The sequence below is a fragment of the Kribbella sp. NBC_00382 genome (assembly GCF_036067295.1).
Lineage (GTDB): Bacteria > Actinomycetota > Actinomycetes > Propionibacteriales > Kribbellaceae > Kribbella.
In genome coordinates, this window is sequence record NZ_CP107954.1 from 3435844 (window position 1) to 3491767 (window position 55924).

At 68.0% G+C, this 55924-nt stretch carries 56 protein-coding genes (2 of these 56 running past the window's edge); 29 read left to right on the forward strand and 27 right to left on the reverse strand.

Going from position 1 to position 55924, the window contains the following annotated elements; translation table 11 throughout:
* A protein-coding gene (locus OHA70_RS16785) for a DUF5107 domain-containing protein (RefSeq protein WP_328333531.1) crosses the window boundary here: on the forward strand, nucleotides 1–731 show its 3' portion. Its footprint begins 1189 nt before the window's first position; 731 of the gene's 1920 nt are visible here — the last part of the coding sequence; its start codon lies off the left edge, out of view; the stop codon is at nucleotides 729–731.
* A gap of 135 nt (nucleotides 732–866) precedes the next feature.
* Complete coding sequence (locus OHA70_RS16790; protein ID WP_328333533.1) at nucleotides 867–1259, forward strand: DUF3592 domain-containing protein; 393 nt, start codon at nucleotides 867–869, stop codon at nucleotides 1257–1259.
* A gap of 122 nt (nucleotides 1260–1381) precedes the next feature.
* Here OHA70_RS16790 and OHA70_RS16795 read toward each other — a convergent pair whose 3' ends face one another.
* Nucleotides 1382–2041 carry a TetR/AcrR family transcriptional regulator gene (locus OHA70_RS16795; protein ID WP_328333535.1) on the reverse strand — a complete coding sequence of 220 codons (660 nt, stop codon included), beginning with the start codon at nucleotides 2039–2041 and terminating at the stop codon, nucleotides 1382–1384.
* A gap of 155 nt (nucleotides 2042–2196) precedes the next feature.
* Between OHA70_RS16795 and OHA70_RS16800 the strand changes: the two genes are divergently transcribed.
* Together OHA70_RS16800 and OHA70_RS16805 are read left to right on the forward strand one after the other, a co-directional pair.
* Entirely contained in the window at nucleotides 2197–3375 is a 1179-nt protein-coding gene (locus OHA70_RS16800; protein WP_328333537.1) for a phosphatidylinositol-specific phospholipase C1-like protein, read from the forward strand.
* A gap of 3 nt (nucleotides 3376–3378) precedes the next feature.
* The gene (locus OHA70_RS16805; protein ID WP_328333539.1) at nucleotides 3379–3825 is read left to right on the forward strand and encodes an OsmC family protein; all 447 of its coding nucleotides are present in this window, start codon (nucleotides 3379–3381) and stop codon (nucleotides 3823–3825) included.
* A gap of 209 nt (nucleotides 3826–4034) precedes the next feature.
* Here OHA70_RS16805 and OHA70_RS16810 read toward each other — a convergent pair whose 3' ends face one another.
* Both OHA70_RS16810 and OHA70_RS16815 read right to left on the reverse strand, forming a co-directional pair.
* Entirely contained in the window at nucleotides 4035–4166 is a 132-nt protein-coding gene (locus tag OHA70_RS16810; protein WP_328333541.1) for a hypothetical protein, read from the reverse strand.
* A gap of 84 nt (nucleotides 4167–4250) precedes the next feature.
* Nucleotides 4251–5405: an FUSC family protein gene (locus OHA70_RS16815; protein ID WP_328333543.1), complete on the reverse strand. Its 1155-nt coding sequence runs from the start codon at nucleotides 5403–5405 to the stop codon at nucleotides 4251–4253.
* Nucleotides 5406–5489: 84 nt separating this feature from the next.
* Between OHA70_RS16815 and OHA70_RS16820 the strand changes: the two genes are divergently transcribed.
* Nucleotides 5490–5993 (forward strand): DUF5709 domain-containing protein, encoded by a 504-nt coding sequence (locus tag OHA70_RS16820; protein ID WP_328333545.1) that lies wholly within the window; start codon nucleotides 5490–5492, stop codon nucleotides 5991–5993.
* 372 nt (nucleotides 5994–6365) lie between these two features.
* Here the strand turns inward: OHA70_RS16820 and OHA70_RS16825 are convergent, their stop codons facing one another.
* From OHA70_RS16825 to OHA70_RS16835, 3 genes are all read right to left on the reverse strand, one after another.
* Complete coding sequence (locus OHA70_RS16825; RefSeq protein WP_328333547.1) at nucleotides 6366–7703, reverse strand: cytochrome P450; 1338 nt, start codon at nucleotides 7701–7703, stop codon at nucleotides 6366–6368.
* 90 nt (nucleotides 7704–7793) lie between these two features.
* The gene (locus OHA70_RS16830) at nucleotides 7794–8726 is read right to left on the reverse strand and encodes a GNAT family N-acetyltransferase (RefSeq protein ID WP_328333549.1); all 933 of its coding nucleotides are present in this window, start codon (nucleotides 8724–8726) and stop codon (nucleotides 7794–7796) included.
* A 222-nt stretch (nucleotides 8727–8948) separates the two neighbouring features.
* A complete protein-coding gene (locus OHA70_RS16835; RefSeq protein ID WP_328333551.1) occupies nucleotides 8949–11972 on the reverse strand; it encodes an alpha-mannosidase in 3024 nt (1007 codons plus the stop codon).
* Nucleotides 11973–12118: 146 nt separating this feature from the next.
* Here OHA70_RS16835 and OHA70_RS16840 point away from each other — a divergent pair, with 146 nt between their 5' ends.
* Entirely contained in the window at nucleotides 12119–13117 is a 999-nt protein-coding gene (locus OHA70_RS16840; protein WP_328333553.1) for a TAXI family TRAP transporter solute-binding subunit, read from the forward strand.
* A 22-nt stretch (nucleotides 13118–13139) separates the two neighbouring features.
* Here OHA70_RS16840 and OHA70_RS16845 read toward each other — a convergent pair whose 3' ends face one another.
* Both OHA70_RS16845 and OHA70_RS16850 read right to left on the reverse strand, forming a co-directional pair.
* Nucleotides 13140–14510, reverse strand: coding sequence for a sensor histidine kinase (locus tag OHA70_RS16845; protein ID WP_328333555.1), 1371 nt, complete (start codon nucleotides 14508–14510; stop codon nucleotides 13140–13142).
* 3 nt (nucleotides 14511–14513) lie between these two features.
* A complete protein-coding gene (locus OHA70_RS16850) occupies nucleotides 14514–15179 on the reverse strand; it encodes a response regulator transcription factor (protein WP_012918592.1) in 666 nt (221 codons plus the stop codon).
* Nucleotides 15180–15296: 117 nt separating this feature from the next.
* Between OHA70_RS16850 and OHA70_RS16855 the strand changes: the two genes are divergently transcribed.
* Entirely contained in the window at nucleotides 15297–17321 is a 2025-nt protein-coding gene (locus tag OHA70_RS16855) for a TRAP transporter permease (protein WP_328333557.1), read from the forward strand.
* Nucleotides 17318–18301: a TAXI family TRAP transporter solute-binding subunit gene (locus OHA70_RS16860; RefSeq protein WP_328333559.1), complete on the forward strand. Its 984-nt coding sequence runs from the start codon at nucleotides 17318–17320 to the stop codon at nucleotides 18299–18301. The genes OHA70_RS16855 and OHA70_RS16860 overlap by 4 nt, the downstream gene beginning before the upstream one ends.
* 197 nt (nucleotides 18302–18498) lie before the next feature.
* Here the strand turns inward: OHA70_RS16860 and mgrA are convergent, their stop codons facing one another.
* Both mgrA and OHA70_RS16870 read right to left on the reverse strand, forming a co-directional pair.
* Nucleotides 18499–19533, reverse strand: a complete 1035-nt coding sequence (gene mgrA / locus OHA70_RS16865) for an L-glyceraldehyde 3-phosphate reductase (protein WP_328333561.1) — start codon at nucleotides 19531–19533, stop codon at nucleotides 18499–18501.
* A 102-nt stretch (nucleotides 19534–19635) separates the two neighbouring features.
* Nucleotides 19636–20340 (reverse strand): phosphotransferase family protein, encoded by a 705-nt coding sequence (locus OHA70_RS16870; RefSeq protein ID WP_328333563.1) that lies wholly within the window; start codon nucleotides 20338–20340, stop codon nucleotides 19636–19638.
* 34 nt (nucleotides 20341–20374) lie between these two features.
* Between OHA70_RS16870 and OHA70_RS16875 the strand changes: the two genes are divergently transcribed.
* From OHA70_RS16875 to OHA70_RS16885, 3 genes are all read left to right on the forward strand, one after another.
* Complete coding sequence (locus OHA70_RS16875; RefSeq protein WP_328333565.1) at nucleotides 20375–21001, forward strand: flavin reductase family protein; 627 nt, start codon at nucleotides 20375–20377, stop codon at nucleotides 20999–21001.
* A gap of 99 nt (nucleotides 21002–21100) precedes the next feature.
* Nucleotides 21101–22876 carry a molybdopterin-dependent oxidoreductase gene (locus OHA70_RS16880; protein ID WP_328333567.1) on the forward strand — a complete coding sequence of 592 codons (1776 nt, stop codon included), beginning with the start codon at nucleotides 21101–21103 and terminating at the stop codon, nucleotides 22874–22876.
* A gap of 92 nt (nucleotides 22877–22968) precedes the next feature.
* Nucleotides 22969–23634, forward strand: coding sequence for a fasciclin domain-containing protein (locus tag OHA70_RS16885; RefSeq protein WP_328333569.1), 666 nt, complete (start codon nucleotides 22969–22971; stop codon nucleotides 23632–23634).
* Between the two features lie 157 nt (nucleotides 23635–23791).
* Here OHA70_RS16885 and OHA70_RS16890 read toward each other — a convergent pair whose 3' ends face one another.
* On the reverse strand, nucleotides 23792–24751 hold the full coding sequence (locus tag OHA70_RS16890) for a hypothetical protein (protein WP_328333571.1): 960 nt from the start codon (nucleotides 24749–24751) through the stop codon (nucleotides 23792–23794).
* Nucleotides 24752–24882: 131 nt separating this feature from the next.
* Between OHA70_RS16890 and OHA70_RS16895 the strand changes: the two genes are divergently transcribed.
* A complete protein-coding gene (locus OHA70_RS16895; protein ID WP_328333573.1) occupies nucleotides 24883–25461 on the forward strand; it encodes an acyl-CoA thioesterase in 579 nt (192 codons plus the stop codon).
* Nucleotides 25458–26114 carry a potassium channel family protein gene (locus OHA70_RS16900; RefSeq protein WP_328333575.1) on the forward strand — a complete coding sequence of 219 codons (657 nt, stop codon included), beginning with the start codon at nucleotides 25458–25460 and terminating at the stop codon, nucleotides 26112–26114. Before OHA70_RS16895 ends, OHA70_RS16900 begins: the two co-directional genes overlap by 4 nt.
* Here OHA70_RS16900 and OHA70_RS16905 read toward each other — a convergent pair.
* Nucleotides 26111–26719 carry a TetR/AcrR family transcriptional regulator gene (locus tag OHA70_RS16905; RefSeq protein ID WP_328333578.1) on the reverse strand — a complete coding sequence of 203 codons (609 nt, stop codon included), beginning with the start codon at nucleotides 26717–26719 and terminating at the stop codon, nucleotides 26111–26113. The two genes, OHA70_RS16900 and OHA70_RS16905, sit on opposite strands and share 4 nt — an antisense overlap.
* Nucleotides 26720–26756: 37 nt before the next feature.
* Here OHA70_RS16905 and OHA70_RS16910 point away from each other — a divergent pair, with 37 nt between their 5' ends.
* The 9 genes from OHA70_RS16910 (at nucleotide 26757) to OHA70_RS16950 (ending at nucleotide 33332) form a co-directional block, all read left to right on the forward strand.
* Nucleotides 26757–27677 carry a DMT family transporter gene (locus OHA70_RS16910; RefSeq protein WP_328333580.1) on the forward strand — a complete coding sequence of 307 codons (921 nt, stop codon included), beginning with the start codon at nucleotides 26757–26759 and terminating at the stop codon, nucleotides 27675–27677.
* Nucleotides 27652–28158, forward strand: coding sequence for a MarR family winged helix-turn-helix transcriptional regulator (locus OHA70_RS16915; protein ID WP_328333582.1), 507 nt, complete (start codon nucleotides 27652–27654; stop codon nucleotides 28156–28158). The genes OHA70_RS16910 and OHA70_RS16915 overlap by 26 nt, the downstream gene beginning before the upstream one ends.
* A gap of 23 nt (nucleotides 28159–28181) precedes the next feature.
* On the forward strand, nucleotides 28182–29429 hold the full coding sequence (locus OHA70_RS16920) for a glycoside hydrolase family 3 N-terminal domain-containing protein (RefSeq protein ID WP_328333584.1): 1248 nt from the start codon (nucleotides 28182–28184) through the stop codon (nucleotides 29427–29429).
* On the forward strand, nucleotides 29429–29767 hold the full coding sequence (locus OHA70_RS16925) for a YidH family protein (protein ID WP_328333586.1): 339 nt from the start codon (nucleotides 29429–29431) through the stop codon (nucleotides 29765–29767). Before OHA70_RS16920 ends, OHA70_RS16925 begins: the two co-directional genes overlap by 1 nt.
* 10 nt (nucleotides 29768–29777) lie before the next feature.
* Nucleotides 29778–30086, forward strand: coding sequence for a DUF202 domain-containing protein (locus OHA70_RS16930; protein ID WP_328333588.1), 309 nt, complete (start codon nucleotides 29778–29780; stop codon nucleotides 30084–30086).
* Nucleotides 30087–30224: 138 nt separating this feature from the next.
* Nucleotides 30225–30857 (forward strand): DUF47 domain-containing protein, encoded by a 633-nt coding sequence (locus tag OHA70_RS16935; RefSeq protein ID WP_328333590.1) that lies wholly within the window; start codon nucleotides 30225–30227, stop codon nucleotides 30855–30857.
* Between the two features lie 2 nt (nucleotides 30858–30859).
* Nucleotides 30860–31858 carry an inorganic phosphate transporter gene (locus OHA70_RS16940; protein WP_328333592.1) on the forward strand — a complete coding sequence of 333 codons (999 nt, stop codon included), beginning with the start codon at nucleotides 30860–30862 and terminating at the stop codon, nucleotides 31856–31858.
* A 90-nt stretch (nucleotides 31859–31948) separates the two neighbouring features.
* Entirely contained in the window at nucleotides 31949–33088 is a 1140-nt protein-coding gene (locus OHA70_RS16945; protein ID WP_328333594.1) for an inorganic phosphate transporter, read from the forward strand.
* 10 nt (nucleotides 33089–33098) lie between these two features.
* Nucleotides 33099–33332: a hypothetical protein gene (locus OHA70_RS16950; protein ID WP_328333596.1), complete on the forward strand. Its 234-nt coding sequence runs from the start codon at nucleotides 33099–33101 to the stop codon at nucleotides 33330–33332.
* A gap of 6 nt (nucleotides 33333–33338) precedes the next feature.
* Here the strand turns inward: OHA70_RS16950 and OHA70_RS16955 are convergent, their stop codons facing one another.
* Complete coding sequence (locus OHA70_RS16955) at nucleotides 33339–33875, reverse strand: hypothetical protein (protein ID WP_328333598.1); 537 nt, start codon at nucleotides 33873–33875, stop codon at nucleotides 33339–33341.
* A gap of 179 nt (nucleotides 33876–34054) precedes the next feature.
* Nucleotides 34055–34804, reverse strand: a complete 750-nt coding sequence (locus OHA70_RS16960; RefSeq protein WP_328333600.1) for a lysophospholipid acyltransferase family protein — start codon at nucleotides 34802–34804, stop codon at nucleotides 34055–34057.
* Between the two features lie 195 nt (nucleotides 34805–34999).
* Here OHA70_RS16960 and thiC point away from each other — a divergent pair, with 195 nt between their 5' ends.
* The 3 genes from thiC to OHA70_RS16975 all read left to right on the forward strand — a co-directional run bounded on the left by thiC (nucleotide 35000) and on the right by OHA70_RS16975 (nucleotide 38023).
* Complete coding sequence (gene thiC / locus OHA70_RS16965; protein ID WP_328333602.1) at nucleotides 35000–36625, forward strand: phosphomethylpyrimidine synthase ThiC; 1626 nt, start codon at nucleotides 35000–35002, stop codon at nucleotides 36623–36625.
* Nucleotides 36626–36872: 247 nt separating this feature from the next.
* Nucleotides 36873–37472, forward strand: coding sequence for a transposase (locus OHA70_RS16970; protein WP_328333604.1), 600 nt, complete (start codon nucleotides 36873–36875; stop codon nucleotides 37470–37472).
* Nucleotides 37469–38023, forward strand: a complete 555-nt coding sequence (locus OHA70_RS16975) for a hypothetical protein (RefSeq protein WP_328333606.1) — start codon at nucleotides 37469–37471, stop codon at nucleotides 38021–38023. The genes OHA70_RS16970 and OHA70_RS16975 overlap by 4 nt, the downstream gene beginning before the upstream one ends.
* A 162-nt stretch (nucleotides 38024–38185) precedes the next feature.
* Here OHA70_RS16975 and OHA70_RS16980 read toward each other — a convergent pair whose 3' ends face one another.
* Both OHA70_RS16980 and OHA70_RS16985 read right to left on the reverse strand, forming a co-directional pair.
* Entirely contained in the window at nucleotides 38186–38986 is an 801-nt protein-coding gene (locus tag OHA70_RS16980) for an RDD family protein (protein ID WP_328333608.1), read from the reverse strand.
* A 113-nt stretch (nucleotides 38987–39099) separates the two neighbouring features.
* On the reverse strand, nucleotides 39100–39807 hold the full coding sequence (locus OHA70_RS16985; protein ID WP_328333610.1) for an RDD family protein: 708 nt from the start codon (nucleotides 39805–39807) through the stop codon (nucleotides 39100–39102).
* Nucleotides 39808–39909: 102 nt separating this feature from the next.
* Here OHA70_RS16985 and OHA70_RS16990 point away from each other — a divergent pair, with 102 nt between their 5' ends.
* Both OHA70_RS16990 and OHA70_RS16995 read left to right on the forward strand, forming a co-directional pair.
* On the forward strand, nucleotides 39910–40356 hold the full coding sequence (locus OHA70_RS16990; RefSeq protein WP_328333612.1) for a DUF2752 domain-containing protein: 447 nt from the start codon (nucleotides 39910–39912) through the stop codon (nucleotides 40354–40356).
* A gap of 17 nt (nucleotides 40357–40373) precedes the next feature.
* Entirely contained in the window at nucleotides 40374–40925 is a 552-nt protein-coding gene (locus OHA70_RS16995) for a hypothetical protein (RefSeq protein WP_328333615.1), read from the forward strand.
* 66 nt (nucleotides 40926–40991) lie between these two features.
* On the opposite strand, the gene pstB is transcribed toward OHA70_RS16995, so the two are convergent.
* The 8 genes from pstB to OHA70_RS17035 form a co-directional block, all read right to left on the reverse strand.
* Nucleotides 40992–41768: a phosphate ABC transporter ATP-binding protein PstB gene (gene pstB, locus OHA70_RS17000; RefSeq protein ID WP_328333617.1), complete on the reverse strand. Its 777-nt coding sequence runs from the start codon at nucleotides 41766–41768 to the stop codon at nucleotides 40992–40994.
* 20 nt (nucleotides 41769–41788) lie between these two features.
* Nucleotides 41789–42709, reverse strand: a complete 921-nt coding sequence (gene pstA / locus OHA70_RS17005; RefSeq protein ID WP_328333619.1) for a phosphate ABC transporter permease PstA — start codon at nucleotides 42707–42709, stop codon at nucleotides 41789–41791.
* The gene (gene pstC, locus OHA70_RS17010) at nucleotides 42706–43899 is read right to left on the reverse strand and encodes a phosphate ABC transporter permease subunit PstC (protein ID WP_442913891.1); all 1194 of its coding nucleotides are present in this window, start codon (nucleotides 43897–43899) and stop codon (nucleotides 42706–42708) included. Before pstC ends, pstA begins: the two co-directional genes overlap by 4 nt.
* 116 nt (nucleotides 43900–44015) lie before the next feature.
* Nucleotides 44016–45146: a phosphate ABC transporter substrate-binding protein PstS gene (pstS, locus tag OHA70_RS17015; protein ID WP_328333621.1), complete on the reverse strand. Its 1131-nt coding sequence runs from the start codon at nucleotides 45144–45146 to the stop codon at nucleotides 44016–44018.
* A gap of 298 nt (nucleotides 45147–45444) precedes the next feature.
* On the reverse strand, nucleotides 45445–46767 hold the full coding sequence (locus OHA70_RS17020) for a hypothetical protein (protein WP_328333623.1): 1323 nt from the start codon (nucleotides 46765–46767) through the stop codon (nucleotides 45445–45447).
* 124 nt (nucleotides 46768–46891) lie between these two features.
* Nucleotides 46892–47365, reverse strand: a complete 474-nt coding sequence (locus OHA70_RS17025) for a bifunctional nuclease family protein (protein WP_442913892.1) — start codon at nucleotides 47363–47365, stop codon at nucleotides 46892–46894.
* A 170-nt stretch (nucleotides 47366–47535) separates the two neighbouring features.
* Nucleotides 47536–48417: an NUDIX hydrolase gene (locus OHA70_RS17030; protein WP_328333624.1), complete on the reverse strand. Its 882-nt coding sequence runs from the start codon at nucleotides 48415–48417 to the stop codon at nucleotides 47536–47538.
* Between the two features lie 10 nt (nucleotides 48418–48427).
* Nucleotides 48428–50587, reverse strand: a complete 2160-nt coding sequence (locus OHA70_RS17035) for an RNA degradosome polyphosphate kinase (protein ID WP_328333626.1) — start codon at nucleotides 50585–50587, stop codon at nucleotides 48428–48430.
* 136 nt (nucleotides 50588–50723) lie between these two features.
* On the opposite strand from OHA70_RS17035, the gene OHA70_RS17040 reads away from it, so the two are divergent.
* Nucleotides 50724–51728: an alpha/beta hydrolase gene (locus tag OHA70_RS17040; RefSeq protein WP_328333628.1), complete on the forward strand. Its 1005-nt coding sequence runs from the start codon at nucleotides 50724–50726 to the stop codon at nucleotides 51726–51728.
* Here the strand turns inward: OHA70_RS17040 and OHA70_RS17045 are convergent, their stop codons facing one another.
* The 3 genes from OHA70_RS17045 to mshD all read right to left on the reverse strand — a co-directional run bounded on the left by OHA70_RS17045 (nucleotide 51729) and on the right by mshD (nucleotide 54382).
* Nucleotides 51729–52667 carry a hypothetical protein gene (locus tag OHA70_RS17045; RefSeq protein ID WP_328333630.1) on the reverse strand — a complete coding sequence of 313 codons (939 nt, stop codon included), beginning with the start codon at nucleotides 52665–52667 and terminating at the stop codon, nucleotides 51729–51731. It lies immediately after the preceding gene.
* Nucleotides 52664–53290 (reverse strand): DUF6318 family protein, encoded by a 627-nt coding sequence (locus OHA70_RS17050; protein WP_328333632.1) that lies wholly within the window; start codon nucleotides 53288–53290, stop codon nucleotides 52664–52666. The genes OHA70_RS17045 and OHA70_RS17050 overlap by 4 nt, the downstream gene beginning before the upstream one ends.
* A gap of 159 nt (nucleotides 53291–53449) precedes the next feature.
* On the reverse strand, nucleotides 53450–54382 hold the full coding sequence (gene mshD / locus OHA70_RS17055) for a mycothiol synthase (protein ID WP_328333634.1): 933 nt from the start codon (nucleotides 54380–54382) through the stop codon (nucleotides 53450–53452).
* A gap of 125 nt (nucleotides 54383–54507) precedes the next feature.
* On the opposite strand from mshD, the gene OHA70_RS17060 reads away from it, so the two are divergent.
* Nucleotides 54508–55924, forward strand: the 5' portion of a protein-coding gene (locus OHA70_RS17060; protein ID WP_328333636.1) for a bifunctional metallophosphatase/5'-nucleotidase. 359 nt of this gene lie beyond the right edge of the window; the window shows 1417 of its 1776 coding nt (coding positions 1–1417); the start codon lies at nucleotides 54508–54510; its stop codon lies beyond the right edge, outside the window.

Genomic DNA, 55924 nt, shown 5'->3' on the forward strand with positions numbered 1-55924 from the left:
CCGAGCCGGCCGAGCAACTCGCGGTCGGGTCGGGATGGGGAGCGCTGGAGTTGCGGCGTACCGGCTGGAAGGTCTCCGCGGGGACGCCGTTCGCCGACGAGACGATGACGGCCCGCGAACGCGCCTGGCTGCCGGTGCTCGAAGGTCGGCTGCCTGAGCCGATCGACCACAACGTGCCGCCGGACGGCACCTTGCTGCATTGGAAGGACTTGCTCGAAGCGGTCGAGGAGGACAACTGGCTGAGCTGGTACCACCGCGGCGTCGCCCGCTGGTACGCCGATGACCACGACGGCGCGCTCGACGCCTGGCGCAAGTCGAGCAATTGCTTGAAAACCGTATGGTCCGCACGCGAACTGGCGTTGCGCTCGGGCGACAGCCACGACTGGGATCATGCGGTGACCCTGGCCCCGGCCGGCTTGCATCAGTTGTTCGTGGAGGCGTTCGAGTGGGCCGTCGACGCTGGGGACACCAGGGCCGCCGAGCAGTTCTACCAGCGCGCCTCCGAGGAGGTACGCACCCATCCGCGGCTCCGGGCGGCCAGGGTCAAGCTGTTGCTGCTGCAGGACGACGCGGCCGGCGCCCAGGCCTTGCTGGACGAGGGGATCGACCTGCCGACCGTCCGCGAGGGGGAGAACCCGCTGGCGGAGTACTGGCAGTGGGCGCAGCGTGAGCTGGGCACGGACCGGCCGGTGCCGTCACGGCATCAGTTCGGGATGTTCGGCGACAGCTGAAACACAATTGTCAGTACGTGGGAACCGGATCGCCTCAGCCGCCGTCCCACCGTTTGTACGGGAAGGCCCGTACAGGCAGTACGACAAAACGACGACCGCGCCGCTCGCGGGCGACGCGTCGGGGGTGAGTACCAAGTGTTGACTATCGTTGTATTCGGTGGTTTAAGCCTGGTGCTGCTGGTCACGGCATGCATCGTGGCAGACATCGTTGCGGGCGTCCGGCGCCGCAGCGATGGGGTCGAGAAGACAGCCGGACGGGTGACGAAGGTGCGCGGCCCGGTCCGCGGACAGCTGGAGAGTGGCGCGACGGCGGAATGCCTGGAGGTCACTGTCGAGTACTACACCCGGCACGGCGAGGGCCCGTTCGAGGTCGCGCGGATGATTCCGCTGGCCGCGGCGAGCAGCTACGCCAAGAACGACAGGGTGATCGTCAGCTACGACATCCGGTCGCCGCGCAGGGCCCGGATCGCGGGCAAGGTGAGCCACTGGCCGACGATCGGCCCACGCTCACCGGTTCCGCAGCCGTAAGCCTTCCTTACCCAGCAAGAAGCGCCCTCCCTCGCCAGATCGGCGGGGGACCTTTGATTTACGACGAAACGTTGCTCGAGCCGCCTGCATGGCTCGAGCAACTGGTGATTCAGGGCAGCGGCTCAGCCGGCCTCAGCCGGCAGGTGTGGCTCGAGCAGGCGGTGCAGGGCCGGGCGGCCCTGAGCCAGCACGTACTCCGCGTCCGCGGCAGGCAGCCGGTCCGCCAGGTGGGCCAGTGCCTCGCCCATCGCGATCGTCAGCGTGACGCTCATCTGGAACTCGTGGCTGTCCCGCGCCCCGAACCGCAGCGTGAGCAGCTCGGCGAACTCGCCCGCGTGCTGGTCGTCGAACTCACCGGGCGTCACCTCCAGCTCCGGATCGCCCAGCCCGCTCAGCACGACCGCGCGGAACCCCGGATCGGTGGTGTGCATCTCGCGGAAGGTGTCCAGGGTGACATCGACGGCCTGCCGCCAGTCGGCCACCACGGCCAGCCGCTCGCGGACTGCCTCGGTGTAGCGATGCTGGTTGCGCCGCTCGATCGCCTGGATCAGGGTGCGCTTGTCCGGGAAGTACCGGTAGACGCTGCCGACCGCGATCTCGGCCCGGCGGGCGATGCTGCTGGTCGAGGCGGCGTCGTAGCCGCGTTCGACCACCTCGGCGCAGGCCGCGTCGAGGATGCGCTCGACCTGGCGATTGGCCCGGTCCTGGGTCGGTGTCCGGCGCAGCGGGTACGCCGTACCGGCGTCGGCGCCTGGCTCCTCGCCTGCGGATGTGGTGACCATGGTGTTCATTGTGCCTCCACCGGGGGACAACGTTGCCAAAAGCCCGCCGTCGGCACTACACGGTTTGCTGTCATCTAACAGTCGGCCAGATGACACCGGTCTAGATGAGAATCGGGGCAGAGGTCGCCGTCGGGGTTGAGTGAGGGAGAAAACAGATGCAGGTCAGCAGGAAACTGATTGCGGGACTCGCGTCCCTGGCCGTCGCCGGAGGTGGCCTGGCCGGAAGCGCCGCGCTGCCCGGGCAGAGCGCCGAGGCCAAGACGGACAACCGGACGAACACCTCCGGGATCCGGATGAACCAGGTGCAGCAGATCGGCTCGCACAACTCGTACCACCGGGAGCTGAGCCCGAACGAGCAGAAGGTCCAGCAGCAGCAGAACCCGGGCTCCGTCGACCTCTGGTACTCACACGCCCCGGTCGGCCAGCAGCTCGAGTACCAGAACGTCCGGACGCTGGAGTTCGACCTGTTCCCGGACCCTGTCGGTGGCCTCTACACCTACCCGCTGATCCGCAAGCTGACCGGTCAGGGCCCCCTCACCGACCCGGCGCTCGCGCAGCCCGGCATCAAGGTGATGCACGTCCCGGACTTCGACTACAACACCAACTGCCGGACCTTCGTACTCTGCCTGCAGCAGGTCAAGACGTGGACCGACGAGCACCCGAACGCGGCACCGATCTCGATCAACCTCGAGCTGAAGCAGTCCGACCCGCAGGTGGTCGCCGCCGGTGGGGTGAAGGCTCCGCCGTGGGACGCCGCGAACCTGGACAGCGTCGACACCGAGATCCACTCGGTCTTCACCGCGGACGACCTGATCACGCCGGACGATGTCCGCAAGCCGGGCCTGACGCTCGAGCAGTCGGTACTGACCAAGGGCTGGCCGACACTGCGGGACGCCCGCGGCAAGGTGATGTTCTACTTCGACAACGGCGGTCCGGGCGAGATCCGCGACCTGTACCGGGCCGGCAAGCCGAACCTGGAGGGCCGCGCCGTCTTCACCCGTGGTCCCGAGGGTGAACCGGACGCCGCGATCACCGAGGTGAACGACCCGCGGGGCGCCGGCCAGGCCGAGATCCAGCGGCTGGTCACGAAGGGCTACCTGGTCCGGACCCGGTCGGACGAGCCGATGGCGACGATCCGGGACAAGGACTACACCCGGCTCGGCATCGCGCTCGCCAGCGGCGCGCAGTACGTGACGACCGACTTCCCGGTCGCCGGGATGGCGGCCCGCTACGACAGTGACTTCGTCGCCCAGCTGCCGGGGAAGACCGCCGTACGATTCAACCCGGTGACGGCGCCGAAGAAGCGCCATGGAGTCGTGTCGGAAGAGAGGTAGTCCATGTCGGAGCACGTGGTCGATGTCAGCTGGAGTCGCGGTGAGCACGAGTTCACCTACGAGAAGTACAGCCGGGACCACGAGTGGCGCTTCGACGGTGGAGTGACCGTGCCCGGGTCGGCCAATCCGGCGTACCTGGGCACGGACTCCGGGACGGTGGACCCGGAGGAGGCGTTCGTGGCGGCGCTCTCGTCCTGCCACATGCTCACCTTCCTCGCGATCGCGGCGAAGAAGCGGCTGGTGGTCGACTCGTACGTCGATCACGCGGTCGGCGTGATGGCCAAGAACGAGGCCGGGCGGATGGCGGTCACCCGGGTGACGCTGCATCCGGTGATCACCTTCGCGGGTGAGACCCCGGACGAGGCGGCGATGGATCGGCTGCATCACTTGTCGCACCAGGAGTGCTTCATCGCGAATTCGGTGACCACCGAGGTACTGGTCGAGAAATAAAGAACCACCCGGGCCGGCCTGAGCCTCGCGCAATCGGCGTCAGGATGGCCAACGGGTGGTTCTTGGCGCTCCGCTGTGGCGGAGCACCGCGACGGGCAGGCGACGCGCTCGCATAGGGGCGCCTCGTGCGTCATGCGACTTCCGTGCGATCTACCTCGGTGGGGAAGACCGTTCGGGTGCGCCGCCTGTCCGTCCGTCCGGTTCGCGCCTTACTGCTCGGCGGCGGCGTCGCTCCGGTCGTCGGTGGGGACGGTCGCTGAGGCCGTCTTGTCGCTGCGGTCATCGCGGCGCAGATGAATCTGCTCGGTGGCGATGACTGTCATCAGTCGGTGGATCGTCATGCCTGTGAGACGCACGGCGGGGCCGGGTATGACGGGAATTTCTCAGAACATTTCGTGTGATCGGCGCCACACGGTCCGGAGGGGCTACTTCTCGTCCAGGCCGTCGGGGCGGAGCGGGACGAGTTCGCGGGCCTCGTCGTACGTCGTACCGGTCAGCTCGAGCAGGTCGACGATGACCGAGCGCATCTGGCCGAGGACGACGACGGCGGAGAGGCCGGGCGGCGTCGGGAGTACGGCGGTACGGCGGCCGAGTTCGCCCAGGACGCGGTGGGCCGCGACGTCGGCGGCCGGCTCGAAGAGGGACTCGGCGATGAGGCGGGTGCCGTCGGCAAGACGGTCGAGCAGCATCGGGTACTCGTCGGGCATGCGCTCGTCGCGCCATACGGAGACTGCTACCCGGCGTACCAGGACCCTGATGTTGCGGATCGCGCGGTCGAGCGGGATGACCAGGTCGGCGATCTCCTGGACGCGGCCGCGGTGACGGCGGCGGAACGGGGAGAGCCGGACGACTGCTACGCCCTCGGCGGCTGCGCTGCGCAGGTCGTCGAGCAGGCTCTCGCTCTCGCGGGCCCGGCGGAGGGCGTCCGTGACGGCGTCGTGGTCGTCCAGGCGGAGACCGTCGGCGGTCTCGATCAGGATGGCCGAGAGCTCGTTCAGGACGCTGGTGGCTTGTTGCCGGGGGCGACGAATCGCGGCGGCTGGGGCGATGGTTGCGGCGGCAAGGGCGACCAGGCCGCCGAGGACCGCGTCCAGCCAGCGGTTGAAGGCGGCGCCGTCGGTGGGCAGCAGGGTGGTCACGATCGCGGCCTGTACGCCGGCCTGGGTGGCCATCAGGGTGCCGGCGCCGAGCAGGACGGCGATGCTCATCGCGAGCGCTATGACGAAGACGAGCTGGAGTACGCCGGTACCGAAGACGCGGACGAACAGGTCGCCGACGCCGACTCCTACCGCGACGCCGACCATCACCTCGGCGACGCGGCGCAGGCGCTGGCCGAAGCTGAAGCCGAGGCAGACCATCGCGGCGACCGGGGCGAAGAATGGTTGCTTGTGGCCAAGGGCATAGCGGGCGATCGCCCAGGCGGTGGCGGCGGCCAGGGCGCACTGGGCGATGAAGAAGGCTCGGCTGCGCCAGCGGTCGATCCGGCGGTGCACGGAGGCGGCGGAGCGCCGGGCGGCGCGAGGGGCGATGTCGTCGCGGAGTTCGCGCAACTGCTCCAGGGTCAGCCGCACCGGGTCCATCACCCCATCATCGGGGATGGGTGGGCTCGGGTGACGCAGGGGCGCCGCCTTGATTCCTTTTGCTCGGACAGCGAGGGTGGTGCCATGAGCGACAACAACCGTGAGGACTACGGCAGCTACAGCGTCGACGACGAGGACCAGTTGCAGGCCTCGGACACGCTGAACGACCGCGGCGTGGACGACCTGCTGGACGAGGGCTACTCGCCGCCGGAGAAGTGGTCCGCGGGCGAAGGCTTCGGTACCACCGCCGAGGAGGCGCTGGAGGGAGAGACGCTGGACCAGCGGCTCGCGCAGGAGGAACCCGAACCGGACCCGTACGCGGAGGACGGCGAGAACGTCGGCGGCCCTGAGGTGGGAGAGGTCCGCTCCGGCCGTCTGGTCGCCCCCGACGAGGGCGCCCACTTCGACGAGGAGAAGGACCTGGTCGCCGAGGACGTCGGCTTCGACGGCGCCGCCGCCAGCGCCGAGGAAGCAGCCGTCCACGTAGTCAACGACGACGAGCCCTTCGAACTGGACGACGAAGACGAAACCGACCTCGAAGACGTCCGAGACGTAGACCTCGGCGACGTCGGCGACCTGGAGGACTGAACCCCACAGGAGGTGGTCCCGCCGCCCCACAGCGGCGGACCACTCGCCTGTGGTCCCGCTGGCCTGCGCCGCAGAACTGCGTGCGGGCCGAATCAGCAACCACTGGGTAGCTGGCGGCTGCCATCGCCTCCCAGCCGCGCGCAGCACGCCGGCGGAGGCGGCCTAGCCGACACCGCGGAAGCGGCATAACCACTCAGCGGCAGCACCAGAACGGCCAGCAGAGCTGCCGTCGCCCTCACCTGCGCGCTGTCCCGGTCGGTCGCGCCGGCCAGTACTGGCGACCTTGAACACCTTGTGGTGACCTCGGACAGGTAATTTCATGTCCGCGGTCACCACGAGGTGTTCAAGGTGCCGACTTCGGGTTGGTGTGGGTTAGGTGAGGCGGGGGGTGGCGGTGATGGTGGCGCCGTTGGAGGGGACGAGGGTTACGTTGCGGGGGGTGGATTTTTCGGGGGTGGTGGGGGCGGTGAGGTTGTAGCGGGTGAGGGCGGCTCGGAGGATTTCGGTGGATTCGAGGAGCGAGAAGCCGGCGCCGATGCAGCGGCGGGTGCCGCCGCCGAAGGGGATCCAGGTGCCGGGGGCCGGTGGGTTGTCGCCCAGGAAGCGGTCGGGGCGGAAGACCTCGACGTCCGGGAAGTGCTCCTCGTCGCCTTGGACCAGGCCGATGGCCGGCATCACCGTCGTACCGCGGGGGAGGCGGTAGCCCGCGAGGTCGATGGCTTCGGTGAGGCGGCGGCCGACTTGGTAGACGACGGGGTGCAGGCGGAGTGATTCCTTGCCCATGGCTTCTAGGTAGTCATCGTTACCTTCGTCAGCAGCCTGTTGCCCGGCCTGCAATTCCGAAGGCATCCGGGCCAGCTCATGGAACGCCCACGCCAGCGACGTTGCCGTCGTCTCATGGCCCGCCAGCAACAGAGTGACCAGCTGGTCGCGCAGTTCTTCGTCCGACCAGGTGCCTGCGGCAAGCAGTTTCGAGAGTACGTCGTTGCGCTCGGCAAGCTCCGGGTCGACCCGGCGGCCGGCGATCTCGTCGTACAGGATCTCGTCGACCTGCTGCTGCGCCCGGAGGAAACTACGCCACGGCGGGAACTTCAGCAGTACCGGGTAGAAGGCGCCGAGCATGATGATTGGGTCGACCGAGACGACCTTCTCGACCAGCGGCCGCAACTGCTCCAGCCGATCCGAGTCCGTCACCCCGAACACCACCTGCAGGATCACCTCGAGGGTGAGATCGCGCATCCGCTCGTGCACCCGGAAGGGCTTGCCGATCGGCCACGCCTCGACCTCGTCCTGAGCGAGCCGGGCGATCATCTCGGAGTACCCGCGCAGCGCGTGCCCGTTGAAGGCCGGCATCAGTTGACGCCGCATCCGGATGTGGTCGTCATCGTCGACGAGCAGCAGCGAGTGCGGACCCATGATCGGCTTGAGTGCCGTGTTGCCCTCGCCCGCGTGCACGATCGACGGCGGCGTGCTGAACACCTCCCGGATGTGCTCCGGCCGGCTGACCACCACGACCACCCGGCTGGACGGCACCAGCCGGATCGTGAACACATCCCCGTACTGCGCCCGCAGTCGCGGGAAGAAGGTCTTGCGATGACGCGCGAACAGGAACGTCTGCGCGAACGTCGGCAGCCGCGATCCCGGTGGCAGCGTTCTGGCCGTCGCCCGATCGAGCGTGCGGCCCCCGAGCAAGGGCGTCGGCGGGGTCATTGCCACCTCCTGGATGCTGTCCGGCTCCACCACGCTACGTCGCCCCGGTGAACGCCGCATGGCCGCGAAGGCTGCGTTTCGGGGTGGTGCTCAGAAGTCGATGCGCAGGACGGCGCGGCGTTTGCCGGGCTGGCTCACCTGGGTGAAGCCCGCGTCGGTGAAGGTGGCGAGGGTGCCGACGGAGCCGCCTTCGGCGAAGTCCGGGTAGCCCTCCAAGGCGTGGGCTCCGCGTTGCCGGGCGAAGTCGACGGAGGCGTGGGCCAGGGCGTGGCTGATTCCCCGGCGGCGGTAGCCCGCGTGGGTGATGAAGCAAGTGACGGCCCAGACGGTGGGGTCGGTCTTGTCTTCGGTGCGGCCGAGCCAGGGGACGCGGTTGTCGCGGAGCAGCCTTGCGTGGTCGGCCCGCGGCGCGACGGCGCACCAGCCGACGGGCTCGCCGTCGAGGTAGGCGACCAGGCCGCTGGTTGCGGGTGCCTTCGGGTTTCCGCAGGCGGTCTGGTCGCGGAGTCGGGCGGCCAGTTCTTCGGGGCCTTCGGAGGCCCAGGATTCTTTGTGGAGCATGCGGAATCGCTGGCAGGAGCATCGTGCGGGGTTGCCGGTGGTACCGAAGATCGATCGCAGGTCGGCCCAGCTCGCCTGGTTGGCCGGAACGATCGTCAACTGCTCGGCGCTGACCGGCTCCCGCGAGCCCCTGGGAATGTGTGCCCGCTTGGCTTGCGGCTTCTGCTGGCGGGGGAGGGCGTCGAAGGTGAGCCGGACATCCACCGCGTCGCCGACGCCGATGCCCGCGGGTTTGCGGACTGCGTCCTTCAGCGGGAGCAGGTAGCCGCCGTCCTTCGGCCACAACGAGGTCTTCCACTCGGTACTCCCGATCCGCGCGCGAATCGGGAGCATCCCCCAGCCGTAGCTGGCGGCCAGGCCAGCGGCTCGCAATGCGGCGCCTTCCTGCTCCGGTACGGGCACGAAGTAGTACGGCGCCGGACCGCGCCACTCGAGCACCTCGCCGCTGAACTCCTGATCCATAGGCCGATGCTAGGACTCAATCCGGACAGTGCGCTTCCGGAATCGCGTTGCCTGATCGGGCACGGCCGCGGGGCGAGGCGTTGGCAGCAGGCGATCCGGGCGACGATCGGGTTGCCGGAGTAGGCACATCTCAGGGGTTATCCCCTCAAACGCTGGGTTGCCCCCTCAGAATCTGAGGGGGCAACCACCCATCTCAGGGGTTAACCCCTGAGATGGGGCTGGCTAGCTGCGCTTGAAGCGGAGGGTGAGGATCTGGAACGGGCGGAGCTCGAAGGTCACTCCGCCGTCCGTCAGCTCGTGGTCGGCCAGGTGGCGCTCGAGCAGGTCGACCTCGGTCACCGACGCGGCCGCGAAGCCGGTGGTCAGCGTGGCCCGGGACCGGCCGCCGCTCGACTCGTAGAGCCGCACGACGACGTCGCCGGACTGGTCGTCGGCCAGCTTGACCGCCTCGACGATCACATTGTCGTTGTCGAGGGCAACGATCGGGTCGACTCCCTCGGCGCCGGTGACGACGCGCTCGGGCAGGTTGATCCGGTAGCCCTCGTTGATCGCGTCGGGGATGCCGGCGCCGACGACCAGCGCGTGGTTGACCACGTGCAGGCCCTGGTCGGTCTGCGGGTCGGGGAAGCGCGGCGCCCGGATCAGCGAGGTACGGATGGTGGTCGTGGTACCACCGTCCTCCCGCGCGGTCCGGTTGATGTCGTGCCCGTACGTCGAGTCGTTGACCACGGCGACGCCGTAGCCGGGCTCGCCGACGTGCACCCAGCGGTGCGCCGCGATCTCGAACTTGGCCGCGTCCCACGAGGTGTTCTGGTGGGTCGGCCGGAAGATGTGCCCGAACTGGGTCTCCGAGGCGGAGCGGTCCGCGTGCACGTCGACCGGGAAGGCGGCCTTGAGGAACTTCTCCGACTCGTGCCAGTCCATCGCGGTCTCGATGTCGACCCGCTTGGCGCCCGGCCGCAGCCGCAGCGTCTGGGTGACGCTGGACCGGTTGAAGGAGCGCTTCACGACGACCGTGGCGACGCCGTCGACGTCGCTGAACTCGACGCTGTCGACCTCGGTGACGTCGCGGACGTTGTTCTTGTAGAACGAGTCGACGTCCCAGGCGTCCCACTGGTTCGGGGTGTCCACGTGCAGCTGCAGGAGGTTCGCAGTACTGCCCGCGGCGATCACCTCGCGACCGGCCTCGAGGTCGTACAGGCTGGTGATCAGGCCACGCTCGTCGATCGTCACCCGGATCACGCCGTTGTCGAGGACGCCGCCCTCGATCGTCGCCGCAGCGCCTTCGCCGACGGCGATGCCCGCACCGAGACCAGCGACGCCACCACGGGTGTGCGGGGCTGCGTTGAAGACGATCTGCGCGTCGCCGGAGCCGGCCAGCGCCTGCTGTGCCGTGGCGATGATCGCCTCGAGCTCCTCGGCCAGCTTGGCGTAGGTCGCCTCGGCCTCGCGGTGCACCCAGGCGATCGAGCTGCCCGGCAGGATGTCGTGGAACTGGTTGAGCAGGACGGCCTTCCAGATCCGGTCCAGCTCGTCGTACGGGTAGGTGTCGAGCTTGCCGGCCACCACGGCCGCTGCCGACCACAGCTCGGCCTCGCGCAGCAGGTGCTCGCTGCGACGGTTGCCCTGCTTGGTCTTGGCCTGCGAGGTGTATGTCGCGCGGTGGATCTCCAGGTAGAGCTCACCGGACCAGACTGGTGCGTTCGGGTACTCCTCCTGGGCCGCGCTGAAGAACTCGGTCGGGGACTCGATCGTCACCCGCGGCGAGGACTCCAGGTTGGCCACCCGGCGGGCCGTCGCGACGAACTCACGGGTGGGGCCGCCACCGCCGTCGCCGTAGCCGAACGGCACCAGCGAGCGGGTGGCAGAGCCGTTCTCCGCGAAGTTGCGCTGGGCGTGCGCCAGCTCGCGACCGGACAGGTCGGAGTTGTACGTGTCGATCGGCGGGAAGTGCGTGAACACCTGGGTCCCGTCGAGGCCCTCCCAGAGGAACGTGTGGTGCGGGAACTTGTTCTTCTGGTTCCAGGAGATCTTCTGGGTCAGGAACCACTTCGAGCCGGACAGCTTCACCAGCTGCGGCAGCGCGGCGGTGTAGCCGAACGAGTCCGGCAGCCAGACCTCCTGGGTGTCGATCCCGTACTCGTCCAGGAAGAACCGCTTGCCATGCACGAACTGCCGGGCCAGCGCCTCGCCACCAGGCAGGTTGGTGTCGGACTCGACCCACATGCCGCCCACCGGGACGATGGTGCCGTCGGCAACGGCCTTCTTCAGCCGCTCCCAGACCTCGGGGTAGTTGTCCTTCACCCACGCGTGCTGCTGCGCCTGCGAGAACGCGAAGACGAGCTCCGGGTACTCCTGGGCCAGCGTGGCGACGTTGGAGACCGTACGGGCCACCTTGCGGCGGGTCTCGCGCAGCGGCCAGAGCCAGGCCGAGTCGATGTGCGCGTGGCCGACCGCGGAGAGCTGGTGAGCACTGGCGTGCGCAGGACGGCTCAGTACGTCGGCGAGCTCGGCGCGTGCGGCAGCCGCAGTACCGGCGACGTCCTCGTAGTCCAGGACGTCCAGGGCGCGGCTGAGGGCGCGCAGGATCTCGCGGCTGCGCGGCTCCTGCGGCTGGAGCTCCTTCTGCAGGCCGTTCAGCGCGTCCAGGTCGAGGATCAGGTCCCAGACCTCCGCGTTGAAGACGGCCAGGTCCGCACGGGTCAGCTGGTAGATCGGCTTGCCACCCGGCTCGGGCTTGGCGCCCAGGTCCGAGGAGATCGGAGCGAAGGCGTTGTAGCCCAGTACCTCGGGGTTGGCGGCCGCCTCGACGTAGAACTCGATACTGTCGCCGGCCGAGGCCGCAGTACCGTCCGGGCCGAGGATGGACAGCGGCGCATAGGTCTGGCGCGGATGCAGGCCCTTCAGCGGGACGCCCTTGGTGGTGTGCACCAGGCCCTCCGCGGAGAAGCCCGGACCGCCGCTGAAGCCGAGGTCGATGACGGCCTCGATGTCCTGGCCGGCCCACTCGGCCGGGACCTGGCCGCTGAAGTGGAACCAGGCGGTGCCCCAGGCGGGACCCCAGGGCAGCCCGATCTCGGCGGGCTCGTAGGAGGCTTTGAGCGCCTCGGCGGGTGACACCGGCTCACCAGGCGCGTGCCACACCTTGATGTCCAGCGGGACGGCCGCGCCGTAGATCGCGGGGCGGATCCGCTCCCGCAGGGCGCGCTGGAGCCGCTCCTCGATGAGTTGACGGTCGTCGTGCACGAAATCATCCTCCGATGACGGTCTGGCGCGGCCCTCGCGGCCGGTGCGATGACAACGCTGTCACATCCCAAGGGGGCCCGTCCAGACGCTGTTCGTTCGAGCACGGTAAGTAGCCTCGGGACCACTTGCCCAATAGGTTGTCCTCTATGGATCGCGCCCATCTCCTGAATCGCCGTAACGTGCTCGGATTCGGAGCCGCCGCGGCGGCCGCCATGGTGGTTCCCGGCTGCTCCCGCGGGCGGTCGAAGGAGCCGGCCCCGAGCGGCCCGGCCAAGCTCGCCACCGGCAACGTCGGCGGGGTGTACGCCGTGTACGGCGCGGGGCTGGCGAAGCTGGTCACCGAGGTGACCGGGGTCACGATGGAGACGATCACCACCCAGGGCTCGGTGCAGAACCTGAAGATGCTCGACATGGGCACCGCCGACCTGGCCTTCAGCCTGTCGGACTCGGCCCTGGACGCCTTCGAGGGCGTCGACCAGTTCAAGACGGGCAAGCTCCGGTTCACCGCGCTGGCCCGGACCTACGACAACTACGTCCACGTGGTGGTGCCGACCGCGTCCGACGTCTTCAAGCTCAAGGACCTGACCGGCAAGACCGTCAGCGTCGGACCGAAGCTGTCGGGGACCAAGGTCGTCGCCGACCGGATCCTGGACACCGCCAGGGTCCGGAACGTGACGAAGGTGAATCTCGACCTGGAGAGCGCGGTGAAGGCGCTGGCCGCCAAGGCCGAGAACCCCAAGGCCAAGGGCGGTATCGACGCGCTGATCTGGAGCGGCGGTCTGCCGACCACTCCGATCGGGGTGCTGCAGGACACCATCGGCTTCCGGCTGGTCGACATCGGCGACGTCGCCGAGACGATCGCGCTGCGGCGCTTCGGCGGTTACGTGCTGTCCTCGATCCCGCCGTCGGTCTACAAACTGGCCAGCGCGGTCCCGACCCTGGCCATCCCGAACTACCTGCTGGCCCGCCGCGGCCTGTCCGACTCCTGGGCCTGGTGGACCCTCAACACACTGTTCCGCCGCCAGGCCGACCTGATGACGTACCACAAGGAGGCCGGCTCGCTGGATGCCCGCTCAGCGGTCGCCACCATGCCGATCCCGCTCCATCCGGCTGCTGAGCGCTGGTACCGCACCAACCACGTCTGAGTACTACGGCCTGCCGCAGTACTCAGGCGTCGTAGTCATCCAGCAGGGGGACCCGGACCTCGATCACCAGGCCGCCACCGATCGGGGGACGGGCGACCACGCGGCCGCCTACCCGGGCTGCCTCGGAGCGGACGATGGCCAGGCCCAGGCCGGTACCGGGCATCTCGCGGTGGTGGGCGCTGCGCCAGAAGCGCTCGCCGACCTTCTTCAGGTCGCGGGAGCCGAGGCCGAGGCCGTGGTCGCGGACCGAGAGGACGACCTCGGTACCGTCGCGCAGTACCGAGACCTCGACCGGGGGTGCGCCGTACTTCGAGGCGTTGTCGAGCAGGACGTCCAGGATGTCGTCCACCTCGAGCTCGGACGCGACCCCGCCGGGGACCATCTCGCCGATGATGAGTTCGAGGTCGTCGGCGGCGTAGACGGCCTTCCAGCCGACCAGCCGTTCCTTGATCGCCTGGGCCAGGTCCAGCGGCTCTTCGCTGCCCTCGGTTTCGCCAGGGCGGTCCGAGCCGGCCAGCCGGGACAGCCGCTGGACGATCCGGCCGAGCCGGTCGATGTCGCTGAGCGCGAACCGCGCGGTCGGTGACAGCCGGGACAGGCCCTCGATGTGGATCCGGGCCGAGGTGAGCGGCGTCCGGAGCTGGTGCGACGCGTCGGCGACGAACTCGCGCTCGCGCTGGCGGGCCTGGTGCAGGCTGAGCGCCATCGAGTTGAAGCTGTCGCCGAGCCGGCGCAGCTCGGGCGCGCGGCCGTCGGTGGAGACCCGGGTGTCGAGCGCGCCGCGGGTGACCTGGTGGGTCGCGTTGTCGAGGTCGTTGATCGGCCGCAGCACCCAGCGGCTGACCGGCCGGACGATGCCGATGACGACGGCGACGATGGCGACGATCAGGCCGCCGAGCAGGAGCAGCAGGCCGTTCTGCACCTGGTCGCGGGCATGCTCGGTCGGCACCCGCAGGACGGCGGCGCCGAGGACCCGGCCGTTGTTGACGACCGGGCGGGCGACGACCATCTCGCCGGACTTCCAGGGCCACATGGCCGGCGGCTCGGCCGGCAGCCGGCCGGCCAGCGTGCTGGACAGCGCGGTCGCCAGGTCGGGCTCGCGGACGTCCACGCCGGAGCGCGAGGTCGCGATCACCCGGCTGTCGACGTCGACGACGAAGACAGGCGTGTTGTAGAGCTCGTGGTAGCGGACGGCGAGCTCACGCAAGCTGGCGATGTCGCCGGACTGCAGCGGACCCTCGGCCATCGTGGCGAACCAGTCAGCGTCGTTGCTGCGGGACAGGAACAGGGTGCGGGACGCACCGGTCGCGATGAAGTTGGCCAGCGGCCAGGCAGCGACGATGGCGAGGATGACCACCATCGGGACGAGGGACTGCAGCAGACGACGACGCAACGGTCAGTCCGAACCCAGGCGGTAGCCGACACCGCGGATGGTCTGGACCAGCTCGGGCCGGCCGAGCTTGGCCCGCAGGCTGGCGACGTGCACGTCCATGGTCCGCGAGGAGGCCTCGAAGACCGACTGCCAGGCATACAGCGCGACTTGCTCACGCGGCACCACCCGGCCGTGATGGGCGGCCAGCACAGCTAGCACGTCGAACTCCTTGCGGGTCAGGCTGATGGGCTTGTCGGCGACCTGGACCGTGCGTGCCTCGATGTCGACGGTCAGGTCTCCGACGGTGACCCGGGGGCGGGGCTGCAGAAGACCGGTACGGCGTAGTACAGCATCGATCCGGGCCAGTAGCTCGGAGATCGCGAACGGCTTGACCACATAGTCGTCGGCACCGCTGCGCAGCCCGCGGACGCGGTCGGCCGCTTCACCCCGGGCAGTCACCGCGATCACCGGTACGTCCGACACCGTACGGATCTGCCGGCACACGTTGATGCCGTCGCCGTCGGGCAGCCCGAGGTCCAGCAACACGAGGTCACCGGGGTCGGCTGCGAGCGCGTCCGCAGCCGTCCGGACGTGCGTCACCATCAACCCGTACCGGCGCAACGCAGGTATCAGAGCGTTCGCAATATCTAGATCGTCCTCGACCAACAAAATCCTGACGGCGCCGCTCATGCCGTGATCGTAGGGCAGGTGACGGGGTTATGTGTCAGATCTTGGTAAAGACGTAATCATGCGACTCCGCCTCGTGGTCGGCGACACTAGCCTTCGACCACAGGAGGGAACCAGTCGATGACTGTGAGTGCAACATCGGGGGGTGGCAGCGCCACGCTCTCCGATTCGGAACTCGCCGAGTACGAGCAGGAAAAGCCCGCTCGGCGGCTGCGTCCTGCCCTGGACCGGGTGATCTCGGTCTGGTGCGCGGTGATCAGTGTCGGTGTTCTGGTCCAGGTTTTCTTCCCGCTGTCGGCCGGGACCCAGTACTACTTAGTGATCTTTCTCGCAGCCGTCCTCCCGATCACTTTGTTGTGCTACCGGGGCTGGAAGGTGCCGCCCTTCCTGAATCCGTTCAAGGCGCGTTCGACCGACAACCCCGGCATCACCGACTGGGTGCTCGCAGCGGTCGCGGTCGTTGTCTGTCTCTACCCGCTGCTCGACTTCGACGGCTTCCTCGAACGCCGCCAGGCGCCGACCACGCTCGACGTGCTGACCGGCGCGATCCTGCTCGTCCTGCTGCTGGAGGCTTGCCGGCGTACGACCGGCTGGGTCCTGCCGCTCGTCAGCCTGCTGTTCATCGCCTACGCGTACTACGGCGGCTATCTGCCCTACACCTGGTCGTTGGCCCACCAGGGCTTCAACTTCTCGGCGATCATCGCCCAGTTCACGATGGGCACGGCCGGCTTCTACGGAACGCCACTGGGCGTCGCAGCCAGCTACATCGTGCTCTTCACCATCTACGGCGCCGTGCTGGACTACTCCGGCGCCGGCAAGTTCTTCATCGACCTGTCCTTCGCTGCATTCAAGCGCAGCCGGACGGCACCTGGCCGGACCGTCACCCTGGCCGGCTTCTTGCTCGGCAGCGTCTCCGGCTCCGGTACTGCGACCGCCGTATCGCTGGGCACCGTCTCGTGGCCGATCCTCCGCCGTGCGGGCTACCCGCCTGAGCCCGCCGGCGGGATGCTGGCCGCGGCCGGGATCGGCGCGATCTTGTCGCCCCCGACGCTTGGCGCCGCCGCATTCATCATCGCCGAGTTCCTTCAGGTCTCGTACCTGACAGTGCTCGGCTATGCGGTCATCCCGACGATCCTGTACTACCTGGGCATCCTGCTCGCGATCGAGATGGACGCGCGCCGGCACGGTACGACCGAGGGCGAAGCCTCCACCGAGTCGGCGTGGAGGCTGCTCAAGCGCTTCAGCTACCACTTCCTCTCGCTGTTCGTGATCATCGCCTTCATGGCGGTCGATGTGCCGCCGTTCAAGGCCGTCGTCTACGCGGTGATCATCCAGTTCGGGCTGTCGTTCCTGGACCGCGAGCACCGGTTGACGGCCGGGCCGCTGTTCAAAGCGCTTGCCCAAGGCACCCGTTCTGTACTTCCGGTGGTGGCCACCTGTGCGACGGCCGGTGTGATCGTCGCGGTGACCACGCAGACCGGGCTCGGGCTCAACCTGGCCTCGATCATCGTGGACGCGGCCCAGGGGCTGACCGACAACCAGACCGTGATCCTGATCCTGACGGTGGTGCTGTCGGCGTTCGCAGTACTGATCCTCGGCCTGGCCGTGCCGGTGACCGCGTCGTTCATCATCGCGGCCGTGATCATCGCGCCGGCCCTGGTGCAGTTGGGCGTCACGCAGCCCGAGGCGTACATGTTCATCTTCTACTACGCCGTACTGTCGGAAGTCTCGCCGCCGACCGCGCTGGCCGCGGTGGCGACGTCCGCGATCACCGGCGGCAAGGTGATGCCGACGATGTGGCAGGCGTGGAAGTACACGCTGCCCGCGTTCCTGGTGCCGTTCGCGTTCGTACTGACCGACAACGGCGCTCGGCTGCTCGGACAGGGCAGCCTGATCGGCATGGTGTGGACCCTCGCGGTCTCGATGCTCGCCGTCGCCGCGTTGGCCGTGGTGACCGGCGGATGGATCTTGGTTGCAACCACTTGGGTGGAGCGGGCGCTGTGTGTTCCGTCCGCTCTGTGTTTGCTTTACCTCGCGCCCGTAACTATTGCGCTTGGAATCGGTTTGTTAGTTGTCGCCGTACTTGTCAACCTGGTCCGGCGACACCGCCTGACTGGCCCAACGGAAGGACCAGCCGCCCCATGAGAACCCGCCGACGCCTCCCCGCCGCCGTGGTCGCGCTAGCCGCCGCTGTTTCGCTGGTCGCCTGTGGAGGGCAGCGAGAACCGGAAGCAGGCAAGGCCGGTACCGATGGTGGCCGGCTGACCATCGCCACCGGCAACACGACCGGTGTGTACTACCAACTCGGTGGCGCGATGGCGAAGGTGTTCTCCGAGAAGGTCGACGGCTACCGGGCGACCGCGAGCGAGACCGGCGCGTCGGTGCAGAACGTCCAGGGGCTGGTGGCCGGCAACTACGACATCGCGTTCTCGCTCGGCGACACCGCCGCGGACGCGGTCAAGGGCGAGCACAGCTTCAAGAGCCCGCAGGACGTGGTCGCGCTGACCCGGCTGTACCCCAACTACACCCAGGTCGCGGTCCGGGCCTCGGCCGGGATCACCAAGCTCGCCGATCTGAAGGGCAAGCGGGTCTCCACCGGTTCGCCGAACTCCGGGACCGAGGTGATCGCCCGGCGGCTGCTCGAGGCCGCGGGGCTGGACCCGGCCCGCGACGTCAAGGCGCAACGGCTCGGCCTGCCGGAGTCTGTCGACGGGATGAAGGCCGGTTCGATCGACGCGCTGGTCTGGTCCGGCGGCCTGCCGACCGGTGGCATCACCGATCTGATGACGAGCCTGGGCAAGGACGTCAAGCTGATCCCGATCACGGATCTGCTGCCCGCGCTGACCAAGACCTACGGCACGATCTATGCCCAGGGCAACATTCCGGCCGCGACCTACAAGCAGCCGGGTGACGTCGCGACGATCATCGTGCCGAACGTGCTGCTGGTCCGGAAGAACATGTCCGACGAGCTGGCCGAGAAGCTGACCAAGGCGATCTTCGAGAACAAGGAGGCGCTGGTCCAGGTGAACGCGGCGGCCAAGGGCATCACCATCGAGCAGGCGGCCGATACGGCGCCGGTCGAGCTGCACCCGGGCGCGAAGAAAGCGATCGACGCCTTGAAGTAACCCCACGAACCGTCCTCCCCCGCACTCCAGGCGCAGCGGGGGAGGGCGCAGGGACCCACCGCCGCACACCAGGCGCAGCGGCGGCGGGAACCAGACCCACCCTCACAACCAGGCGCAGTGGGGGAGGGTTTCAGATCGGGCCCGTCCCGCCGGAGGCATCCGGCGAAGGCGGGCCCGATCGCGTTCCGGTCCTGCTGTCAGGCTTCGGAGCTCTTCTTCCAGAGGTTGATGCCGGCCTCGACGGCGTCGGCGTCGATCGCGTCGAGCTCGTCCTGGGTGAACTTGAGGTTGCCGACCGCGGCCAGGTTGTTCTCCAGCTGAGCGACGCTGGAGGCGCCGATCAGGGCGCTGGTGACCCGGTCGTCGCGCAGGGTCCAGGCGAGCGCCAGCTGGGCCACGGACTGGCCGCGCTGCTTGGCGATCTCGTTCAGCGCGCGGACGTGGCCGAGCGTCTCCTCGGTCAGCTGGTCGGTGCCCAGCGAGGTGCCCCTGGAGGCGCGGGAGCCCTCCGGGATGCCGTCGAGGTAGCGGTCGGTGAGGATGCCCTGCGCCAGCGGCGAGAAGGCGATCACACCGACACCGAGCTCACCGACGGTGTCGAGCAGGTCCTCCTCGATCCAGCGGTTCAGCATCGAGTACGACGGCTGGTGGATCAGCAGCGGAGTACCGAGGTCGGCGAGGATGGCGGCCGCCTGGCGGGTCTTCTCCGCGGAGTACGACGAGATGCCCGCGTACAGCGCCTTGCCGGAGCGGACGGCGCTGTCGAGCGCGCCCATCGTCTCCTCCAGCGGGGTGTCCGGGTCGAACCGGTGCGAGTAGAAGATGTCGACGTAGTCCAGCCCTATCCGGTCCAGCGACTGGTCGAGCGAGGCGAGCAGGTACTTGCGGGTGCCGCCGCCCTGGCCGTACGGGCCCGGCCACATGTCGTAGCCCGCCTTGGTGGAGATCAGCAGCTCGTCGCGGTACGGCTTGAAGTCGCGGGCGAAGTGGCCGCCGAAGTTGGTCTCGGCCGAGCCGTACGGCGGGCCGTAGTTGTTGGCCAGGTCGAAGTGGGTGACGCCGAGGTCGAAGGCGCGGCGCAGGATGTCGCGCTGGGTGTCGAGCGGCTTGTCACCACCGAAGTTGTGCCACAGACCCAGCGAGATCGCCGGCAGCTGCAGTCCGCTGCGGCCACTGCGCCGATAGGTCATCTGGTCGTCGTACCGGTCCGGAGCGGCTACGTAGTCAGTCACAGTTCCTCAGTCTGCCCCATGTCGTGACAAGTCCGCGAACCCTTGTTTTCCGTGGCTTGTGAGTGTCAGTACTGGGTCTTCTTGATCAGGTTGCGCCACGGCTCAGGCGGTGACGAGGCGTAGAACCGCAGCACCCCGAGTAGCCGGCTGCTCGGGGGAGCGGTCCAGTGCCGCTGCCCCGGCTGCGGATCTTTGGGGAGCGCACTGATCACCCCAGTCGATGATCGCCTGCAGTTGGTCGTCGTGCGTCATCAGGTTCTGCTGCGCCAGATCGCCGTGCAGAAGTACAGGCTCTTGCTCTGGGATCAGGGTGGCGAGGTGATCGAAGACGCTGAGAAGCCAGGTCGCGATGCTCGGGTCGAGATAGCCCCGCGTGGCCAGGCTGTCCACGGTCGGGCGGGGATCGCCGCCCCCGTCGTCTGCCGGAGCCCCGGCCGGCCGGGCCGCTTGATGAAGGAGCGCGATCTGGGCGCCGACCTCTTGCCAGAAGCTCGGGGACGGTGGCTCGCCGTCGACCAGGTCGGTGCCGTGGACTCGTTCGAGGACCATGAACGGGGCGTCGATGAGAGTGCGGGTGGTGTCGAAGTCGACGATGGCGGGCGTGCGCACACCGGCCGCGATGGCTGCGGGGATGACGGTGGACTCTTTGCGCAGGTCCTGCTCGAACTCGGTGCTGCGGGGGATGCGGACGAAGAGGTCGTCGCCGAGGGTGTAGGCGCGGTTGGCCACGCCTCCTGCGACTTCGCGGATGGCGTCCGGCGGTACGGAGTACCGGGTGGCCAGGGCCGTGCGCAGTGGAGTCTTCATCGGGGTGATTCTCTCCTGCTGGATACTGATCGGTGTGCGACGGGAACTGGATCCGGAGATCATCAGCAGTAGGGACTTCTACGCCGTGCTGAACGCGGTGGTCGTGCCGCGGCCGATCGCGTGGGTCTCGTCCCGGTCAGCCGCGGGTGTGCTGAACCTGGCGCCGCATTCGTTCTTCACCGTCTCCTGCGTGCAGCCGCCGATGGTGCAGTTCACCTCGGTCGGGCGCAAGGACAGCCTCAACAACGTCGAGGCGACCCGTGAGTTCGTGGTCAACTTCGCGGCCGAGCCGTTGTTCGAGCAGGTGAACGCGACCGCGACGAACTTCCCGCCGGAGATCGACGAGTTCGCCGCCGTCGGGTTGCATGTCGAGGCAAGTGCAACGGTCGCTGTACCTCGGGTGGCCGAGTCGCCGGTGGCGATCGAGTGCACGCTGCACACGACGGTCGAGCTGGGTGACTCGACCGTGGTGATCGGCCGGGTCCGCCGGATCAGCATCGACGAGTCGGTGATGGACGGGCACCACCCCGAGATCACCAAGCTGCAGCCCCTCGCGCGGCTGGGGCGGAACGAGTGGTCGACGCTCGGCGAGATCCGCGACATCAGCAGGATCCGGTACTCCGACTGGCCGGGCGATTACGCGGGTCCGCGAAAAGCCTGACAGGTAAGGGGAATCTGGGCGGGGTTTCCGCTCGGGCGCAAAACTTTTTGAATTTGGACCCATCCGGGGGGCTGGGCGGCCCGAAGTACCGGCATGACCATGAGGAAACGTCGCGCACTCGCAGCGCTGGGAGGTTTGCTCGCCGCAGGCGCAGGACTCGGCCTCGGCGAACTCACCGCCGCACTGGCCGGTGGCACGTCCCCCGTGGTCGGCGTCGGCACCCAGCTGATCGACCTGGCCCCCGGTGCTGCCAAAGACTGGGCAGTCAAAAACCTGGGCACCGCCGACAAGCCAATCCTGATCGGCGTAGTCCTGCTAGCCGTAGCGATCTTCTCCCTGGTGGCCAGCGCCATCGGCGCCACCCGCCCGAGGATCGCCATCGCCCTGACAGTCCTCCTAGGCGCCCTAGCCATCCTCGCCGCCGCCACCGGCCGCACCCTCGCAACCAACCACTTCACCCAGGTCCTCCCCGCCATCATCACGTTGCTAACAGCAACAACCGGCATAGTCGTCGTACTACGCACCCTCAAACCCTTCGGCGGCAGCCGGCACCCGGAAGCCCCTGCCGCCGAAGGCTCCAACCCGCCCCTCGCCACCAATACGCCTACCGCCGACGGCGCCGACCCGGCCCTCGCCACCAACGCTCCCGCAGACGAGGGCTCGGAATCCGCCCCCGCCACCAACGCCCCCGTCGCCGGAGGCGGCAAGCCCACGCTCCGCGTCGGCGACTCAGCGCCCGTGGCTGGTGCAGCCGCTTCGTCTGACACCGCGCGCAGCGCCGTGGGCGCGGAGCCGGCCGAGGCGCCGAGTGGGTTTGATCGGCGGGCGTTTCTGGGGACTGTGATGGCTCTGGGGGTCGCCGGGGCTGGTGGGTTCGGAGGCTCGCTGGTGGTGCCGGGTGGGGTTAGTGAGTCGACTCGGCGGGGGATCAAGCTGCCGATGGCTGCTAGCCGGGCTCGTGCGGTGCCGGCTGGGGTGGCGGCGGACGTCTCCGGCGTCAGCAAGTTCTTCACGCCGAACCCGAACTTCTACCGCGTCGACACCCTGCTCACCGTCCCCAAGGTCGACCCGCGCAACTGGCAGCTCCGCATCCACGGCATGGTCGACCGCGAACTCCGGCTGAGCTTCGCCGACCTGCTCGACCGCCGGCTGATCGAGCGCGACATCACCCTCACCTGCGTCTCCAACGAGGTCGGCGGCCCGTACGTCGGCAACGCCCGCTGGATCGGCGTACCGATCGCCGAGCTGCTCCGCGAGGCCGGCGTCCAAGGCGGCGCCGACGCGGTCCGCTCGACCAGCGTCGACGGGCTCACCATCGGCACCCCGCTGAAGGCTCTGACCGACGGCCGCGACGCGATTCTCGCCGTCGGCATGAACGGCGAACCGCTGCCCTTCGAGCACGGCTTCCCGGTCCGGATGGTGGTGCCAGGCCTGTACGGCTTCGTCTCCGCGACCAAATGGCTGGTCGACTTCGAAGTGACCAAGTTCGAGGACTTCAGCGCGTACTGGACCGATCGCGGCTGGTCCGTCGAGGCACCGATCAAGACCTCGTCGCGGATCGACGTACCGCGCGGATTCGCCCGGATCAAGGCCGGCCCCGCGGTCGCGGCCGGTGTTGCCTGGGCTCAGCACCGCGGTATCACCAAGGTCGAGGTCCAGGTCGACGACAACGACTGGTTGCCCGCGACGCTCGCCGCCGAGGACTCCATCGACACCTGGCGGCAATGGACCTTCCGCTGGGATGCCACCCCCGGCAACCACACGCTCACCGTCCGGGCGACCGACGCCACCGGACAGGTGCAGACCGCCGACCGTGCGGCCCCGCGACCCAACGGGTCGAGTGGCCTGCACAACACGGTGGTGATGGTCGAGTAATTCGGCCGGATCACCCGCAGACCCCACAGCAGAACGCCTGGCGGCACACCAGTGATCACGCCGGGAAATCAAACCCAAGGAGAAGGATCGTCATGTCCCACACCATCAAGCGCGTCGCCCTCGCCGCCTCCGCCGTTTCGTTGCTCTTCGCAACGGTTGCCTGTGGCAGCAGCGACGACAAGTCGAGCAGCACCCCGTCGACCAGCAGCTCGGCCTCGACCTCGACGTCAGACACCCCGTCAGCGATGCCGTCCGTCGACAACGCAGCCGGCCTCGTCGGCCCGGGCTGCGCCGACTACGCCAAGGCGAACCCGACCGGCGCCGGCTCGGTCGACGGCATGGCCGCCGCCCCGGTCGCGACCGCCGCCTCCGGCAACCCGCTGCTCAAGACGCTCGTCGCGTCGGTATCGGGCAAGCTCAACCCGAAGGTCGACCTGGTCTCCACCCTCAACGGCGGCGAGTTCACCGTCTTCGCACCCGTCGACTCCGCCTTCGCGAAGATCCCGGCCGCGACGATCAACACGCTGAAGACCAACTCCGCGCTGCTGACCAAGATCCTGACCTACCACGTGGTCGCCGGTCAGCTCGACCCCGCCGCGGTCGTCGGCAAGCAGACCACCGTCGAGAAGGGCGCCCTGACCGTCACCGGCTCGGGCAACAACCTGATGGTCAACAACGCCAAGGTCATCTGCGGCGGCGTGAAGACCGCCAACGCCACGGTCTACCTGATCGACACCGTCCTGATGCCCCCGGCCTGAGCTTCCATCAGTTGCCCTAGGCAACTGATCCGCCGACCGACTGAGCGGTGCCCCTTCTGCCGGGCGCCGCTCAGTCATCGTTCAAACCGACGTGAGGGCGGTGGTCAGGGCCGGGGCGATGAGTGGGGGCTGCCAGGTCGAACGTACGCATATCTCGTCACGAGGCCGGGGTGAGCTCGTGCAGGAGCGCGAGGAAGCGTGGGGAGAGCCCGGGACCTGGCTCGTCGGCTGCTCGGGTGGCCAACTGCCAACCGTCCGAGGTCACCAGATACACCCAGGGACTCAGCGGCCCGGGATCGGTGGCGTGCGACCGTCCAGCCAGGTTGAGCATCATCCCGAGGGCCGGGATCGCGGACAGAGATGTGATCACGTGCACGAGCAGCAGATCGCGGACCGGCATCGCCACCAGTACGCCGTACCGCGGGTTCTCCACGTGGAGCGACTCACGCAGGACGGTGTCGAGCACGAGTGCCCGCGAGGCAGCGAAGATGCTGCCGCTGATCATCGCGACGTGGGTGCCGTCGTACGCCGCATAGCTGACGCTGTCCGTCATCGCACGCAGGTTTCGCAGACCGTATGACTCCGCCTCCGGCCAGGTCAGGCCGAGATCGCTCTCCGGGTCGAAGTACATCGTGATCGCGCCGTCGGAGCTCGTCGCGGGCACCGACAGCAGGCCGGGCACGAACTCCGGTGCCGCGCCGACCACCCGTGGATCGAGTGAGTCCTTCGTGGCCAGGCGCTGGATGAGCTCGGTCTGCGGATCGGCAGGCCGTGGCGCGAAGCCGTTGCGCAGGACATCGACCAAGCGTTCGAAGTGTTCGCCCACCAGGCGGGGCCAATGGTCCGGTCGCTCGTCCGCGACCAGCCGGGCCAGGTTGGTCAGCCCGGCCTCGAACCGCTGGAGCGGGGGAGCCTTCCCCGGCGGTCCGGCGGCCGTGGGCGTCCGCTGCAAACTGAGTGCGCCGCGTCCGTCGTACCGGCCGGTGAGTCCGAGGGTCGTGGCGGCTTCGAGGCTGAGGCGCACCAGGTGAGCGGCCTCCGCCCGGGACAACGGGAGCAGTACCGGATCGAAGTGGTTGCCTGAGGCCCGTTCGGTGGAGTCGTCGTGAGTGATCATGCTGTCCACCTCCTTCGACAGAGAAAGTACGAGCGAAGGCCCCACCGGCGGACGGCAGTTTCGGAGCCTGTGGACAACCGGGCGTTATCCTGCGTCAGCCATCGATCGACCGAATCCCGAGGAGCGACCCCATGTCCGGCACCGGCACCCCCAGCGCAGACCGCACGCCGGCCGAGGGTGTCGCGCGCGAGGAGGTGACGAGCCGCTCCGCCTCTGCCACCCGCATCTCGCTGTCGCACATCACCGCCCAGAACGAGACCAACCTGCTCGGCACCGTGCACGGTGGCGTGGTGATGACGCTGGTCGATTCGGTCGCCGGAGTCGTCGCGGCCAGGCACTCGGGCGGTCCCGCGGTGACCGCGTCGATGGACGAGATGGTCTTCGTGGTCCCGGTCCGGGTCGGCGACGTGGTCCACCTCACCGCCCAGGTGAACTGGACCGGGCGCAGCTCGATGGAGATCGGGGTCCGCGTCACGGCCGACCGCTGGGACTCCGTCAGCCCGCAGGTGCATGTCGCGACGGCGTACCTGGTCTTCGTGGCGGTCGACGAGAACGGCAAGCCGCGCCCGGTACCGCAGGTGGTGCCCGAGACCGACGACGACCACCGCCGGATGCGTGAGGCGGAGATCCGCCGCAGCCACCGGCTGGCCCGCAGGCAGGCGATCATCGCCTCCCGCGAAGCCACCGAAGAAACAGCAGCGTCCGAATGAAGCTGGTACGCAGCGCGCAGCGGCACCCGTCCGCGATCCTGCTGGTCGTCCAGCTGCTCGGCGTCCTGCTCTACCCCGCGATGGAGGGCTCGCGCGGCGGCCGGGTCGCGTTCGAGATCCTCGGCATTCTCTTCCTGACGCTCGCCGTCTTCTCGGTCCGGTCTACCCCCGGCCTCACCTGGGTCAGCGTCTGCCTCGGCCTCCCCGCCGTCGTCCTGTCGCTGCTGGACGCCTTCCGCCCGACCGACACGATCGTGCTGATCTCCAACCCGCTCCACGCCGCCTTTTACTTCTATGCCGCCTACAGCCTGCTCCGCTACATGCTGTCCGACCACGACGTCAGCGCTGACGAGCTCTGGGCCACGGGCGCGACTTTCACTTTGGTGGCTTGGGGTTTCGCCTACCTGTACGTCTTCGTCCAGGCGCTGGTCCCCGGCACCTTCACCGCAGCGGTCAACGCGAGTCAGGACCGTACCTGGATGGAGTTGCTGTTCCTCAGCTTCACCACGCTGTCCAGTACCGGCCTCAGCGACATCGTGCCGATCAGCTCGTGGGGACGCTCGGTCGTGATGATCGAGCAACTCGCCGGCCTCGGCTACGTCGCCATGGTCGTCTCCAGGCTGGTCGGCCTGACCGTCGCCAAACGCAACTAGTCCCGCGGCCAACCGGCCAGCAGATCGGCCGCGGCTCGATGCGCGACCTCAGGCGCGTTCTCCATCGCAGCCACCCGGAAACACACCAGCGCGCCCTCGTGCAGCAACAGCAGCCGATCAGCCAGCTCCTCCACGTCCGAGAAGCCGCCCAAGGCAGCCTGCGCCATGAACTCGGACCGCATCCACTGCTTCTGAGCCACGATCACCGGCATCGCGGGATGGTCGGGCGCGGCCAGCTCGACGCTCGCGTTGATGAAGCCGCAACCGCGGCGTGATTCGGCCATCCAGCCCGTGAGCGCCGCGAACAGCGTGAGGATCACGTCGGCCGGCGTCTCCGGCTTCAGCGCCGCGAGTTGATCATCGAGGAACGCATGCCAGGCCCGGTTCCGCTGCTCCAGGTACGCCGCGATCAACCGATCCTTCGACCCGAACCGGTCGTACAGCGTCTTCTTGGTCACCTCGGCCGCGTCCGCGATGGCGTCGACGCCGACCGTACGGATCCCGCGCTCGTAGAAGAGCGTCGACGCGGCCCGAAGGATCCGCTCACCCGCAGGCGTCAGCCGCTCCGCCTCGAGCTCACCGCGGTCCGTCAGCAATCCGACCATACTGACAGTATACCGACCGGTGTGGTTACTTGTCTCCATGATCACTCCACGCGCACTCCCAGTCCTGGCCGGTGCAGGCTTCGTCGTGTTCTGGAGTTGCGGCTTCATCGGCGCGCGCTGGGGCACGGAGTACGCCTCCGCCTTCGACCTGCTCGCCTGGCGGTACCTGGTCGCCGGCGCGCTGGCTGCCGCCGTACTGCTCAAGCGCCGCCCGCACCTGACCCGCAGCGACCTCATCACCCACGCGGTGATGGCCTTCCTCACCCAATGCGTCTATCTGGGCCTGATCTTCACCGGTATCGACCACGGCATCTCCGCAGGCGTCACTGCGCTCATCGGCTCGCTACAGCCGATCCTGATCGCCACAGTCGCCGGACCACTACTCGGTGAGCGAGTCAGCCCGAGGCAATGGATCGGCCTCCTCCTCGGCCTGGCAGGAGTCGCCTTCGTCGTCGCCGACGACCTAGGCGCAACCCCAGCCCTGACGTTCCTGCTCCCCATCGGCGGCCTACTCGGACTAGTGACCGGCACCGTCTGGGAGCGCCACCGCAAACCAACCACCAACCTGCTGGACGCCCTCTGCCTGCAGAGCCTGGTCTCTTGCATCTTCTTCGTCGTAGTGACCGCGAGTACCGGCCAGCTGACAGTCCCGCACGACGTGCAGTTCTACGGCGCAGTGCTGTGGCTCGTCGTGTTGGCCACCGGTGGCGGCTGGGGCCTGTACCTCGTCAACCTCCGCCTCTCCGGCGCCACCAGGATCAGCGGCCTCCTCTACCTGGTACCGCCGACGACGATGCTCTTCGCCTTCCTGCTGTTCGGCGAGACTATCGGCGCCCTCGCCGTCGGGGGAATGCTGCTCTGCGCGTTCGCAGTTCTGCTGATCACGGCTCGCCCAGGCGGCAGGAAGGCCCGGATCTCGTTACGCTGCGACAATGGCGGAACCACGGTGGCTGGATGACCAAGAGCAGCGGGCCTGGCGAGCGTTCATCGCGGCCCAGCGCGTGGTGAACGGCCGGATCGAGCAGCAACTGCAGCGCGACGCGGGCATGCCGCACACGTACTTCGAGATCCTGGTCCGGCTCGCCGACGCGGACGACGGCCGGCTGCGGATGAGTGAGCTCGCCGTCTCCACCCTCGGCTCGCGCAGCCGCCTGTCGCACGCGGTGAACCGGCTCGAGAAGGTCGGCTGGGTCCGGCGCGAGGGGATCGAGTCCGACCGCCGCGGTCAGGTCGCGATCATCACCGAGGAAGGCCGGCAGAAGCTCAAGGACACTGCACCGGGCCACGTCGAGACTGTCCGGCAGGCGGTCTTCGATGCGCTCACCGGCGAGCAGGTCGACCAGCTGCGCGACATCTGCGCGGCCCTGACCCGGCACTCCGGTGGTACCTACGACAGCGCCATCTGGGAACCAAAGGCCTCCGGTACGCCGGCCGAGTAACCCCATGGGCCAGAATGGCCGTGATGAAGACCACCGGACGCCGGGTACTGGCAGTAGCGGCCGCGGCGACTCTGCTCGCGGGCTGCAGCGACTCGGGCACCCCCACGGCGGGGCCTAGTACTGCGCCTTCCTCCTCGGTCACCCGGCAGACCCCGCTGCCGACCGAGACCCCGACGCAGACGCCCAGCCAGACGCCGAGCACTCCGAGCACGACTCCCAGTACTCCGCCCGCCGACGGCTGCGTCGACCAGAAGCTGCAGCAGCTGACGATCCGCGAGCAGGCGGCCCAGCTGATCATGACGGGCATCAGCACCAAGGGCATGACGGCGGCCGAGCGGTCCATCGCCAAGGCCCAGAAGCCAGGCGGCCTCCTGCTGATGGGTCCCGGCGCCAGTGCCTCCCACACCCGTACTGCGATGGCCGCTGTCACCACGACGGCCACAGTGAAGGGCATCCGGCCGTTCATCGCCGCAGACCAGGAAGGCGGCAAGATCCAGCGCCTCAAGGGCTCTGGCTTCGACCGCATCCCCGCAGCGACAGTGCAGGCCACCTGGTCCGACGACAAGCTCACCGCTCGCGCCAAGACGTGGGGCGGCCAGCTCAAGCAAGCCGGGGTCAACATGGACCTCGCGCCGGTCGCAGACGTAGTACCGGCATCTCTTGGGGACAGCAACGCTCCCATCGGGGCGCTGGACCGGGGCTACGGCAACACACCCGGCAAGGTCGGCCCGCACGTCGCCGCCTTCGTGAAGGGGATGGAGCAGGCCGGGGTGATGACCTCGGTCAAGCACTTCCCGGGCCTCGGCCGGGTCAAGGGCAACACCGACTTCTCCTCCGGCGTGGTCGACACCGTCACCACCCGCAACGACGACTACCTGTCGTCATTCGCCGCGGGCATCCAGGCCGGCTCGGACCTGGTGATGGTCTCCACCGTCACCTACACCAAGATCGACCCGGAGAACCGCGCTGTCTTCTCGCCCACCGTCATCGGCGGCATGCTGCGCGGCGATCTCGGGTACACCGGAGTCGTGATCACCGATGACGTAGGGGCGGCCGCGGAGGTCGCGTCGGTCCCTGCCGGCCAGCGCGCGACCCGCTTCGTCGCAGCCGGCGGCGACATCGTGATCACCGCCAAGGCCTCGCTCACCTCCACCATGGTCAACGCGCTGGTCGTGAAGGCCCAGCAGGACAAGACGTTCGCGGCCGCACTCCAGAGCAGCGTCCACCGGGTGCTCGCCCTCAAGCAGAGCCGTGGCCTGCTGAGCTGCTGATGACCGAGCCGACCCAGGAGCCCGACTACCGGTTCACCCTCGCCAACGAGCGGACCTATCTGGCGTACCTGCGGACCGCGCTGGCCTGCTACGCGGGCGGCCTGTCGGCGGTGCAGTTCCTGGACCTCGGACCCGACCGCTGGCCCGCGCGGATCATCGGCGTCGTACTGGTCGCCGCGGGGATCACCACCACCGCGCTGGCCTTCCGGCGCTGGCAGACCAATCTGACCGCCATGCGCACCGGCGGACCGCTCCCGGTGACCCGGCTGCCGTTGATGCTCGGGGCAACCATCGCAACCGTCGGTCTGATCGGTCTGCTGTTCAGCCTGTGGCGATGAACACACAGCGATGACCACAGCGTCGCGTGATCCAGGTCTCCAACCGGAGCGCACTCTGCTCGCCTGGCGCCGCACGGTGCTCGGCCTGGTCGCCAACGGCATCTTGTTACTTGCCTCCGGCCACGGTACGTCCGACGTCCGGCTCGGCCTCGGCATCGTGGTGACCGTCCTGGCCTTGTCCTGCTGGGCTGTCGTCACCGCGGTCTACCGCCGGGGCGTCAAGCCTTCGGCGCTGGGATCGGAGCGGGTCCTGCGGCTGGCGGCCGGTCTGGTGCTCGTCGTCGGAGTGTTCGACCTCTACGCGGTGATGACGCACTGAAGTCTTCCGGTCACTTTCCGGTCGGATTGAGTCTATGTGTTCATCATCTCGCGGTACCTTGAGCAGGCGGATGCTCCGTCAGCGGTCCGTTGCCCCTAGCATGGCCAAGGTTTGTCCCTCGTTCACCCGGAGCTTGAAGTGCCGTTACGTCTGCGTCCGAACGACCCGACGTTCTACGACCTTTTCACCGAATCAGCCAACCACCTGGTCGACGGGTCCCGCATCCTCGCCGAGCTGCTCGGCGTCACCGCCGGGACCGGGCTGTCGGCCAGCCATACGATCGCCGCCCAGATGAAGGACGCCGAGCACGCCGCGGACGAGACCACCCACTCGATCATCCGCCGGGTCAACTCGACCTTCGTGACCCCGTTCGACCGCGAGGACATCTACCGGCTGGCCTCCGACCTCGACGACGTCATGGACTACATGGAGGAGGCCGTCGACAGCGTCCACCTGTTCAACCTCGAGAAGCTGCCGGCCGAGGTGGCCGAGCAGATCGAGGTGCTGCAGCGGATGGCCGCGCTGACCGCCGAGTCGATGCCGCGACTGCGCACGATGAAGGACCTGGCGGAGTACTGGATCGAGATCAACCGGCTGGAGAACACCGGTGACGCGGTGCACCGCCGGATCATCGCCAAGCTGTTCAGCGGTGAGTTCGACGCGCTGATGGTGATGAAGCTCAAGACCGTGGTCGACCTGCTGGAGGCCGCCATCGACGCCTTCGAGCACGTCGCGAACACGGTCGAACAGATCGCCGTCAAGGAGAGCTGAGCGTGGAGCTCGCGCTCGTCATCGCGGTCATCGTCATCGCGCTCGCCTTCGACTACACCAACGGTTTCCACGACGCCGCGAACGCGATCGCCACCTCGGTCTCCACCCGGGCGCTGACACCCCGGGTCGCGTTGCTGATGGCCGCGGTGTGCAACTTCGCCGGCGCCTTCCTCGGGACCGAGGTGGCCGAGACGATCGGCAAGGGCATCATCACCTTGCCATCCGGCAAGCACGGCCTGGTGGTCGTGATCGCCGCGCTCGTCGGCGCGATCACCTGGAACCTGATCACCTGGTACTTCGGGCTGCCGAGCTCCTCGTCGCACGCGCTGATCGGCGGCCTGGTCGGGGCCGGACTGGCCTCCACCAGCGTGGTGCTCTGGTCCGGCATCGTCGACAAGGTCGTCATTCCGATGGTGCTGTCACCCGCGGTGGGTTTCTTCGGCGCCTTCTTGCTGATGATCGCCATCCTGTGGATCTTCCGGCGCAGCAATCCGGGCAAGACGACCCGTGGCTTCCGGGCCGCGCAGTCGGTGTCCGCGGCCGCGATGGCCCTCGGGCACGGGCTGCAGGACGCCCAGAAGACGATGGGCGTGATGTTCCTGGCGCTGCTCAGCACCGGGCATGTGGAGAAGGGCGACGGGATCCCGATCTGGGTCAAGATCTCGGCCGCGACCGCGATCTCGCTGGGTACGTACTCCGGCGGCTGGCGGATCATGCGGACCCTGGGCCGCCGGATCATCCACCTCGACCCGGCCCGCGGCTTCGCCTCCGAGGCGGTCGCGGCGACCGTGCTCTACGTGATGGCGATCGGCCTGCACGCACCGGTCTCGACCACCCACACGATCACCTCGGCGGTGATGGGCGCCGGCGCCACCAAGCGGCTGTCCGCCGTGCGCTGGGGTGTCGCCAAGGGCATCGTGGCGGCCTGGGTGCTGACCATCCCGGCGGCAGGCGTCGTCGCGGCGGGGGTCTACTACCTGGCGCACATGATCCTCGAGTAGTAGTTCATTCTTCGAGCAGTTCACCGCGATTTCACCCGGCGCGCTTAGCGTGAGAGCGCTCCTGACGCCGCCCTCTGGGATGTGATCGTGATGGATCTTTCGTTTCTCGTCATCGTGGTGATCATCACCGCCTTGGTGTTCGACTTCACCAACGGTTTCCACGACACCGCCAACGCGATGGCGACGTCGATCGCCACCGGAGCGCTGAAACCCAAGGTCGCCGTCGGACTGTCCGCCGTGCTGAACCTGGTCGGCGCGTTCGTCTCCACCGAGGTCGCCAAAACGATCTCCAGCGGGCTCGTCGACGACGCCAAGGTGACCGTGCCGATCATCTTCGGCGGCCTGGTCGGCGCCATCCTGTGGAACCTGCTCACCTGGTACGTCGGGTTGCCGAGCTCCTCGTCACACGCGCTGTTCGGCGGCCTGATCGGCGCCACCTGGATCGCGGCCGGCAGCGGTGCGGTCCACTTCGGCACCGTCGTGCAGAAGATCATCATCCCGGCCGTCGCCGCCCCGATCGTGGCCGGTGTGGTCGCCCTGCTCGGCACCTACCTGGTCTACACGATCACTCGGCGGGCCCGGAAGAAGAACGTCGACGACGGGTTCCGGGTCGGCCAGATCGCCTCGGCCTCCCTCGTCTCGCTGGCGCACGGTACCGGTGACGCGCAGAAGACGATGGGCATCATCACGCTGGTGCTGATCACCTCGGGCAGCCTGGCGTCCGGCTCCAAGCCGCCGCTCTGGGTGATCTTCGCGGCCGGCCTGGCGATCGCGGCCGGCACCTACCTGGGCGGCTGGCGGATCATCCGGACGATGGGCAAGGGGCTGACCGAGATCGAGTCGCCGCAGGGCTTCGCGGCGGAGACCAGCTCCACCGCCGTACTGCTGGCGTCGTCGCACCTCGGCTTCCCGCTGTCGACGACCCAGGTCTGCTCCGGCAGCATCCTCGGCGCCGGCCTCGGCAAGCGCCTGGCGGAGGTCCGCTGGACGGTCGCCGGCCGGATGGCGCTGGCCTGGCTGTTCACCCTGCCGGCCGCCGCGATCGTCGGCGCCCTGGCCGGCCGGGTCGCCAACTCCGGCAACCTCGGCGTCACGATCATCGCCGTCGCCGCGGCCGCCGCGGGTGGCTTCATCTACCTGGCATCACGCCGCAAGCCGGTCACGGCCGGCAACGTCAACGAGTACCCGGGCAGCACGACGGCCCCGGCGTCCGCAGTACCGGCTGCCTGAGGAGGATCTGATGCACATCGACTGGAGCGCACTCGGCCAGGTCGCGATCGTGAGCCTCGTCTTCGGGGTCGGTATCGCGGTGCTGTTCGCCGTCGGAGTCAACGCCTTGTCCCGGCGCGCGGTCGCGGTCGAGGAGAAGAGGAGCGCGCCGCCGGCCGACACCGCGGTGGCCGGCCTCTGCTTCCTCGCCTGCCTCGCCGCCGTCGTCTACGGCCTGTACCTGATCATCCCGCAGTTCCACTGAGTCAGCTCAGCGGTTCCAGCGGCGGACCGACCTCGCTACGTCCTTGGGGCGTAGCGAGGCGACCGCGCTCTCCCAGTTGTTGTAGAGGGAGTCGCCGAGCAGGTCGAGGCTCAGGAACGCCTGCGGGCGGACCGCCATCACCCAGGTGGCCGCCGCGGCATGGCCCTGCTGGTAGAGCAGCCGGTCGGCCGTCGCCTCGATCCGCGCCTTCCGGTCGTCGGGCGCCATGTTGATCGTCGCCCAGGCCTTCACGATCGCCGAGTCCTTGGCGGTCATCTGCGCCAGATAGGTCAGCGGGCCGCGCCACGATCCGCGGCGGCCGAGGCTGTCCAGGCTCTCCAGCGGGAACCAGCCGTTCTGGCAGCGCCGGCCGTTCACCGCCGACTCGATCTCCCGGGCCTGCTCCGGGCGCAGGTGCTGCGTCGCCCAGTACAAGAAGTAGACCCCGACATCCGGGATCTCCTCGGCCACGTTGCCCGGGATGCTCAGCTTCCCCGGTTCGAAGAGGTGCAGCTCTTCGTCTGATCCGTACAAAGTAGTCATTCCCCCGCCCAGCCCGATGACCGCAGGCCGGGCGTCCGGGGCGGGAACGCGACAGCCTGCCGTCGAGAGGGACCCCCCAGGTCCTGCTTCGACATACAAAGGTTCTTGGTACCCCTGGCTCGCGCCGGGGTCAACCCCTCGTCCGGATAGCGACGGGGGTGATAGCCGGAATGTTTGACCTACTTGCGGCGGCGGGCGGCCCGCTCGCGGAGCTCCTCGGCGTCGAGCCGGTCGGCCTCCTCGGGGGTCGGCGCGCCTCCGCCGTACGACGCCGGCAGCCACCACGCACCGGCGGGCTTGTCCGGGGACGCCTTGATCGTGCGGTCGAGCATCCCGGCCATCGTCGTCCGCAGCCGGGCGGTGGCCTCGGTGGCGTCCTCGTCCTTGCTCACGGGCATCGGCTCGCCGACGGTGATGGCGACCTGCTGGTGCCGGGAGAAGTCACGGGGGTGGTCCTTGGTCATCATCCGCTGGGTGCCCCACAGGATCATCGGGATCACCGGCACCCCGGCCTCGGCAGCCATCCGGACCGCGCCCGACTTGAACTCCTTCAGCTCGAACGACCGGCTGATGGTCGCCTCGGGGAAGACGCCGACGATCTCGCCCTCGCCGAGGTAGTGGATGGCTTCCCGGTACGACCCGGCGCCGGCGCCACGATCCACCGGGATGTGGTGCATGCCGCGCATCAGCGGTCCGGAGTACCGGTTGCGGAACAGCACCTCCTTGGCCATGAACCGGACCAGCCGCTTGCTCGGCTGTGCGCCGAACCCGCCGATCACGAAGTCCACGTAGCTGATGTGGTTCAGCGCCAGCACGGCACCACCCGTGGTCGGGATGTGCTCCGTCCCGACCATCGTGAAGCCCAGGTCGAGCACCTTGAACGCGGTCTTGGCGAAGCCGATCACCGGCGGGTAGAGGATGTCGCGCATGGTCCGACGCTATCGGGTCGGTCAACGGCGCGCGGATCCAGTACGCAGTACGCAAGCTGTGGTTAGAGTTGCCGACGACAAGTTGATACCGCGGGAGCTCGCGCTGTAGCGGGCTGAGAGGGCGGCTGGGTCTCGGAACCCGGCGCCGCCGACCGCCGAACCTGTCCGGGTAATTCCGGCGTAGGGAGCAGCATCGTGACAACTATCGACAACTCTGTCCGCCCTCAGGTCACTACCGGGCCGATCTCCGGATCGGAGAAGATCTACACCGGTGAGCTGAGGGTTCCGCAGCGACGGGTGCACCTCACCAACGGGGAGCACTTCGACCTGTACGACACCTCGGGTCCGTACACCGACGCGCAGGCCGAGATCGACGTCCAGGCGGGCCTTCCGCCGGTACGCCGGGAGTGGATCGCCGGCCGTCAGCCGTTGACCCAGCTGGCGCACGCGCGGGCCGGCACCATCACCGAGGAGATGCGCTACATCGCAGTACGGGAAGGCGTCGAGCCTTCGTTCGTGCGCGACGAGGTGGCCCGGGGGCGGGCCGTGATTCCGGCGAACCACAAGCATCCGGAGTCCGAGCCGATGATCATCGGGAAGAAGTTCCTGGTGAAGGTGAACGCGAACATCGGCAACTCCGTCGTCTCCAGCTCGGTCGAGGAGGAGGTGGAGAAGCTCGTCTGGGGCATCCGCTGGGGCGCGGACACGGTGATGGATCTGTCCACCGGCAAGAACATCCATGCGACGCGGGAGTGGATCCTGCGCAACTCGCCGGTCCCGATCGGCACGGTGCCGCTCTACCAGGCGCTGGAGAAGGTGAAGGGCGATCCGACCGAGCTGTCGTGGGAGGTCTACCGCGACACGGTGATCGAGCAGTGCGAGCAGGGCGTCGACTACATGACGGTGCACGCCGGCGTACTGCTCCGGTACGTGCCGTTGACCGCCCAGCGGATCACCGGGATCGTCTCGCGGGGCGGCTCGATCATGGCGGCCTGGTGCCTGGCGCACCACCAGGAGTCCTTCCTGTACACGCATTTCGCCGAGCTGTGCGAGATCTTGCGCGAGTACGACGTGACGTTCTCGCTCGGCGACGGACTGCGGCCGGGGTGCATCGCGGACGCCAACGACGCGGCCCAGTTCGCCGAGCTCAGGACGCTGGGGGAGTTGACCAAGATCGCCTGGGCGCACGACGTCCAGGTGATGATCGAGGGCCCCGGGCATGTGCCGATGGACAAGATCGCGGAGAACGTCCGGCTCGAGGAGGAGCTCTGCGGCGAGGCGCCGTTCTACACTTTGGGGCCGTTGGCAACCGATATCGCGCCGGCCTACGACCACATCACCAGCGCGATCGGCGCGGCCCAGATCGGCTGGCTGGGCACGGCGATGCTCTGCTACGTCACGCCGAAGGAGCACCTCGGCCTGCCCGACCGCGACGACGTGAAGACCGGCGTGATCACGTACAAGATCGCTGCGCACGCGGCCGATCTGGCCAAGGGGCACCCGGGCGCGCAGGACTGGGACGACGCGTTGTCGACGGCCCGGTTCGAGTTCCGCTGGGAGGACCAGTTCAACCTGTCGCTGGATCCCGACACGGCGCGCTCGTACCACGACCAGACGCTGCCGGCCGAGCCCGCCAAGACGGCGCACTTCTGCTCGATGTGCGGGCCGAAGTTCTGCTCGATGCGGATCACCGCCGACATCCGCAAGTACGCCGAGGAGCACGGGCTGGACTCCGCCGAGGCGATCGAGGCGGGCTTCGCGGAGATGTCGGAGACCTTCAAGGCCAAGGACTCCAAGCTCTACCTGCCGCTGGCCGACTGAGCTTGCATCCGGGACAAATCTAGACTCGCCGGTCCGCGCTCCGAAGTACCCGAAAACCTCCTGACTCCGTGTGAGGGTGACGGTGAGTCGGGGCGCGGAAAGGCCCGATTTCAGCGGAGAATTGGGAGATCGGTGGCCACCGGGGTGATCACGGTGGGTGATCGGGCGAACCGGTTCAGGTTTTTGCCTTCACTCTGAGTGAATAAGACTGTAGCCTTAACCTGCGTCGGGAAGGAGGTACAAGGCGGTGGTCTTCGTTCTCACGGTAGATCAGCGAGGCAGCCGGAGCATCGGCGATCTCGTACCCGAGCTGCTGAATACGCTGAACCGGCGGCCGCGCCGGATCGGCCTGCTGCGCAAGTTCGAGCGCACGGCCGGCGACGAGGTGCAGGGCATTCTCTCGGAGGCTCGCGCCACGGTCGACGTCGTCGTGCAGCTGCTCCGCGCGGACACCTGGCACATCGGTCTCGGCGTCGGGGCGGTTGACCAGCCTCTGCCCCGGAGTACCAGGGCAGGCAGCGGGGAGGCATTCGTCTTCGCGCGGGAGGCGGTCAACCGGGCCAAGGCGAGCCCGCATCACGTGAACGTCGTCGGTGCGAACGAGCACGCGGCGGAGCAGGTGGAGAGCGTCATGTGGCTGATGGCCTCGGTGCTGCGTCGCCGTAGCGAGCGCGGGTGGGCTGTGGCTGACCTGCTCGCCGAGGGGCTCACCAGGCGAGAGATCGGCGTGAAGCTGGGGATCAGCCAGTCCGCTGTCACCCAGCGGGCGCAGGCGGCCGGTTTCGCCGAGGAACAGCGCGGACGCGTGCTTGCGGCAGAGTTGCTCGAGGCTGGGGAGGTTGCATGACGGCAGCGGTACTGGTGCTGACTGGGGTGGCTCTGGTGCTCGCCGTACTGGCGTGGGTGCCCAAATCGGGTGCCACGCTGGAGATAGTGCTCAGTGGCGTGATGCTGGCCTGCTTGATGGGCACCGGCATCCTGCTGCTGGCGGGGCACGGCGTACAGGGTTGGCGGGAGGCCTGGTGGAACATCCTCCTCCTGGTCTCCGGCGGCCTTGCAGTAGCCGGTGGTGGCCCGCTGACCACGTCAGTGCTGGCGCTGGTCGACCGCGGCAACACCAGGTCGCAGTCAACCCAGCAGGCCGGTGAGGTGCTCCGCGGTGGCGCGCTGATCGGCGCCCTGGAACGTGGCGCCATCTACGGCTCGATCGTGGCGGGCTGGCCCGAGGGGATAGCGATCGTGCTGGCCATCAAGGGCCTGGCGCGATACCCAGAGCTGCGTAGTCCGGACCAGCCGGCCTCGGTGACGCCCACGGCGGTGGCGGAGCGATTCATCATCGGCACCTTCACCAGTGTGCTGTGGGCCGTCACCTGCGCCGGGCTGCTGGTATCTCGTTAAGTGCCCCGAGTCCGACGTTCTTTGACGTGAGCGGCGCCCAGGCACGCACCTCGCGGCAGCGGAGAAACGGCCACGATGGAAAAACATCGAGGCCGCTTCTCCGCCACCGCGATGCACGCACCTGAACACCGCTCACTGTCAAACAACGTCGGACTCGGGTCACTAGACCTTGACGACGTAGGTGCTCATCACCTTGTCGTGCCAGGTCTGCTTCTTGTCGTCCCACAGCGGCCACAGCGAGTTGAGTAGGCAGGCCTGGTCGAAGATGCCGCGCAGGATGTCGCGCAGCAGCGACTTGCCGGCGCCGATCGGCTGGAAGTAGGTGGCGTCCACCAGCTTGATCTTCAGCACGCTCTTGCCGACGCTCTGCCCGGTCTTGCCCTGCCGGATCACCCGGTTCCACACCCATAGGCCGATGCTGGCCAGGATGCCGAGGATCAGCAGGATGACGGCGAACGCGCTGGGGCCCTCGTTGCTGGAGGTGGTGTAGCTGTCGCCATCGGAATTGGCGATGACGTTGGCGATGAAGATCGCGTACGCGATGCCGGCGGGGATGCCCGACACCAAGCCGTCCAAGAGCGCGGCGCCGACCCGGGATCCCCAGTCGGCGAGCTCGGACCCGGGGGCGCCGTAGCCGAAGCCCTGCTGGAACGGGTCCTGGCCGCCGTACGCCGGCTGCTGCTGCCCATACCCAGGCTGGCCGTAGCCAGGCTGGCCGTACTGGGGTTGCCCGTACTGCGGCTGACCGGGCTGGCCGTACTGCGGCTGCTCAGGCTGGCCGTACTGCGGTTGCCCATACTGCGGCGGCTGGCCGTAGTCAGGCTGGCCGTAGCCCGGTTGCCCAGCTGCCGGTTGCCCAGATCCCGGTTGCTCAGCTCCCGGCTGGCCGTAGCCGGGCTGGCCGGGTGGCTGGTCCTGGGGGTCCTGGGGACGGTCTTCGGGACCGTTCGGAGGGGTGGTCACTGAAATTCCCTTCAAAGCCTTGATCGCCAGGTCGGAGACGACCTTGCCATGCCGACCATGCCATGCCGGACGCCGTGACCGCTGCAGGCCACGGCGTCCCGCGTGCTACCTGGTCAGAGCTTGACGACCAGGGTGTTGTTGATCTTGTCCGCGAAGGTCTGCTTCTTCTCGTCCCACAGCGGCCACAGGTAGCCGACGTAGCAGACGGCGCCGTCGAGAATGTGGGTGAGCTGGCGGACGAACGCCTTGGCCGCACCGACCGGCTGCCCGGTCGCGGCGTCGATCAGGCTGATCTTGACCACCGACTTGCCGATGGTCTGGCCGGTCTGGCCCTGCCTGATGACGACGTTCCAGATACCGAGGCCGATGGCGACCAGGAAGAACAGCAGCGTGAAGATGCTGCTGACCGACCGGCCGAGCGTAATACCGATGGCGTACGGCACTCCGACCAGCAGGGAGTCGATGATCGCTCCACCGGCCCGCAGCGGCCACTCGGCCAAGGTGCCCGTCGGAGCACCGTAGCCCGGCTGCTGCCCGTACTGCTGCGGATACCCGGGCTGCTGCCCGTACTGCGGTTGCCCGTACTGCGCCGGCGGCTGCCCATAACCCGGCTGCTGCCCGTACTGCGGCTCCTGCCCGTACTGCGGCGCCTGCGGCTGGCCGTACCCGGGCTGCTGCCCGTAGCCCGGCTGCTGCCCAGGCTGGCCGTATTGACCAGGCTGCTCGGGCTGCTGGCCGTACTGGCCGGGCTGTTGGCCGTACTGACCCGGTTGGTTCGGGTCTTGCGGGCCGTAACCCGGCGGTGGCGTCGGAGTGCTCACGACGATCCCTTCTACTGACATGAGGAGTGGTAGCGCTCTGACGGATCAGCTGTGTCGGCGGATCCCATCAAGTTGCCTGAGGTAGGAGATACCTTGGTAGATGTGACCCTGACACAGCAAGCTGTTGTACTCCGGCCGCACGGGCCGGTCGAACCGCTGGACCGGCGGGTGCTCGGCGTCGCCGGCGTCGGTGTCGGCGGTTTCGCTCTCGCAGGTGTTTATCAGCTGTCCGGTTCACTGCACCTCGGCATCCCGTGCTTGCTGCACGCCACCACCGGCCTGAACTGCCCGTTCTGCGGTGCGACCAGGATGGCCGCGGCGTTGCTGCGTGGCGATCTGGACGCCGCCTGGCACTTCAACCCGGTCGTGCTCGTCCTCGGCCCGCTGATCGGTGTTGCCATCGGCTACCAACTGCTGACCTGGGCGCTGGAGAGCGCGCGGCTGATCAAGCTGCCCCGGCTGCGGATGAGCCCGGTGACGCTGAAATGGTTGCTCAGGGCCCTCGCGGTTGTATTGGTCGTCTATGGGATCGCCCGCAATCTGAACTGAGACACTAAGGTGTTCCAGTGACTCAGCCTCCTTTGCCAGATGAGAACGGCCAGCAGCTCGAGCCATTCGGCCAGCAGCCGACGCAACCGCCGGCGCCGCAGCAGCCGGGTCCGCAGGATCAGTTGCCGATGGCCCCGCAATACGGAGCCCCGCAGTACCAGGCTCCGCAGTACCAGCAGGTCCAGGGGCAGCCGGTGCAGCCGCCCGCGCAGGCGCTGCCGGCCGGGCCGGTGCTGGTCACGATCGGGGACATCTCCGTCGAGCAGTACCGGATCGTCACTCCGGCCGGCGTGCTGCCGACCCAGGGGACGAACTGGTCGGCGATGGACATGACCCGGACCGAGGAGAAGATCCCCGCCTACGCGATCGTGCTGGCGATCATCTTCTTCCTGTTCTGCCTGCTCGGCCTGCTGTTCCTGCTGATCAAGGAGCGCAAGACGACCGGCTTCGTCCAGGTGACGGTCCAGCACGGGAACCGTACCCACAACACGCACGTGGCGGCTGCCAATCCGACCCAGGTCGCCGACACGCTGGCCAGAGTCAACTACGCCCGCACCCTCTGCGTCTGAGACCCCTTGCAGGCAAGGGATCCGGGCGCAGCGGGCACGGGCGCGGCGTAGTACCGGCTGGAGGTTTTAGCCGAAGCGGCCGGTGATGTAGTCCTCGGTGGCCTTCTCGTTCGGGTTGGAGAAGATCATCTTGGTCGCGCCCATCTCGATCAGCCGGCCGGGCTTGCCGGTGGCGGACAGGTTGAAGAAGGCGGTCTGGTCGGAGACGCGGGCCGCCTGCTGCATGTTGTGGGTCACGATGACGACCGTGTACCGGTCCTTCAGCTTCTCGATCAGGTCCTCGATCGCCAGCGTCGAGATCGGGTCGAGGGCCGAGCAGGGCTCGTCCATCAGGATCACCTCGGGCTCGACCGCGATCGCCCGGGCGATGCACAGCCGCTGCTGCTGACCACCCGACAGGCCCGAGCCGGGCTTGTCGAGGCGGTCCTTGACCTCGTTCCAGAGGTTGGCGCCCTTCAGCGACGTCTCGACCACCTCGGCGAGCTTCTTCTTGTCCTTGACCCCGTTCAGCTTCAGGCCGGACGCGACGTTGTCGAAGATCGACATGGTCGGGAACGGGTTCGGCCGCTGGAACACCATGCCGACCACGCGGCGGACGGCGACCGGGTCGACCCCGCTCGCGTACAGGTCCTGCTGGTCCAGCAGCACCTTGCCCTCGACCCGGGCGCCGGGGATCACCTCGTGCATCCGGTTCAGGGTGCGCAGGTAGGTGGACTTGCCGCAGCCGGACGGGCCGATGAACGCGGTGACCGAGCGGGGCTCGATCGTCATCGACACGTCCTCGACAGCCTTGAAATCGCCGTAGTAGACGTTGAGGCCGCTGACCTCGATGCGCTTAGCCATATCGACTCAGAACCTCTCGACTATTTGGACTTGATGGTGCTGAACCGGGCGATCAGCCGGGCCAGCAGGTTGAGGGCGAGGACCAGGAGGATCAGCGTGAGCGCCGTCGCCCAGACCCGGTCCGCGGCGGCCGGCAGGGCCATGTCGCCGCGGTCGTTGTTGATCATGGTCGGCAGCGCGCCCATGAAGCCCGAGAACGGGTTGTAGTTGATCACCTTGGAGTAGCCGACCAGGATCAGCAGCGGAGCGGTCTCACCGATCACCCGGGCCAGGCCGAGCATGACGCCGGTGATGATGCCACCGAAGGCCGTCGGCACGACGATCTTGAGGATCGTCTTCCACTTCGGCACCCCGAGCGCGTACGCGGCTTCGCGCAGCTCGTCGGGTACCAGCTTGAGCATCTCCTCGGTGGAGCGCAGGATGACCGGCATCATCAGCAGGACCAGCGACAGCGATACCGCGAAGCCGATCCGGTTCTGGCCCAGGATGGTCACCCAGACCGCGTAGACGAACAGCGCGGCGACGATCGACGGCACACCGGTGAGGATGTCGACCATGAAGCTGACCACCTTGGCCGGCTTGCTGCCCTTGCCGTACTCGATCAGGTAGACCGCGCCGAGGATGCCGAGCGGGACCGCGATCGCCGCGCAGATCAGCGCCATGATCAGGCTGCCGATCAGCGCGTGGTACGCGCCGCCACCCGCGCGGCGCGAGGTGATGCCACGCTGCGACTGCGACCACCAGTTGGCGTCCAGCACCAGGTGGTAGCCCTTCGAGATGACCGTCCAGAGGATCCAGCACAGCGGGATCAGCGCGATCAGGAAGCAGAGCGAGATCAGCACCGTGGCCAGCGTGTTGCGGAAGGCACGGGCGCCGGACTTGCCGGTCAGGTCGAGAACCTTGCCGTCGTACTGCGGACGGTTCGCGGCGATGGTGCTCACGCGGCTGCTCCTTCTTTGGCGGCTGGCTTCGGCCGGTGCGTCCGGCGATTGGCCCCCGGGCCCGAGCGGGCCACGATGATCCGGGCCGCCGAGTTGACGATGAAGGTGACGACGAACAGCACCAGGCCGGCCGCGATGAAGGCGCCGGTCTTGGCCGGGGTGTCGAGCTCGGCCGCGCTGGAGGCGATCTTCGAGGCGAAGGTCTCACCACCGGCGAAGATCGACGGGTCCCACTTCGCGATCGGGTTCGGCTGGGACAGGATGATCAGCATCGCGACGGTCTCGCCGAGCGCGCGGCCCAGGCCGAGCATCGCGGCGCTCGTCACACCGGAGCGACCGTACGGCAGGACGGCCATCCGGATCATCTCCCACTTGGTGGAGCCCAGTGCCAGGGCGCCCTCGCGGTGGGTGACCGGGGTCTGCGCGAAGATCTCCCGGCTGATCGCGGTGATCACCGGCAGGATCATGATGGCCAGTACCAGGCCCGCGGTGAAGACGGTGCCCCGGTCGGCGTTGGCGGCTTCCTTGAACAGCGGGAACCAGCCGAGCACGTCGGAGATCGCGTGCGAGACGGGCTGGACCACCGGGGCGAAGAAGATCAGGCCCCACAGGCCGTAGATGATCGACGGTACGGCGGCGAGCAGGTCGACCACGGACGCGACCGGACGGGCGAGCCGCGGCGGAGCGTAGTACGTGATGTAGAGCGCGACACCGATCGCGATCGGGACCGCCACCACCATCGCGATCAGCGAGCTGACCAGGGTGGTGTAGAAGAGTGCGGCGATACCGAAGTTCGGGTGGTCGCCACCGGGCAGCCAGGTGCGGGAGAAGAGGAAGTTGCCCTCGTTGTCGGCCAGCGCCGGGATCGCCAGTGCCAGCAGGAAGATACCGACGAACGCGACGATCGCGACCACCAGGCCGCCGGAGCCGCGGGCCATCCCGGCGAACAGCCGGTCCCCGAGGTGACCGACCGGGCCCAGGTCGAGTCCTTTCCGGCCTTCGCCTGCGGTCGGTTCCGTCGCCGTCGCAGTACCGGCCGGGTGCTCGGCGGCCTCGTGCTCGGCGTGCTCCTCGGCCAGGCCCTCGAACCGCGGGGCCGGCCCGGAGGTCTCGTGGACCAGGTCCTCGATCCGGGGTTCTTGCGTGCCTTCCGGCCGGTCTGGCGGTTCCGTGCCGTCTGGACTACTCATCGATGGTGCTCCAAGCGCCTGGGTCGGGTGGTCAGGTCTGCTTCACGAGGCGAAGCCCCGGCCGTCTGAGAGGGACTCTCGGACCGGCCGGGGCTCGCAGGTGGTAACGGTTTTCGTCAGCTGATCGACTGGATCGCGGCGTCGACCTTGATCCGGATCTCTTCCGGCAGCGGCGCGTAGTTCAGGTCGGTCAGAGCGGCCTGACCGTCCTTGCTGGCGAAGTAGCTCAGGAAGCTCTTCACCATCGCGGTCTTCTCGGCCGGCAGACCCTTGCTGCAGACGACCTCGTAGGTTGCCAGGATGATCGGGTAGGCGCCCGCCACCTTGGTCGCGTAGTCCAGCTTGAGGGCCAGGTCGCTACCGGTACCGGCCGGCTTCGCGGCGGCCAGCGCCTTGCCCGCGGACTCGGCGGTCAGCTCGACCGGGGTGCCCGAACCGTTGTCGATCTGCGCGATGCCGAGCTTGTTGTCGACCGCGTAGGACCACTCGACGTAGGTGATCGAGTTCTTGGTGCTCTTGACGCCCTCGGCGACACCCGCGGACTTGTCCTTGCCGGCGCCGGTGCCGGTCCACTTCTTGGCCGGCTCACCCTTCCAGGCACCCGCGCCGGAGGCGGCCAGGTACTTGGTGAAGTTCTCGGTGGTACCGGACTCGTCCGAGCGGAAGAAGACCGAGATCGGGGCCGACGGGAGCGTGACGCCCGCGTTCAGCTTGGCGATCGCCGGGTCGTTCCAGGTCTTGACGGTGCCCTGGAAGATCTTCGCGGCGGTCGGGCCGTCGAGGACCAGCTTCTGCAGACCGTCGACGTTGTAGGCGATCGCGATCGGGCCGATCACCATCGGCAGGTCCAGCGCCGGGTTGTTCTGGCAGCGCTTGGCGGCCTGTGCCGTCTCCGGCTCGGCGCCGTCCTTACCCTCGGTCTTGAGGGCGGAGTCCGAACCGGCGAAGTCGACCTGGTTCGCGTTGAACTGCTTGATGCCCGCACCGGAACCGGTCGGGTTGTAGTTCACCGTGACGTCGGCGCACTTCTCGTTGTACTTGGAGATGACTTCCTCGATGGCGTTCTTCTGCGCCGAGGAGCCCTCGGCGTTCAGGGTGCCCTTCGGGCAGTCGCCACCGGCAGCGGTGGTGCTGCCCGGGCTCGAGGAGCCGGCGGGCTCGGGGTCGGAGCCACAGGCGCTCAGGGCGAGGACGCCGAGGGATGCCACGGCGACGGTGCCGACGCGGAGCAGGCGATTGACGGACACGAGAGTGTTGCCCTTCTGCAGGATTCAGACTTGTTGAACTTCCACAGACGGTAGGGAGACCAAGTGACCGACCGGTCCGTCGCCGGTGAACGAGCGGTGAACGGTTCCAATAGCGTGTGCGACGCTTGGCGTGCCGCCAGGCGGCCAGCAGGTGAACTGAGTTAAGACCCGTGACGCTGAGTCACCTGAAACGGTCATTTGCTCACGTTTCGGTAACGCTCAGCGCATCCCGCCGAACGCGGAACCGGCCCGCGCCAAGAGTAGGCGCAGGCCGGTCCGGTTCGGAATCGCGGAGAGGTTAGCGAACAGTGAGTTTGAAGGCGCGGCTGGCCGTCGCCACGATCGGCAGGCCGTTCATGCTCATCTTCGGCACCACCACCCGCCAGGACCGGGTGGTGCCGCGGCCGGACGCCTTGAAGGACAACGTGCCCGTGCCCTTGACCAACGGCACGTACCCGGCGTGGCGCCAGACCTTGCCATCGAGCCATTGCAGGTCGGCCTTGACCGTCCCCGCGGGCTGGACGCTGACCGTTGCCTTGACCGCCTGGCCAACCGATGCGGTGGTCAGGTTGAAGCCCGCGGTGGTGAACCTGGCCCGGGTGCTGACCCGCCGGAGCGAGGTGGAGATCGCCGGGGCGACACTCAGTTCGTGGGCCAGAACGTATGACCGGGCCGGAACGGAGAGCCGGTACTCCTGGCCGCCGTACGAGCGGATGCTGGCAGTGAACTGCAACTTCTGGTCCTTGTACGTCCCGATGGTCTTCCAGGGACGAGTGGCATCGGGTCGCGCCTGCAGAAGAGCCTGGATGCCTGGCTTGGCGACGAAGGGATTCGCCGGGTCCTGACAGTTGACCAGCGCGTTCGCACACAGCCGCACGCCCGCGACGGCGATGAACGGAAGGCTCAGGCCGTAGTCGGCGACGGCAGGCACGGTGAGTCCCGCGGTCTGCTCGCTGAACGCGACGGTCGCAATGCCCGGGTGGTTGTTCCCGAAGACCCACTCGTTACTGGATCGGATCGAGACGGGATAAGGACGGGGACGGGGCGGCAGGGTCACGGTGCTGGTGCCCGCGGGCAGGACGAGCGACAGACGCGGGGCGGTCGGAGTCGCGTCGGAAACGACGTTCACGTAGTCCTCGGACGGCGTCACGTCGAGCGGATCGGCGGGGGTCGTGTCGGCAGGGACCTCAGCGAACGACCAGTCCAGCTTCAGCGAGCCGTCCGGGAGCGGCGCCGCCTTCGTGAAAGTCGCCAGTGGCGCGCCGATGGTGTCGAACCAGGGCGAGACGACCGGGGCGCTCTCGACGCCGGATCCGTCCACGCTGACCACGCTGATGCGCGCGACCCTGTTGGCATCCAGCAGACTGCCCGTCTTGAGGTACTCGTTGGACGTGCCCGCCAGCCGCGCGCCCAGGGTGACGAAGCCGCCACCCTGGTACTCGACCCGCACCTTGTTGGCTTCGCCGCTGTCCGCCCAGGTGATGCTGATCTGCTGGTGCTTCGGCTGAACCCAGCCGATCTGCAAGCCGGTCGGCGCCTCCGGGCCCGCGGCCCAGGCGGGGAGCTGGGCTCCGCCGAGGAGGATCAGGGCAGCCGTCGTGGCAGCGATTGTCTTGCGCATGGAGAGGAGACCCCCAGGAGAAGTAAGCCTGGCGAGTGGCCCCCCGGCCGCCAGTACGTCGGGGTGCAACTTAGCGCACGGAGTACGGCGTACAGAACATGGATTGCAGCTTGTTGCAATCGGCTCAGCTGGAGAAGTCCTCGGGGTGTACTCCGTCGAGGAACTGGCGGAAGCGTTCGAGCTCGGCCTGCTCTTCCTCCGGGGTGGCCACGCCGGCCTCCTGGAGGACCTGTTCGGTGCAGCGGATCGGGGTGCCGAGGCGGACCGCGAGCGCGACCGAATCGCTCGGGCGGGACGAGACACGGGCGCCGTTGCCGAGCAGGAGCTCGGCGTAGAAGACGCCATCGCGCAGCTCGACGATCTCGACCGCCTCGATGGTGACGCCGAAGGCCTCGATCACATCGCGCATCAGGTCATGGGTGAGCGGCCGGGACGGGCGCAGGCCCTGTTCCTCGTAGGCGATCGCGGTGGCCTCGACCGAGCCGATCGAGATCGGCAGGTAGCGGTAGCCCTCGGTCTCGCGCAGCATCATCACGGGCGCCCGATTGGGCGACTCCATCCGGATCCCGATCAGAGTGAGCTCTCGCATCGTCGTCATGGCGCCCCGACCTCTCCGTGAGCCGGCGCCCGGTGGGACGCCTCGGTAGGAACATACCCGCCCTGGCCGACGTCACCCGGCGCAGCCCACCCGCTGTTTCCGGAAGAGCGAACAGATTGTGCCTGAACGGTGACTGTCGCAGGCTGTCGAAGGGCGATGACGAAGGGTGCTCAGGGTGCCCGGAAGCGCTCGTAGACCAGCCGGCCGCCGTCGAGCTGGTGGGCGATCAGGACGGCGCCGGGGGAGAACTTGCCAACCTTCAGCCCGAGCGCCTTCGACAACGCGGGCAGGACCGGGCGATGCGAGCAGACGACGGTGATCTTGCCGGGCTTCCAGGAATGTTCGGCCATGCCCTCGATCGCGTACGGATCGGACGCGTACCCGCGCTCGGAGATCTCCGGGTGCAAATGGATCTGGCGGCCGATCTCCGCGGCGTACGGGGTGATGGTGGAGACGCATCGCTCGGCGTCGCTGCTGCGGATCCGGTTGACGCCGACGGCAGCCAGTACCTCCACCAGCCGCTCGGCCGTCGCGTGGCCGACCTCGGTCAGCGGGCGGTTGGTGTCCTTGCCGTCCCAGTCCTTGCGTTTGACCGCCTCGGCATGACGGACCAGCACCAGTGTCGAGATGACCGGCGTGACGATGGCCAGCGCATCGAGGATGTCGACGTCCCGCGGGTAACTGAGCCTGCCCCGCGCGCTGTCGAGCGGCAGCCACTCCAGCTTGTCGACCTCGTCGTTGGGCACGAACTCCCGCTCGGCCCCGATCAGCTCGGCCGACCAGTAGTGCACCATCTTGGGCACCGTACTGCCGTTCTTGCGGACGTCGTACCGCTGGATGCCGAGCGGTGGACCGATCAGCACCCGCTGGCCGGTCTCCTCCTCGATCTCCCGGCGAGCCGCGACCAGCACGTGCTCGTGCGGAGTCAGCTTGCCTTTGGGATGGGACCAGTCGTCGTACCGCGGGCGGTGCACCAACAGGATCTCCCGGCCGTCAGGGCCGTCCCGCCACACGACACCACCCGCGGCGATCACCGTCGCCGGGCTGCTCACGATTTCAACCTTAAGTAATAGGGTCCGTTTGCCGGCGCCGGCCACGCGTCGAGATCAGGCGTTCCTGCAGATCACGGAGCGGCTCGCCGTTGGCGTCGGTCAGCCGCGCTTGCCAGGTGTCGTCGGGCTGCAGCCACCAGGACCCGGTCCGCTCGTCGAACCCGAGATCGAACAGGTCAGCAAGCTCGTTGAGGTGGTCCTGCTCCTTCAGCTGGACCAGTACCTCCACCCGGCGGTCCAGGTTGCGGTGCATCAGGTCGGCCGAGCCGATCCAGACCTCGGGCTCGCCGCCGTTCTCGAAGAAGAACACCCGGCTGTGCTCCAGGAACCGGCCCAGGGTGCTGCGGACCCGGATGTTCTCCGACAGCCCGGGCACGCCCGGACGGATGGTGCAGATGCCCCGGATCCACAGCTCTACCGGTACTCCGGCCTGCGACGCGCGGTACAGCGCATCGCAGAGGGCCTCGTCGACCAGGCTGTTCACCTTGATCCGCACCCGGGCAGGGCGGCCGGAGAGGTGGTGCTGCACCTCACGCTCGATGCGGTCGAGCAGGCCCCGGCGTACCGACTGGGGAGCGACCAGTAGCCGGCGGTAGCCGCTGGAGCGGGCGAACCCGGACAGGTGGTTGAACAGGTGCGCGATGTCCTCGGTGACCACCTTGTCGCTGGTGAGCAGGCCGAGGTCCTCGTACAGCCGGGCGGTCTTGGGGTGGTAGTTGCCGGTACCGATGTGGGCGTACCGCCGCAGCCCGTCCGGCTCCTCGCGGACCACCATGGAGAGCTTGCAGTGCGTCTTGAGCCCGATCACGCCGTACACGACGTGACAGCCCGCGTGCTCCAGTTGGCGGGCCCACTTGATGTTGGCCTGCTCGTCGAAGCGCGCCTGGATCTCGACCAGGACCAGGACCTGTTTGCCGGCCTCGGCCGCGTCGATCAGGGCGTCCACGATCGGTGAGTCGCCACTGGTGCGGTACAGGGTCTGCTTGATCGCCAGTACGTGCGGATCGGCGGCAGCCTGCTCGATGAAGCGCTGCACGCTGGTCGAGAACGAGTCGTACGGGTGGTGCACGAGCACGTCGCGCTGCTTGAGCGCGTGGAACATGTCGGCCGGGTTGGAGGTCTCCACCTCGGCCAGATGCGGGTGCGTCGACGGGACGAACGCCGGGTACTTGAGCTCGGCCCGGTCCAGCGCGGCGATCGTGAAGAGGCCGCGCAGGTCCAGCGGGCCGGGCAGCTCGAACACCTCCGCCTCGGTCACGCCGAGCTCGGAGACGAGCAGCGCGCGCACCTGCGGGTCGATCGACTCCTCCACCTCGAGCCGGACCGGCGGGCCGAACTTGCGCCGCAGCAGCTCCTTCTCGAGCGCGGCGAGCAGGTTCTCCGCGTCGTCCTCTTCCACCTCGAGGTCCTCGTTGCGGGTGACCCGGAAGGTGTGGTGCTGGGTCACCTCCATGCCGGGGAACAGCTGGCCCAGGTGCGCGGCGATGACGTCCTCGAGCGGGACGAACTTGCCGTCGGCCACCGTGACGAACCGCTGCAGCAGCGGCGGCACCTTCACCCGGGCGAAGTGCTCGCCGCCGGTGTCCGGGTTGCGGACCACGACGGCCAGGTTGAGCGACAGGCCGGAGATGTACGGGAACGGGTGCGACGGGTCGACGGCGAGCGGGGTCAGTACCGGGAAGACGCGGTCCCGGAAGAACCGGGTCATCGTCTCGCGCTCTTCGGTGCTCAGCTCGTCCCAGCGGAGGATGTCGATCCCCTCCTCGACCAGCGCGGGCAGCACGACCTTGCGCCAGGTCTCGGCCTGCCGGTCCATCAGCTCGCGGCTGCGGGTCAGGCTCCGGTCGAGCACCTCACGCGGCAACAGCCCGCTGGCGGCCCGTACTGCGACGCCGGCGGCGATCCGGCGCTTCAGCCCGGCGATCCGGACCATGTAGAACTCGTCCAGGTTGTTGGCGAAGATGGCCAGGAACTTGGCCCGCTCGAGCAACGGGACCCGGTCGCTCTCGGCCAGCTCGAGCACCCGCTGGTTGAACGCCAGCCAGCTCAGCTCGCGGTCCGAGAACCGGTCCTTGGGGAGATCGTCGGCCTGCGTGATGTCGTACGGGGGTTCGACGTCGTACTCCCGGTTGTGCGACGCCAACAAGTCTCCAGCCACGTTGACCAGCATCCCATCCTTGGGTGAACAGCAGGTTGCCTCGACGGCGAGGCGGACGTTGTTGCTAGCGTCACACCTTGTGAACAGCCGAGTGGACACCATGCTGCGGACCGCCTTGAACACGGTACAAGGCAGTGCCCTGAAGCCCGTGACAGCTTTGCCTCCCGCGCTCCGGAGGCGGCTGGCGGGCGCCCCGATCCAGATCGACGGGAACGTCCTCGACCCTGAACTGCAGCTGTTGCTGCGGCTCGAGGGATGGTTGCCGGGCGCAAAGAAACAGTCCGTCGCCACCGCGCGGGCGAACCTGCTGTCCGTGTCGAAGCTCGTCGCGGGGCATCCTCGCGAGCTACTCCGAGTGACGGAGCTCACGGTCCGCGGCGCCGACGGCCAACTCGGTGCCCGCCTGTACGTCCCCCGCGCGGCCCCGTCGTCGGGCGGCGGCCTGCTGGTGTTCTTCCACGGCGGCGGCTGGGTGGTCGGCGATCTGGACAGCCACGACGCGTACTGCCGCGACCTTGCCGAGGAGGCCGGTATCCGGGTCCTGTCGGTCGACTACCGCCTGGCCCCCGAGGCCGAGGCCCCGGTCGCCGCCGAAGACGCGATCGCCGCCTTCAGTTGGGCGATCGAACATGCCGAGGACCTAGGCGCTGACCCTGCCTTGGTCGGAGTAGGCGGCGACTCAGCCGGCGGCAACCTTTCAGCCGTGGTCGCCCAGCAATGCGTCGTACGCGGCCTACCGTCCCCTGCTCTCCAGGTCCTTCTCTATCCGGCCGTAGACCTCGCCTACCGCCGCCCCAGCCGAGACCTCTTCGCCGAAGGCTTCTTCCTCACCGACGAAGACATCACCTGGTACCTGAACCACTACACCCCGGACCCCTCAATCCGAAAGAACCCCCTCGTCTCCCCGATCTACGCCGAAGACCTCACCGGCGTAGCCCCCGCCTACGTGGTCACCGCAGGCTTCGACCCCCTCCGAGACGAAGGCAACGACTACGCCACCCGCCTCCGCGAGTCCGGCGTCCCCACCACCCACACCTGCGAGCCCACCATGGTCCACGGCTTCGCCAGCATCCTCGCCCTCCCCGGCGAAACCCGCTCAGCCCAAAAACGAATAACCACCACAATCCGCCACCACCTGAACCCCACCCCCTAACTACCGCCCCGGCTCAACCAACACCGGCACAGCCTCCCGCACCCGCAGGGCTGTCGCGGGCCCGGTGATCGGCACAACCCCCTCCACGTACTGCCACCCGGTCCCCGCCACATTGAACCGAGCCGCGTAGTTGGTGGTGAGAGTCAGCTGCACCCCAGCCTTCTTCATGTACTTGTGCGTGATGTCCTTGGCCGGATAAGGCCTGCCGGGCGTCGTGGTAGTCACCGAGGCGCCGTCCCCAAATCTCCACGTATAACTCATCGGCATCGCCTCAACCGCAACAGGAAACCCGAGCACGGTCACGGTGTCCGTGTAAACCCTGCTCTCGTCCGTATAAACGATCGTCTCCAAATTAACCAACGTCCGCCCAGTCGGCTGCACCTTCACGTGAAGCTTCGGAAACAAAACGTTCTTACTCTCAGCCAACACCTCCCCCCACCGCACATCCTCCGGCCGAGGAACCCGAACCCGAACAGCCATACTCGGCGAAACCTCCGGCCGCCCCGGCTCATCCGGCAGCACGTCATCCTCCATGGCCGGCAGGCAACGAGTCATGTTGGCAGTATTCGGTCCGCGGAACCCGCAGAGGCTGATATTGAGACGAAAGGGCTGCGTGTCGTCGTCGGCAGGATTGGTGGAGGTTTGCCGCAATAGTGGGTGCGAGCCTCGCGATTTAGCTCCCGTGCTTGCCTTTCCGGCGCCCGCAGTTTTCTTCTCCATGCGATTGGTCTGTTTTGCGCCGACCGACGCACCCCACGCATGTTTCTTGACTTTTGTCGGTGGCGGTTTCGGCTTTGCGATGGAACGCGTCGTTGGGTCGAGTTCAGTCGATGTTGGGGCGGCGTCGGCGACATCGCCAACGAAGGTCAGCGTCAGGCCGGCGACAAGTGCAGCGACTGCGCTGAATGCCGGCAACTTCACCCGGTCGAGGCCGTTCATTCGTTGATCTGCATCTCGTACATCACCCAGTTTCCGGCGCTGGGGGAGAGCGTGAACTCCATGGTCCCCGTACCTGCCGGTTGGGGAACCGGCGAGGCCCCCGGGGTTGCCCGCTCTTGGAAGGTTCCGCTCTTCAGCGAGGCTGATCCTCCCAGGTGACCGGACTTGCCGCGATAGATCTCCTTCACGTCGATCAGTCGGTCCTTGAAGTCACCTTGGAGCCCACCGTTCTTCGCGTTGATCTTGCGCACGTAGCCCGCAATCCCTTTGCAGCCGACGCAGCCTTTGTCACTTTCCGCCAGAAGCAGCTCAGCGTCTCCTGTGGAGTATGCGTAGTTGAGCAGGTCCACGTAGTAGCCAATGAAGGCCTCGCCCGCTGCCAAGGTCGACCCGGCGGCTAATGCCGGTCGTGTCGGCGCATCTGTTGGCGTACTCGGGGGAGTCGATCCGGCGCTCGAAGGTGTCGAAGCGGTGGTGTTCGTCGTCGCCGACGACTGTGGTGGAGCGGTGTTGGGGCGGCCTGCTTCGGGGCTCTTGTTGTTGCAGCCAGCTAGTGCGGCGGCGCAGAGGCAGGCCAGGGTTAGGGCGGTGGCTTGCCTGTTGCGGGTTGTCACGGGTGTCACCTCTCCGTAGTCGGTCTTGATCGTAACCGGGGAGGGGAGCGGGGGGAGAGGCGGAAGGTGTGGGCTGTGGATAAGTGGTTGGGGGCCAGGAGCCGCCCGGCTGGGGGGTAAGAGGCTCGGACGGCTCCTGGTTGAGGGTGGGACGTACGGGTAGCGCGATTATGACGCGGAGTTACCGGGTGAATTCGGTGTGACACCGTTCACAGGGGCGAACTGGACGTCCAGGGCGGCTGTGGTGAAGCCGAGGTGGGTGTAGAGGGTGTGGGCGGCGGTGTTGGTGCCGTCTACGTAGAGGACGACTGAGGTGAGGCCGCGGTCCTCCTGGAGGTGGCGGATGCCTTCTAGGGTCAACGCCTTGCCTAGGCCTGCGCCCTGGTGGTCGGGGGAGACGCCTACTACGTAGACCTCGCCGAAGGGTTCCGAGCCTTCGTCTTCGTGCACCTTTGTCCAGTGGAAGCCTGCGACCGAGTCGTCGGCGGTGACTGCCAGGAAGAAGCCGGCAGGGTCGAACCAAGGCTGTTGCAGCCGGTCCGCCAGATCCGCCTGCGTCCAGCTGCCCTGCTCCGGGTGGTGCGCAAAGGCGGCGGCGTTCACCGCCAGCCAAGCGCTGTCGTCCTGCCCCGGTACGAACGTGCGCACCGTCACCCCCTCCGGCCAGACAGCCGCAGGCACCGGCGCGCTCGCCCGGCGGAGGAAGTACAGCTCCCTCGCCACCTCGAGCCCCAGCCGCGCCGCCAGCTCATCCGACCCAGCCAGCCGCCCATGCGCCCACACGCGTAGCTCGGAGCCACCGTGGTCGAGCAGCATCCGCAACAGTGCAGTACCGAATCCCTGTCGCCTGTGCTCCGGGCCGACCACCAACTCCGCCGACCCGTCCGGCCCCAATGAGCCGTACCCGGCCAGCTCGCTCGAGCCGGGCTCACCGGCGTACGCGAGGAAGTGCGCGTCCCCTGGATGTTCTCCTTCGAGGTGCAGCAGTGTCTGCTCGGAGAGGGGATTGACTCCGTCGCTCTCAGCAGCGGACCGAGCGAGTTCGGTGATCTTGGCGACGGTGGCCGGGGGCAACGGTGAGGGAACGACTTCGAGGGTCACCCCGATACCGTAAAAGGTCCTGGTGAGTTCACCGTCGAGACCTTGGTCAGCCACGCCGTAGCAAGGTAATTTTCGGGCACCGCGCACCAGCGGTGATCGAAACGACGACAGAGAAGACGAAGAACATGGCCTTCACAGGACGAGACAAGACGTGGCTGCGCGGACCCCGGGCGGTTGCCCTGGTGGCCGCCGGTGCCACCGTGGTGCTCGGCTTGGCCACGGGGGGAACCGTGACCCAGGCTGCGCCGGCGAAACCCAAGCCGACGCACACCCAGATCCAGCTGCTCGCGATCAACGACTTCCACGGAAACCTGGCGCCCAACCCGGCGACCAGCTCCGGCGGCAACGTGAACGGCACGCCCGCCGGCGGCGCGGAGTATCTGGCGACCCAGCTCAAGTTGCTGCGCGACTCCGCCGAGGCGCAGGGGCAGGACTCCGCGACGGTGGCCGCCGGTGACCTGATCGGCGCCTCACCGCTGCTGTCCGCGGCGTTCCACGACGAGCCGACCATCGAGGCGATGAACGAGATGGGGCTGGACGCCACCTCGGTCGGCAACCACGAGTTCGACGAGGGCTACAAGGAGCTTCTGCGGATGCAGAAGGGTGGCTGCCTGCCCGACGGCGACGGCGCGAACAACCAGAACTCCTGCCCGGACCCGAAGGCGAAGTTCAAGGGCGCCGACTTCGCCTACCTGTCGGCGAACGTGTTCTACGAGAACACCGACAAGACCCTGTTCGCGCCGTACATGATCAAGAAGTTCCACGGTGGTCAGAAGGTCGCCTTCATTGGTATGACGCTGGAGGCCACCCCGAACATCGTCACCAAGTCCGGCGTCGAGGGCCTCGCCTTCAAGGACGAGGTGGAGACCGCCAACGCGCTGGTGCCGAAGCTGAAGAAGCAGGGCGTCGAGGCGATCGTCGTACTGATCCACGAAGGCGGGGTGCTGTCCGACCCGAAGGCGTTCAACGGCTGCCCGGGGATCTCCGGACCGATCACCGACATCGCCAAGAACCTCGACCCTGCGATCGACGCGGTCATCTCCGGACACACCCACCAGTCGTACAACTGCTCGATCAACGACCCGGCCGGCAAGCCGCGCCTCGTCACGAGCGCGTCGTCGTTCGGCAAGGTCGTCACCGAGGTCCGGCTGAGCATCGACCTGGCCACCAACGACGTGGACCGGCTGAACACGCTGGCGAACAACCACATCGTCACCCAGGACGTGCCCAAGGATCGCGACCTGACCAAGCTGATCACCAAGTACCAGACGCTGGTCGCGCCGATCGAGACCAAGGTGATCGGCCACATCACCACCCCGTCGGTGGTGAAGACGCCGGACGACTCGCAGGAGTCCCCGCTGGGTAACCTGATCGCGGATGCACAGCTGGCCGACCCCTCGACCGTCACCAACGGCAAGACGCCGGTGGTCGCGTTCATGAACCCGGGCGGTATCCGGGCCGACCTGGCCTCCAACGCGGGCGCGGTGACCTTCGGCCAGGCGTTCACGGTCCAGCCGTTCAACAACTTCCTGGTCTCGATGG

Coding starts and splice junctions, on each gene's coding strand:
- OHA70_RS16795 (WP_328333535.1), bottom strand. CDS start 2,041: ATGGTCACCACATCCGCAGGCGAGGAGCCAGGCGCCGACGCCGGTACG.
- OHA70_RS16800 (WP_328333537.1), top strand. CDS start 2,197: ATGCAGGTCAGCAGGAAACTGATTGCGGGACTCGCGTCCCTGGCCGTC.
- OHA70_RS16805 (WP_328333539.1), top strand. CDS start 3,379: ATGTCGGAGCACGTGGTCGATGTCAGCTGGAGTCGCGGTGAGCACGAG.
- OHA70_RS16810 (WP_328333541.1), bottom strand. CDS start 4,166: ATGACGATCCACCGACTGATGACAGTCATCGCCACCGAGCAGATTCAT.
- OHA70_RS16815 (WP_328333543.1), bottom strand. CDS start 5,405: ATGGACCCGGTGCGGCTGACCCTGGAGCAGTTGCGCGAACTCCGCGAC.
- OHA70_RS16820 (WP_328333545.1), top strand. CDS start 5,490: ATGAGCGACAACAACCGTGAGGACTACGGCAGCTACAGCGTCGACGAC.
- OHA70_RS16825 (WP_328333547.1), bottom strand. CDS start 7,703: ATGACCCCGCCGACGCCCTTGCTCGGGGGCCGCACGCTCGATCGGGCG.
- OHA70_RS16830 (WP_328333549.1), bottom strand. CDS start 8,726: ATGGATCAGGAGTTCAGCGGCGAGGTGCTCGAGTGGCGCGGTCCGGCG.
- OHA70_RS16840 (WP_328333553.1), top strand. CDS start 12,119: ATGGATCGCGCCCATCTCCTGAATCGCCGTAACGTGCTCGGATTCGGA.
- OHA70_RS16850 (WP_012918592.1), bottom strand. CDS start 15,179: ATGAGCGGCGCCGTCAGGATTTTGTTGGTCGAGGACGATCTAGATATT.
- OHA70_RS16855 (WP_328333557.1), top strand. CDS start 15,297: ATGACTGTGAGTGCAACATCGGGGGGTGGCAGCGCCACGCTCTCCGAT.
- OHA70_RS16860 (WP_328333559.1), top strand. CDS start 17,318: ATGAGAACCCGCCGACGCCTCCCCGCCGCCGTGGTCGCGCTAGCCGCC.
- OHA70_RS16870 (WP_328333563.1), bottom strand. CDS start 20,340: ATGAAGACTCCACTGCGCACGGCCCTGGCCACCCGGTACTCCGTACCG.
- OHA70_RS16880 (WP_328333567.1), top strand. CDS start 21,101: ATGAGGAAACGTCGCGCACTCGCAGCGCTGGGAGGTTTGCTCGCCGCA.
- OHA70_RS16885 (WP_328333569.1), top strand. CDS start 22,969: ATGTCCCACACCATCAAGCGCGTCGCCCTCGCCGCCTCCGCCGTTTCG.
- OHA70_RS16890 (WP_328333571.1), bottom strand. CDS start 24,751: ATGATCACTCACGACGACTCCACCGAACGGGCCTCAGGCAACCACTTC.
- OHA70_RS16895 (WP_328333573.1), top strand. CDS start 24,883: ATGTCCGGCACCGGCACCCCCAGCGCAGACCGCACGCCGGCCGAGGGT.
- OHA70_RS16900 (WP_328333575.1), top strand. CDS start 25,458: ATGAAGCTGGTACGCAGCGCGCAGCGGCACCCGTCCGCGATCCTGCTG.
- OHA70_RS16905 (WP_328333578.1), bottom strand. CDS start 26,719: ATGGTCGGATTGCTGACGGACCGCGGTGAGCTCGAGGCGGAGCGGCTG.
- OHA70_RS16910 (WP_328333580.1), top strand. CDS start 26,757: ATGATCACTCCACGCGCACTCCCAGTCCTGGCCGGTGCAGGCTTCGTC.
- OHA70_RS16915 (WP_328333582.1), top strand. CDS start 27,652: ATGGCGGAACCACGGTGGCTGGATGACCAAGAGCAGCGGGCCTGGCGA.
- OHA70_RS16920 (WP_328333584.1), top strand. CDS start 28,182: ATGAAGACCACCGGACGCCGGGTACTGGCAGTAGCGGCCGCGGCGACT.
- OHA70_RS16925 (WP_328333586.1), top strand. CDS start 29,429: ATGACCGAGCCGACCCAGGAGCCCGACTACCGGTTCACCCTCGCCAAC.
- OHA70_RS16930 (WP_328333588.1), top strand. CDS start 29,778: ATGACCACAGCGTCGCGTGATCCAGGTCTCCAACCGGAGCGCACTCTG.
- OHA70_RS16945 (WP_328333594.1), top strand. CDS start 31,949: ATGGATCTTTCGTTTCTCGTCATCGTGGTGATCATCACCGCCTTGGTG.
- OHA70_RS16950 (WP_328333596.1), top strand. CDS start 33,099: ATGCACATCGACTGGAGCGCACTCGGCCAGGTCGCGATCGTGAGCCTC.
- OHA70_RS16955 (WP_328333598.1), bottom strand. CDS start 33,875: ATGACTACTTTGTACGGATCAGACGAAGAGCTGCACCTCTTCGAACCG.
- OHA70_RS16960 (WP_328333600.1), bottom strand. CDS start 34,804: ATGCGCGACATCCTCTACCCGCCGGTGATCGGCTTCGCCAAGACCGCG.
- OHA70_RS16975 (WP_328333606.1), top strand. CDS start 37,469: ATGACGGCAGCGGTACTGGTGCTGACTGGGGTGGCTCTGGTGCTCGCC.
- pstB (WP_328333617.1), bottom strand. CDS start 41,768: ATGGCTAAGCGCATCGAGGTCAGCGGCCTCAACGTCTACTACGGCGAT.
- pstC (WP_442913891.1), bottom strand. CDS start 43,899: ATGAGTAGTCCAGACGGCACGGAACCGCCAGACCGGCCGGAAGGCACG.
- OHA70_RS17020 (WP_328333623.1), bottom strand. CDS start 46,767: ATGCGCAAGACAATCGCTGCCACGACGGCTGCCCTGATCCTCCTCGGC.
- OHA70_RS17025 (WP_442913892.1), bottom strand. CDS start 47,365: ATGACGACGATGCGAGAGCTCACTCTGATCGGGATCCGGATGGAGTCG.
- OHA70_RS17035 (WP_328333626.1), bottom strand. CDS start 50,587: ATGCTGGTCAACGTGGCTGGAGACTTGTTGGCGTCGCACAACCGGGAG.
- OHA70_RS17045 (WP_328333630.1), bottom strand. CDS start 52,667: ATGAACGGCCTCGACCGGGTGAAGTTGCCGGCATTCAGCGCAGTCGCT.